We start from the raw sequence: 55,393 nt of genomic DNA, 5'->3' as shown, positions 1-55,393 counted from the left end.
CCTTGAGCATGAGCGGGTACAACAGGCCGCCCAACGCAATGATGGTGACCCCCGATGCGCCGGTGAACGCGGTGAAAAAGGCGCAGGCCACCAGCACCACCCACGGCAGTCCTCCCGGCACGCCACCCAGAAGCGCCTGCGTGAGCCGGGTCAACCTCTGCGGAGTGCGGCTTTCGGCGAGGATGAATCCGGCGAAGGTGAAAAGCGGAATGGCGAGCAGGGTCGGCGCGCTTGCGACCCGGTAGAGCTCGATGAATACCGCCGCCGAATCGATTTCCGCAAAATGGAACGACAGCAGGGCCGCGAGGCCGATCACCGCGTAAAGCGGTGTCCCCAGCAGTGTCAACAGCAGAATGGCGGCAACAATAAGGAGGGTCATTCGGCTGGCGTCCGGAAATGGGCGATTTCGCTCAGCACCCGCAGAGCCAGGCGGAGTGAGATGAGAGCAAAACTGAAAGGCAAAATGGTTTGGAACAGCCACACGGGTATTTCCAAAAACAGCGTCGAGCCGCCTTCTTTTTCAAATATCATGAAATCCCACGCGGCCAGCGCGAGAAAGGCGCTGATGACGGCGGTCACCAGATCCACGCCGATGCGGTTGATCCTCTTCCAGAAGTCGTTCAGGAAATAAGGCAGAAAATCGATGGCAATGTGTTTGCGCTCGCGAACCGCGAGCGAAGCGCCCAGAAACCCCACCCACAGCACCAGTTGCCGAAGCAGGGTGTCCCCCCACAAAATCCCGCTTCCCATTACATTCCGCAGGACCACCTGTCCGAAGGAAAGCAGGACCATGAGGGTCAGCAGAAGGATCAGTACAGCGGTCTCGGCGCGGGCGAGGAGATCATCGAATTGGCGGACGGTTCGCATGTCAGATGGTCGGTGACAGGGGTAGAATGCCGGTTTCGGTCCGCCTGGGAGAAGGGCTTTAGTTTCCCGGGAGCGAACCGGTACAGTTATGTATAATAAAGGCTTTGCTCTACCGGCTCAATCATTTAATAGAGTTCTCGCGAGAATTGGTAACAGGGGTATTTGAGGATGCACCGCATTTTTTTCAGCCTGATCGTCTGGGTGTTCATCGGATTACCGGTCCCCGGGTCCGGATTCGCAGGAGAGGACACGGCGTCGGACATGGTCCTCTTCCCCGCCGGGGAGTTCTGGATGGGCCGTGAGCCGGGCAAGGGGCTGAAGGATGAAACGCCGCGACATAAGGTATACCTCGATGCCTTTTGGCTGGACCGGTTCGAGGTGACGGGAGGCGATTTCGCGGCGTACCTGGAGGCGCATCCGGAAGAGCACCCGACCATCACCGGTTGGTGGGGACGCGAACCGCGCCCCGACATGGTGGACAAGCCCGTGATCGGCCTCACCTGGCAGCGGTGCCGCAATTACTGCCGCTGGCGAGGCAAACGCCTGCCGACGGAGGCGGAATGGGAACGCGCCGCTGCCGGGCTGGAAGGGCGGACCTATCCGTGGGGCGAAGTGCCGCCCACTCCGGAGAGGGCCAATTTCGGCAAATGCTGTTTCATCCACAAAGGCGAAGTCCTTCACGAAGTGGGTGCCCTGAAGGCTGGGCAGACCCCGGAGGGGGTCCACGACATGGCGGGTAATATTGCCGAATGGGTGTACGATTGGTATGATAAATCCTACTATTCGGCCGGCGATGACAACAACCCTCGCGGCCCGGAATCGGGGACGTATCATGTCATCCGCGGGGGTGCCTGGAACAGCCTTCCCGACTACATGAGGTCGTCCCGCCGGTACGGGTTCGATGACGCCAAGGACTTTTACGGAATCGGTTGTCGTTGTGCCCGGTCGGCTTCGCCAAACCCCTGAGTGATCAAATTCGGTGTGAAATTCCTATGGATAATGTGGACGACAAAATCGACACGCTGATGCGTGACAAGCTGGTTTCCCTGATGCAGGAAAATACGATCCGCATCAAGAACATCAACATCAAATACACCACCAGCAACAAGAAGCACACCATCGAGCGCTGGCGTACGTTTTACGACAGCTTCGACAAGATGTTTCGCCTCATGCCGCGGGAACTCGTCCGCGTGGAAAAAGAAGTGCGTTCGAAGTTCGTCAAGCCCATGGAACCGGAACGCAAGCTCCGCCTGCTCAGTTACATCAATTCCGAAGCCGACCTGCTGTTCGATAAGCTGGAGAAAGAATGCCGGCAGGAATTCAAAAAGCTGGGAAGCGAGGACGAGTTCGAAGAACGTCTGGAAAAAACCCGGGCCAAGTTCACTGATAACCTGGAAACGCAACTCCAGAAATGCATGGAGTCTCTGGAAACAGAGACTTCCGCCTCCGGTAAGCTTCCCATTTCCGAGTTGTGTAGAATGTACGATCTGAGTGAGGGTTTTCTTCACGAACTGAATCTGATTGATCCCTTGCAGAAAATCCAGTTGCGCTTGAAGGAAGCAGGATCCGATCCGGACCTTCAATCCCGGATTGAGGATGTGAAGGAAGCGTTGAAACGCATCGCACACAGCCTGCAGAGCGGTGGCCCTAAAAACATCGACTCCGCTAGCGCGCGCAAGGGGCACAAAATGGTGGTGGCGCGGGAAACCATGGCGCTTCGCGACCTCGTCATCAATACCAACTACCTGCTGGAATACGCTCTGGTTCCGGATGAGTATTTGAATTCCGAGTTGGCCAAAAAACTATACAGGAAAGTGGAATCGTTTTTTGACACGGGCCGCCAGGAATGGAAACCGGAGGCTGCCTGTTTCAAAGCCGTGTACGATTACACTCTTGTGAGAGGACAACATCATGCCTGATACGGATAACGGCTATCGAATCCGTAGTATTTTGAAAACAGGGCTCGCCTTGATCTTGGCCCTGTTTTTTACCGGATGCACGGTATTCGAGATTCACCTCATCCCTCCGCCATCCCCGCTCAAGGAGAAGGTGCTATCCGGAGAGGGCCGAACGAAAGTGTTGCTGGTCGAGGTCAGCGGGGTCATTTCCAATCAGAGGGTCTCCAGCGTGCTGTCTCCACGGGAGGAAGAGGGCATGGTGGCACGGATCCGGGAAGCCCTCGATAAGGCGGAGAAAGACAACGACGTCCGGGCCATCCTCCTCAGCATCAACAGTCCCGGCGGCACGGTGACCTCCAGCGACATCCTGTATCACGAGATCAAGGCGTTCAAGGAAAAGAACAATGTCAAGGTATACGCCCAGGTGATGGACCTCGCGGCATCCGGAGGGTACTACGTGGCCCAGGCTGCGGACACCATCATTGCCCATCCGACCTCGATCACCGGGAGCATCGGTGTCATCACACTAAAAATGAACCTGAAGGGCTTGATGGAAAAAGTGGGCGTCGACTTTGAGGTGGTCAAGTCTGGTGACAAGAAGGATTTCCTGTCGCCGTTTCGTCCGCTTACGGAGGAAGAACGTAAACTGTTTCAGGCAGCGATCGACGACATGCACGATCGTTTCGTGGAAGTGATCACCAAAAGCCGGCGTCACCTCACTGAAGCCCAGGTACGGAAACTTGCCGACGGGCGTGTGTTCACCGCACGCCAGGCACTGGATGCAAAGCTGATCGATCATGTCGGTTACCTCGACGACACGCGCAAGCTCATTCAAAAGGATCTGGCCCTGCGGGACTTCCAACTGGTTACCTACCACCGCGCCGGCGAGTACAAGAATAATGTGTATTCCCTGATCCAGGCGCCATCGATCAATATGGTGAACTTCGACCTCAATTTTCTTCCCAAAAGCCCGGAGCCGCAGTTTTTGTATTTATGGATTCCCTGACGCGCGAGGAAGCCCTGTTATGAAAACCATCCTTTCCATAAACGTCGGCCAGCCTCGCACCGGCACCTACGGCGACGGGAAACCGTTCCGGTCCGGCATTTTCAAGGACCCTGTGGCGGGCCCGGTGTTTCTGGATTTCATGGGATTGGAAGGCGATGCCAGCGCGGATCTGGTGCATCACCGCGGACCGGACAAGGCGGTCTGCGTGTTGTCGAACGAGCATATTGATTACTGGCGGAAAGAGTCCGGGCACGAGGTGCCGCCGGGGTTTTTTGGCGAAAACTTCACCATCGAGAACCTGCCGGAAACCGCAATTCATATCGGTGACATCTTCCGCATTGGTGAGGTGGAAGTCCAGTGTTCGCAACCGCGTCAGCCGTGCCACAATATCAGTAAACGGTTTGACGACAAGAGCATGGCCGACCGGGTGATCGATACCGGCTACACCGGGTATTACCTGAGAGTGCTCAAACAGGGATGGGTGCAATCCGGTGATCACATGGACCTCATTCAAGCCGACCCGGAAAAGCTGTCCATCGAAGAATGCAACCGCGTCATGTTTCATGACCGGAACAATCTTGAAGCCCTGAGAAGAGTGATGGCTCATCCTCTTCTTTCCGAAAGCTGGAAAAAAAGTCTGGTCCCTGTTCTCGCCAGACTGGAGACCCGGGCCGCGTCCGGACCGGCGGAAACAACCTGAATCATGTCTCCTCATTCGCAAATTTTTTCTCCCGAACATTGGTCGACCTGTTTGCAGAATTCGGTATGGTCTCCTGAGGTGGAAGAGAGTGTGAAACGGGCTTTGTGTTCCCACCTGGCGGATCTTGGGTTGTTTGAGGTGATCTCGGAGCAGGAGTGGCGGCTGATCGGTTTTGAAGGAACGTCCGGAGGCGCTGAAGCCTTCAAGGAATTTTTAAAAACGCGGGTCAACGAATTGGCCTCCACCGATGCGGGATTTGCACTGGTTTATTTTTTGAAGGACCCGCCGGATCGACCCGAGCCGGAATTCATGAGAGTTGACGAACCGATTCCTTCTGCCCCCTCTAAGGGCCTGTTCCAGCGTGAAAAGAAAACCCTGCCGAAAGGGTCGGCGGACCCGAGCAATTTGCAGATCGTGAAAAAAGTCGGACGGCAGATGGGATCCTACATCACCCTGGAAAAAGAATTCATCGACCGGGTCGCAGGTACGCATACCTCACGCGCCGAGGCCCGTAAAATATTCAACGTCGCTTTGGCCAAGATCGGGAGCAAGGCGAAACCCCAATCATGGGAACAAATCAGCCGCCGCCGTCATAAATGATTGCGGGAAAGGCTTTGCGAAATCATTATTGAAAGACGGCAACTACGCTATGGCAGAAAAACGATTGCTGGTTATTGGAGCCGGACCCGGTGGGTATGCCGCTGCCTTTTATGCGGCCGACCGCGGCATGGATGTGACCCTGGTCAATGATGACAAGAGTATGGGAGGCGTGTGCCTGCAACGCGGGTGCATTCCTTCCAAAACCCTCCTGCATATAGCCCGTCTGGTCAACGAGACAAAAGAGGCCCGAGAATGGGGATTGGCATTCGGTGACCCCAGGATCGATGTCGACCGCCTGCGCCAGTGGAAGAATGAAGTCATCGGCAAAATGTCGCAGGGTCTTGCCCAGTTATGCAAGCAACGCGGTGTGAAATATGTGTCCGGTCGTGCCGTTTTTGAAAGCCCCAAACGGGTGAAAGTGGGAGAAGAGTCAATTGAATTTGATCACGCCATCCTGGCGACCGGGTCTCGTCCCATCATCCCTGGCGACTTTGCCATCGATAGCCCGCGCCTTCTGGATTCCACAAGCGCATTGGAGGTGGAGGACATTCCCGGTAGACTGCTGGTTGTGGGTGGGGGGTACATCGGGCTGGAAATGGGTACGGTGTACGCCGCGCTGGGATCGAAGGTCATAGTGGTGGAAATGACCGACGGCCTGCTTCCCGGCGTGGACCGCGACCTGGTCCGGGTTCTCCAGGCGAAACTGCGAAAGGATTTCGAGGCAATTCACCTGAATACCCGGCTGGAGGCTCTTCAGGAGGGGAAGGAGGGGTTGAAGGTTTCGCTCAAGGGCGAATCAGAGTCGAGGGAGGAGGTGTTCGACAAAATCCTCATCTCCATCGGCCGGCAACCCAATACGGAGAACCTCGGTCTGGAAAAGACGCGTATCGAACTCGACAAACGCGGATTTGTGAAGGTAGATAAAAGCGGGCGGACGATGGAGGAAACGATCTTCGCCATTGGGGATGTCATCGGCGGCGCCATGCTGGCGCACAAGGCCTCATTTGAAGGGAAACGTGTCGTGGAGACGATTATGGGTGAGTCCCGGGATTTACCGGGCCCAGTCATTCCCGCAGTGGTGTTCACCGACCCGGAAATCGCCTGGTGCGGCCTGACCGAAGAGCAGGCGAAGGCCGAGGGCCGTGAAGTGGAGGTGTGCAAGTTTCCGTGGGGCGCATCCGGACGCGCCACCACACTGGGCCGCAACGACGGCCAGACCAAGCTGATCCTGGAGCCCAAAACGGGAAAAATTCTGGGCATGGGGCTGGTCGGAACAAATGCCGGGGAATTGATCTCTGAAGGCGTGTTGGCAATTCAACTGGGCGCCACGGCGGAAGATCTGGCCCACTCCATTCATCCACACCCGACGCTCTCCGAGACACTGATGGAAGCGGCGGAGATTTTTCTCGGAGCACCAACGCACATTTACAAGAAGAAACGTTGATCTGTTTCCTCACACGTCGATCACGTCGTCATCGTCCCGGTACTTGCGCGACGAGGAAGAGGAAGACGACGAGCGGGGCGGCCACTGGCCGAAACGCGGGTCCTTTGGATGAGGGTGGGTGGCAGTCCCCATGTTCCGCCGCCGGCGAATTCCGAACAGGTCAGCCAGAAACGTGAGAATGCCCCCTGCGAGGGCGATCAGGAAAAATGTAAAACCGAACACGAACAGAAGAACGAATGCCAGAATGACGATGCCGCCCAGAAGCAGTTTGGTGCTAAGCGGCATGGAGGGCCGGTTCGGGTCGTTGCTGTAATAAAAAAACATCGATCCCCGCTGGTAGTATGTTTTATAATGCATTTTTAACGAGTGTAACATGGAAAGAGACGCATTAATAATAGTTTGTAAGGGATGCGGGGTCAGCAACCGGATCAAGTCTTATTCGGAGGACCGTCTGCCGGTGTGTGCGAAGTGTCGGCATCCGCTGATCGACAAGGATGAAAACGAAGCCCACGCGCGCTACACGCAGAAACTGAAAGACTTTTACAATCTGCCGGATATCAATGACTTGAAATGAGAGGGGAGCGGTGAGGGCTCGCTTCGATGTCCGGTTGAAAGGATAAGGAGAATAAAAGCATTATGGATGAAACGGTACAGATCATCGACGACGTGTTGAGAGAACAGCTTAATGCCACGCATGTGGAGATCATCGACGAAAGCTACCTGCATCGCGGCCACAAAGCAGCAGGTGGAGGCGGGCATTATGCCGTGGTGGTGGTCTCTGATCAGTTTGAGGATGTGAACCCGCTGGACCGGCGTCGCCTTGTTTACGGCGCCCTCGATGAGCAGATCAACGGTCAGCCCAAACGGATTCATGCCATTCAGATCAAAACATTCACACCCGCCCAATGGGAAGAAGCCGGGAAGACCGTTTGAGGACGGTCACTCCCGGTAGATTTCCAGTTCCTCGCAGTTCTTCAGGTTCTCCGACTCGGTGAGCGCTTTGATTCCCTGATTGCTGAACTGGTTCTTGTACAAGTCCAACTTGATGAATTTCTTGCTGAGAGGCGATTGTGCGAACGCTCGCGCCCCCTCGTCGCCGATCACGTTCCCGAACAAGGATAACTTTGTGAGTTTGGGAAAGTTGGTCGAGTTGGCCAGCGCCACCGCGCCCTCGTCGCCGATTTCGTTGTGGTTCAGGTTCAGCGTCTCCACGTTTTGCAGATACGGGCATTCGGCGATGGCTTCCGCCCCTTCGTCGCCGATCTGGTTTCCGGAATAGGTGAGGGTGACCAGGTTCTGCAAAGCTTCTTTTTTGGTGAACATTTCCATGGTTCCGCGCAGACCAATGTACTTGTCGCGGAGATTGAGTACCTTGCCGTCTTCGGAAATATTTTCCCTGATTAGATCATCGATTCGGCTCATGGATCACTCCTGGCTTATTTGATTAAACCCACAATGGGTTGGTTTGAAGGATTCGTACATGCATTCTACCAAATTTCACGATTCCCGGCGAAGTTCCCGGTAGGTCGAGCAAATTTTTTCGCATCCTTAAAATGAAAAACCGGTATGGCGGACCATACCGGTTTTTATTTGGGTTCGATGACCTTACGTTAGAGCAGAGGATCCATGAACAATCCGTCGTCTTTCCAACGTTTGATCTCTTCTTCTGTCGGGATGGGCGGAATAGGAACTTTAGAGGCACGCTGATCCAGAGGATCATGGAACGTGCGCTCATAAGCGATGGCTTTCCACAGATAAAGATGCGGGAACATGGTTCCCCACGCCGCCATCGGTGTGCCCGGCACGCCCTGTGTGACACGCTTGTACCAAAGTGCATCCGGCCAGTCTTTCAGGATCTTGTCGCTCCGTTCTGCGGCATCGAACTTTTCACTGTCCTTGTTATCCGCTTTGCGAAAATCGAGAGCGCCTGTCATCAGGGGAATGCCGTCGGTTCCGTGACAAACGGAGCAGTTGAGTCCTTCTACAGCCGGTTCTTTACCCTCATAGACCAGTTTCCCTTCCTCAATGATTTTGGGATCGTCGTACCAGGTCCATTGCTCACCCAGTTTGCCTTCAACCGGGATGTTGGTCGGATCCCGCATGGTTTTGAGGTAAGAGACCAGGGCATTGAGTTCGTCCTCACTCAGATCCTCGCCATAATACGTCGGCATGGCTTTATAGGATTTGGGGTCATCGAATCCGGGCGATTGAATTTTACGGGGATCGACGATCTGCTCCTTAAGGTAATCTTCGTTGAACAAACCGATCTGCTTGGTACCCAGGTTGGGACCGCGGTCGGAGTTGCCTTCCCAGAACACCTTGTGGCAGTTGAAGCATTTATTGTCTTCAAACACGCGCCGACCTGCGGCAATGACTTCCGGACCCGCCAGGCCGCTCAATTTGACCGGCGGTTTGTTCAGTTTGGCCAGTTCCACCTGCGGATCGAATTGCGGCAACTGGGCGGTGATGGTGATGAACAGCACCGAGGCCAGCCCGTAGGTTCCGAGAAGGCGGACACTGGTTCGCGTTGCGGTTTTTTCAGGTGCCATGGTCCTCAGGTCCAGCACCACGAAGAAAACGAGACCCACAAACGTGAATGCCACGAACTCAATCTGCCACCAGACAGGGAAACCAAAATGCCCCGCCGCAAACCAGACAATGATTGAAAGGACGATAACCACAGGCAGTTTCATCAGCACGTTCTTGATGATCCCTTTTTCCTGCGGTTTGCCCGGTGCTCTGGACAGCAATATGCAGTAGAGCAGGGTGACGAATGCCAGCGATCCCGACAACAGGAGTGGTTTCAGGTCATAGAACAGGCCTACGCCATATCCAAAAATGGCGGCCGCGATAGGGGGTGTCAGAAACTTAATCAGCTTGTTCATAGGCTTGAGTCAGCTTTCAGTTTGGTTTGCGGTCATTCGGCAACAGAGGGAGAGGGCAGTGCGCCTTCCGTCTGTTCGGCCTTGGCTTTTTTCGATTTCGGGTATTTGAGACCCAACCAGATGATGGCCGTCATGATGATAAAGAAGGTCCAGACAATTCCCGTCACGAACACCCCGGATTCCGCCAGAGTCGGAGCGAACTTTTCCGGAGTGACGTCTTTGTAAACCTTGTAGATGTGCCAGTTCATGCGCGACAACTCGCGGATGACCCCCATCCAGCTCATCAGCCAGATGTCGGTGAAACCCATGAAGATGAGGATGTAGGGTCCCATGGGGTTGATCTTGCCCCAGTGGATTTTACCGGTGCGTGTCGCAATGGTGTAAAAAATGTAGTTGATCAGGGTGACGGTCACGAGCGCAAAGGCGGCGGTATTTTTCGAAACCATGAGCGCCAGGAACGCCAGTTCGTCCGGCAAAACCATGTCCGGATTCATGCCCGGTTCAGGCAGCATGGTGGCGAAAAACCGCCTGGGAGTGAACCAGATGGCGGCCGCAATGACAATCAGCACAAACCCCAGCTTCATAGCGGGGAAGAACCGGTGCGCGTTGTCAATACGCTTCATACTCACCCACATATACACGTTGCTGGCGCTGAACATGGTACCGATCAGCAATCCCTGTACCAGCATGAACATGGATTCGCGGTCGGACATGATATACATGCCGATGGTGGCGTCATACTGATAGATTTCGCGTACGAAGATATAACCCATCGCCGGAAGCGGAATCATGATCATCACGCCGATGGCGTTGCCCATGTAGCCAACCCAGTCGTAATATTCTTTCTCTTTCGGATCACGGGACCACAGGTACATGTACGCGGCGATGATGCCCACCATGAACCCGCCGAATGTGCCGTTGCCGACCAGACGGTGATAGTTGAGCGGCATCCAGGTGGCGGTCGCAATGCGGTCCCATTCCGTCATTGTTGTGAACAGGGCGTCGTACGGTTTGGGCGGCGTCTGCATCAGGGTTGCCGGGCCGTCCAGGGCACACAAAAGGGACAGACCCAGAACGTTCAGGATGATACCCGTTACGATGTGGCGGCCTTTTTTGTTCGCCTTGTTCAACGGATCCCATGAGTACACATAGATGTACATAACGATGGTTTCCAGAATGAACAGGGTGGGGTAGCCGATCATGAACAGGACCGGGTAGGCATTCACCAGGTAGCTGATGAAGTCTTTGTATGCCACCATCATCACAAACAGGAACAGCCCTCCGCTCAGGGCGGTGAAGCTGTAACAGAAACCGATGACTTTGGTGATCTCGTGTGCCAGGCGCTCAAACTTGAAGTCGGCCTCGGCAAACATGATGTAATTGGAAAGCATGCCGCCGACCACGCCGTTGAGGAACGCCAGAATGGCATTGTCGAGGGCCACGTGCGCCCCCGGTACCAGCATGAAGGCAATCACACCGCCCACGACACCACCGACCAGACAGGAGACCTTGGTGTTCAATAGGCGATGGAAGTAATTGAGAAAGCTGACCACCAGCGCCCCGAACGAACAGGCCCACAAGCCGTACAGAACACCGTGATGGATGCCGACGATGATTTCACCGATGATGCCGAAGGTGACGCCAATCAGGACGCCGAGGAATACGTTGGACAGGATGATCGCTTTGCGGACGCCCTGGGTGCGGCGCGAGCCCATGACCTCCATGATGACGACAAACATGGGGCAACCCAGAATGAAGGATGCAAACAGGATGTGGAGCTGGGCGGCAAACCAGGTGGCCTTGCGGTTGCCGATACCGGGAAAGGTGTACTCCGTATTCTGGATTTCCTTGGCGGGACCGATGTCTGTCAGGTAAGAGAGATCCTCCTCTTCTGCGGCCTCTTCTCCCCCTTCACCGCCTTCTTCGCCAAACTCGTCTTCAAACTGTTCTTCCAGGAAGCTCTCAGGGCCTGCAAATTCATCCGCAAACTCACCGCCCTCGTCGGCAAACTCATCGCCGCCTTCCTCAGCAAATTCACCGCCCTCATCGGCAAATTCCACCTCGCCGCCCATTTCTTCGTCCATCACCGCTTCTTCCTCTTGCGCGAAGGCGGGGACGGGGCTGAGGGCATTCCGGAGTTGGGGGAACATGTCCGAACCCAGACCCGGGTTCAGAAAACCAAACCCAAATATCAGAAAAAAGAGGACAAACTGCTTTAAAGACAAAAACTTGTTCCCTGCGTTTGGAGTGTTATCCATTCCGGAATCCTGAAGTTTGGTTTTAAGGCATGAAACCTTTAAGAATCGTGAGAAATGCTTTGAAATTGTTCCTTGTGGCTCCGAGGTAAGGGTAAACCCTTTAAAATACGTCCTTAAGAGACGTAGAGAATTATCATAGGGGTGTTTTAAAGTCAAGGAAATTGTAGCTCTGGCAACGGCGACCCATAAGGACTTCGATTACAACCTTTTGTTGCGGTTTTTCCGGCAGTTGGGAGTCCGATGGCCTTTTGCGGTCAGCTTTTTTGAACGGCCAGCTGGCCACAGGCGCCGAGGATGTCCGTGCCCCGGTTTTTCCGCACAAACACGGAATAATGTTTGCCAATGAGGTAATCCTGGAAGGCCTGCACCCTGCCAGGGTCCGGTGGACGGTATGCGGAGCTGTCGAACGCGTTGAAGGGGATCAGGTTGATTTTGGAGGGAATATTGCGCAACAGCTTGGCCAGCCTCCGCGCGTCCTCATCGGTGTCGTTGATTCCTTTCAGCATGACATATTCGAAGGTCAACCGGCGGGCGGGTTTCAATGGATAGGTGCGAAGGCAGTCAAGAAGCACTTCAATTGGGTATTTCCGGTTGATCGGCATGATCTGGTCGCGTGTCGGATTGTCGGTGGCATTGAGTGAAATGGCCAGGTTGACATGCAGGTTCTCGCTTTTGAACCGCTCGATGCGGTCCACAAGGCCGGAAGTGGAAAGGGTGATCTTGCGTGTGGAGATGCGGAGCGCCTCCGGCGAAACCATCAGCCTGAGGGCGTCGCAAACGGCATCGTAATTGTCCAGCGGCTCGCCCATTCCCATGAACACGATGTTCGATACCCGGTTTTCTTCGGCGTGATCGGCGTTCACCGCCAGGTACTGGCCGATGATCTCCGCCGAGGTCAGGTGACGCTTCAGCCCCATACTCGCCGTCAGGCAGAAGGAGCAGGCAAGCCGGCACCCCACTTGCGTCGAGATGCAGAGCGTCTTGCGGTCCGTTTCCGGCATCCAGATGGCCTCCACTTCCTGTCCATCCTCCAGGCCAAACAGGTATTTGATCGATCCGTCTCTCGACGGCGTGCGCAATACAATCCGGGGCAGGCGAATATAAAACCGTTCTTCCAGTTTGTTCCTTAATACTTTGGAAAGATTGGTCATATCCCCAAACTGCCGGATTCCATAATTGTAAACCCAGTTGAAAACCTGGTGTGTGCGGTAGGGTTTTTCACCCCACTTGACCATGATTTCGTTGAGTTTTTGCTCCGGACAACCGATCAAATTATCCATAAATTAACCGTTTGCAGTTTTACAAAAAAAAGGTATTATCAGGCTACTCCAAACAAGTTACAAGAGCAAAGGCCAAAAATGAGGGGCGCTTTGTTTTCGTTGATCTATTCTGAATGGTTCTAAAAGACCGGCCTGTGGAAAAACTGTGAGTAGCCGGCACAGTTCCCAGGCTGAGTTGTAGCACATTAGAGGAGGAGCGGTTCGTTGTCATGAATGCGACGCGCTATGTGGATCTGCCGGAGTGTTTCCAAACGCTCAATGTGGCGGAAGGAGTTTCCTGGCCTGAAATCAAAAAGGCTTATTACCAGCTTGCCAAGCAGTACCATCCTGACAGAAATCCCAACGATACGGAAAGCGAAGACCGTTTTAAAAAAATCTCCATTGCCTTTGGAGTTTTGGAACGGTACTACCGCACGAATCCGGCAATGCGTCTGAAATGGATGTCGAACGTCACCACTGAAGATCCCGCAAGTCCCAAACCCGAATACGAACCGCAAACAAAAAATGGAAACGGCAGGGAGCGAAACCGTCGTTCGAATTCCCAACAATACGTCAAAGACGAGGGTTCCGTACCGCCAAACGGTAAGGGGTACGCTCATGCCACGCCTCCGGAACCGGAAGTGGTGCCGGAGGAAGATGCCCAAACCGATTTGCCGTTTTCCCGGCGGATAGGCCGCTGGTGGAACGGGACTTACCGCAACATGCAGAGCCTGGAACGACGCGTGCTTTGCCTCGACCTTGAAAAGACCGTCAACATAGAATCCCACACCGGTTTGAACGGTGGCACGGTAAGGGTTCGCACTCCGGGTGGGACTTTCAACATACGCATTCCCGCTGGAACGACGAATGACATCGTCATGCGCATTCCGGAAAAAGGGGAACGCGGGTTGTTGAACCGAAAACGAGGTGATCTCGTTCTGAGAATCCAGGTGAACCCGCCGCGAACCCAGCAAAGCGAGGATTTTTATTACCAGGTCCGGGTCACGCAGAAGGACCTTTCGATGGGCCAGGTGATGGTGCTGGACACACACGAAGGTCCCATCCGCTACGCCCTCCCCAAAAACACCGTGACCGGGCAGACTTTTTCCCTCAAAGCCCAGCCTGACTCAGGAGTCTCTTCCCATTGCAATCACATCATCGTGGTCGAGGTGGTGCCGGGATGAAGTAGGTGTCGCCGCGCCCTGGGGGTTTGGCGTATTTGACGTAGGTGTTCGCAAGAATAGCGATGTTGAACACTGCGATCATCAGAGTGCACATCACCACCCCTATCAGGGCCGGGCGGTTGTCCCCCGGGGGCAGTTTGGTGAAACTCATCATACCCATCACCACCGCCAGCCCCGACAAACCGATCGAACCGAAAATCAGTGTCTGGAGAAACGGCGTCATCATGATGTCCCGGTTCATGTGGTTCAATGCCGCCACCGCCATAATAAGCGGGGGGATTGCCAGAAAATAAGGGGTCATCGCCCAGGCGGATTTCGGTCCCTTATACAACGCGTGCAGTTTGAAACCCATCGCAATCAGGATCACCATCAGCAGGCCGGAGACGATGTCAATCACCCGCTTCTTCCGTTGTTCCCCGCGAATGTAATTCAAAGCGCCCAATACGTAGCTGGCCACCTCTTCTTCACCCATCTCATAAAATCCGCCCTGTGCGGTGTCGTAGGCAAACACCCTGGCCGTGGTCGATTCCGCTGGAAGAGCAATGGCACGGTACTTGTCCTTGCCCGCGGACTCGATTTCCAGGTACACGATGCCGCTGTGGTACTCTAGCTTGTAATCCTCGATTTCCACGAGGTTCTTGGCGTATCGCTGATTCTTCTGGTAAAACTGGTCCTGAATGGCCATGAGGTCTTTCAGGGCTTTTTGCGCCTGCAGGTCGTGGTCATTTTCAAATACCTTGACGCAACCCGGAGCGAGGATCAGCGTTAGAATCAGGCAGAGGATTCTGATGGGATGGAATGATTTCATCTATAGTGGCGGCTTTCCGTGTGATTGAAAGGGAAAACTTATAACACAGCGTCAGGGTTGGAACAAGGATACCTGAGGCACGGCACCCGGTTTGGTTCGGTTATTATGAAACATCACCCGCTTTGGAAGCAATTGAAGTTTGTCACGGGCAATCCCAACAAGTTCCGCGAGGCGCAGGAAATCCTGGGCATCGAGATGGAACGGCGGGATCTCGCCCATCTCCACGAGATCCAGACCACGGACGTGGCGGAACTGGTCGAGCACAAGGCCACGGAGGCCTGGGAAACCCTCAAGGCACCGGTGCTGGTGGAAGATTCCGGACTCGTGTTCGAAGCCTGGAACGGCCTGCCCGGGGCCCTGGTCAAATGGTTCGAGGTGAGCGTGGGGTGCGAGGGCATGCTGAAGATGCTGGAACCGTTTCCCGACCGGCGGGCGCGTGCGGTGTGCATGGTGGCGGTGCACGACGGCCGCGAAATTGTGATAGGGAAAGGGGAAGTGACGGGCACCATCGCCCCAAGCCTGCGTGGGGAAAACGGTTTCGGCTGGGATGTGATCTTCATCCCGGACGGGCACGACCGCACCTTCGGAGAAATGAGCGTCGGTGAGAAAAACGCCATCTCCCACCGCCGCCGTGCCTTCGAGGCGTTGCGCGATCAGTTTTGACGCTCAACCCTGCCGCGCCAGCCGGGTGTAGAGGGTGGCAAAAACGGTGTGGTATTCCTTAAGTTTGTCGAATATGACGTCCCCGTGCTGTGCCAGCGAATCCGGCTTCATTTTCCGGTAGGACTCCAGCAGTTCACCCCAGTCCGCATCCTGTGGCAGCCAGCCGCGCTCATTGGCCAGGCGCAGGCATTCCTCCGGGCTTTCGCAGGATTCGTGGTTCTCGCGTGCCCGCGCCCGGATACACCGCACCGCGCTGTCGAAGGTGAAGCCGTAACGTTGCAGGGCGGCGTTGCGAAAATATTCCGTGCGTGCCTGCGTTTCCATCTCGGCCATACGTTTCAGGTTCCATTCGAGATGCGTCAACAACACATTGAGGGGTGGGAGCTCTTCCATAACCTTCCAGCTTTCCTGTTATAATTTCCATCCGGTGGCGTCTGCCCCGATTCTATTCCAAATCCTTGTTTGCAGGGAAGCTATTTTGAAAAGACATTTCAATAATGATACACTTCCGCGTCCGAATACGGACACCAATGGAACCACATTTTAAACGGAAACATGATTGCCGATGGGTGACGAAGAACGCTTTGTGGACAACGGGGACGGTACGGTGACGGACCGGAAAACCGGGTTGATGTGGAAGAAAACCGACACCATGATCGATCTCAAGAAATGGGTGAATTACCAGGAAAGCGCCGACTATGTCCGCGAGCTTCGTGAACAGAATTTCGCCGGGTATGATGACTGGCGACTGCCCACGCAGGACGAGGCGAAAAGCATTTACGACAAGGCCTATTCGCTCACCGATAAATTTGGTAAGACGGTGCATATCAGCGACCGGTTCGAGCCGGGTTGCGGGTTTTCCATGATAATCAAGCTGGTGGACGGGCGTCTGCGCACCTGGGTGTTCAATATCCGCGAGGGCACGATGGACAATCCGGATGGATTGTGGACCCTTTCGGAAGCGGCCCGGGCGGTGCGCGTTGCGTCCCCTCCCGGCGAGTGAACATATGAGAGGAGTCATGCGATGAGTGGTGAAGGATGGTACACCCCCCCGGAAAGCCTGTCCAAACAGGCCTGGGTCCAGAGCATGGAACAATATAAGGAAATGTACGATCGGTCCATCAACGATCCCGAAGGGTTCTGGGCCGAACAGGCGGAGGAGTTTGTCTGGTACAAGAAATGGGACAAGGTCTGGGATTACAATTACAACATCAAAAAGGGAAAAATCTTCATCGAGTGGTTCAAGGGGGCGAAGACCAACATCACCGTCAATTGCATCGACCGTCACCTGGAGACGCGCGGCGACCAAACGGCGATCATATGGGAAGGCAACGAACCGGATGAAGATTCCAGGCTGACCTACCGGGAACTCCATGCCGAGGTGTGCCGGTTCGCCAACGTGCTCAAGAAACACGGCGCGAAAAAGGGCGACCGCATCTCCATCTACATGCCCATGATTCCCGAACTGGCCATCGCCATGCTGGCCTGTGCGCGCATCGGGGCCATCCACTCCATCGTGTTCGGCGGCTTCTCGCCGACGTCGCTTGCCGACCGCATCGTCGATTCCGGCTGTTCGTTACTGGTCACCACCGACGGCGCGTTCCGCGGCAAGAAGCCGGTTCCCCTGAAAGAGAATGCCGACCAGGCGATGGACATGGCCTCCAAGCAGGGCACGGACATCAAACAGTGCATCGTCGTCAAACGTGTCGGCGACAAACTGGAAACCGCCATGCAGAAGGGCCGCGACTTCTGGTGGCACGACGAAATGAAAGACGCCTCGCCGGAGTGCGAACCGGAACAGATGGACGCTGAGGACCCGCTTTTCATCCTCTACACTTCGGGCTCCACGGGCAAACCGAAAGGCGCTCAGCACAATGTGGGCGGCTACATGCTGTTCACCGCGCTCACGCACAAGCACATCTTCGATTATCACGACGGCGACATCTGGTGGTGCACTGCCGACATCGGCTGGGTGACGGGCCATTCGTACATCATCTACGGACCACTGGCCAACGGGGCGACGACCATCATGTTCGAAGGCATCCCGACGTATCCGGACGCCGGGCGCTTCTGGGCGGTCATCGACAAGCACAAGGTGACCCAGTTCTACACCGCGCCGACGGCCATCCGCGCCCTCATTTCGCACGGTGAGGACATCCCGGCGAAATACGATCTGTCCACACTGAAGGTGCTGGGATCGGTGGGGGAGCCCATCAATCCGGAAGCGTGGCGCTGGTATCATAAAAATATCGGACGCGGCCGCTGTCCTGTGGTGGACACGTGGTGGCAGACCGAAACCGGCGGCATTCTCATCTCCCCGCTCCCCGGAGCCACCCCCTGCAAGCCGGGGTCGGCAACCCTCCCGTTTTTCGGTGTGGTGCCGGTGGTCATCGAGGCGGAAACGGGCAAGGTGGTGGAGGGCAACGACGTCAGCGGCGTGCTGGCCCTCGCTCAACCCTGGCCGGGACAGATGCGCACGGTGTTCGGCGACCATTCCCGGTTCGAGGAAAATTACTTTCAGATGTACCCGGGCTATTATTTCACCGGCGACGGATGCCGGCGCGACAAGGACGGATATTACTGGGTGACGGGCCGTGTGGACGACGTCATCAACGTCTCCGGTCACCGTATCGGAACCGCGGAGGTGGAGTCGGCCCTCGTCCTGCACGACAAGGTGGCTGAGGCGGCGGTGGTCGGGTTTCCTCACGACATCAAGGGGCAGGGCATCTACGCTTACGTCACACTGATGGACGGGGTCGAATACAAAGACGACCTGAAGAAAGTGCTGATCGACTTCGTGAGGAAGGAGATCGGCCCCATCGCGGCACCGGACATCATCCATTGGGCGCCGGGCCTGCCGAAAACGCGGTCAGGCAAGATCATGCGGCGTATTCTGCGTAAAATTGCGGCTAACGAGGGGGACCAGCTGGGAGATACGTCGACTCTGGCCGACCCGTCTGTGGTTGACCAGCTCAAGGCGAGCTACCAGAAAATCTGATCGGTTGTCGCTGAAACTTTAGAAGGGATTGAAAAACGCAGGATTGGCTGGGCCGGAAGTGGGATCATGGAGTTGAGAGACCCAACTCCATGATTCTTCGCAAACGGCGAAAAGAGAAAGGCTTCCCCTCCCTCCCCAAATGTATTGAGCGCTTATCTTGGAATGTTTAATACGATAAACCAGGGTGCCCGCGCTGTCAATTGAAATTTTTGAATTCCTTGTATTTAGAGCGCTTTTTAGGGAAGTTTTCCACAGGCGGGGAGCGGAATTTGACCCCCTTGCGCATGCCGCTGGATCACAACCTGCCCTGGGCCATATGGAGTTTCACCTGCTTCAGGCCGTGGTGGGAATGAGGATTGATCGGTTGCAGGTGAAGCGACTTTAAAAATGCCTGCCGGGACTCGGAAAGCCGGTCCATTTTCAGATAGGTCCAACCCAGCCCGTCGTGCACCTCCGCCCAGTTGGGATGACGCTCGTATTCTGCCAGGAACCATTTGAGCGCTTCTTCATAACGGCCCTGGTGATAAAGTGCCCGCGCCAATTGAGTACGTGTGCTGGTCCAGAGATCCACCGTCGTTCCCGGCTCGGTCCCTTTCACCGTCACCTGCATCGGATGCGTGTTCGGGTTGCGTTTGATGGAACGTGCCAGCATGGCCTCGGCGCGGCCATACTGCTTCAGTTTGAGGTAAACGTAGCCCAGACCCTTCATTGCCTCTGAGGAGCGCGGACGGCGGTCCAAAGCCAGTGCGAACAACTGGAGCGCTTTGTCCGCTTCGTCCCGGTGGTAATATTCCCAACCCAGCCGGTTGTAAACCTGCCAGCCGAAGCGCTCCGACTCCAGCATGTCGCGGAACTCCACGGTCTGAATGATATCCGGGTCGAGCTCGATGGATTTCAGGAAGTACTCCGCACCCAGGTTGGGCCGTCCGGTTTTGTAATACACCCAGCCGAGTCCGATGTAGGGTGTCGGCCTCTGTGGTTTTTCCTGGGCCTTGGCCAGCAGGTAATCGCGCGCCGTCTCCGCATCCCAACTGCGCAGAACCGCCCAATCCAGCTTATGGATCAGATCCGGTTGATCCGGCTTCAGGGCGTCGGCGACGATGAGGTGGTCCACCGCCTTGTCGTACTCGCCCAGCGCGTAATAGGCGAGCCCCAGCCCTTTGTTGCGCTCAAATTCCAGCATGTCCACGCCGCCCAGTTTTCTGAAATTGTATAAAGCGAGTTCATAGCGGCCTTTGTGATACTGGCTGAATCCCATGCCGCTGTATGCGCGGGCAAGCATGGGGGTGAGGGGGCCTTCATTTTTGCGGATGTATTCATAATAAAGATACGATGCACGCTTATAATCGCCCCCTGCCAACGCCTCGTCGCCCTGGAACACTTTTGCCAGCTCCAGCGTTTCGAACTGGCGCATTCCATCGAGAGCCACTTCATCGTTGGGGTTCTGCGCCATGGCGGCTTGAAAGGATTCCAGGGCCTGTGTTTCGTTGCCGCGTTTCAATTGCACCCATCCGTGCAGGCTCTGGGGCAGGGACCATTCAGGGTAGGCGGTTTTCAATTCGGCGATGTGCTGTGCAGCGATCTGGTATTTGCCAATCTCCAGGTAATGGCGCGCGAAACGGGATTTTTCCTGGTAGGCCGCATTTACGGAGCGGATACCCATGCTGACTCCAGGAAAACCCGGGTGGGTTTGGCGCAGTTTCTGGAAAACCGTTTCGGCTTCCACCAGGTTTCCCGTTTTCAACAAGCTCCACGCCAGCCCGTTTTGCGCGTCGAACTGCTCCGCGACTTCCGGCGGCAGTGTGGAAAAGGCGTTCAGGGCGTCCTTGTAAAATTCCTTGTTGTACAGTCGCCAGGCGTTGTCCACGGCGGGGTGAGCCAATGATTCCGTGTGCGTGAAAAGGATGGAGGGGTAACGCGGCGCTTCGACCTCCGGAGTGAACAGCGACGCCTTCTGCCAGTCTGAGGGCACAACCTCCACCAGCTGTTCCGGCGGCTTGGGATTCCACGCCTGCCAGTCGGACTTCAACCGTTCCCACTGGTGCCAGGTGTACACCTTCCGAAGCCAGGGCTCGGCTGAATCCGGATGGCCAAGCATCCAGTAGGCGAACCCGATTCCTTTTTTCGCCTGAAGGGAGTGTTTGTCCAGCACAAGAGCCTGTTCGAATTTTTCGAGTGCGTGGTGGTAGTCCTGCATGGCGAAATAGCACCAGCCGAGGCCGGTCACAGGACGGGCGTCATCGGGGAACCGGGTGCGCATTTTCTCGAAGGCGTACAGGGCCTTGCGGTATTTCTTCTGGAAGAAATAGGCCCAGGGCAGAAGCCGTATGGCCCGTGGGTTGTCGTGTTCCAGGATGAGGCTGCGTTTCAGATAAAATTCCGCCACCGCGAACTGGTTGGCATGATACTGGCCGATGGCAAACTCCAGGTAGCGCTGGTGATCGGGAAGGATTATGGGCGCTTTGGGATCGGGCCGTTCCGGAAAAAGCCGAATCGGGAGCTTGGGCATTTCCAGCACGGGTACGGAAACGTCGTAGGGCATGGACGAACACCCAGCCAGCCCCAATAGCCCGACCAATGATGCGATTCCCGCCGCACGGCTAAATGGTTTTTGATACAATGATGCCATCACAGAAGTTTTATGGAGTTTTATCACTCTTTTCCTATCGGCATTCTTGAGACAAATTTTAGCCGCAAGGGTTTATTAAATTGTCATTTAAATCCTTTTTACCCCCCTGTTAAAATAGATTGGTCTCCCGGTGGTTTTGAGTTATCATTTGCCCTTTGCCATTTTCCCAGCGAATCTCATGCGTTTTTTTAAATTTCCGTTGGCATTTGTCCTTTGCCTGATCCTTGTGTCCTGCTCCCAGGGCGAAACCCCAAACGAGCAAAACCAGGCTCCCTCCATTGCCGAAATCGAGCAGGAGGCAGGCCCTGGCCCTGTTGCCGCCCAGCCACCGAAACGGGTGGAACCGGTGGTGCTGACGGAAGAGGATAAAAAAATCGCCGCAAAGGCTCCGGAAGGCATGGTCTTCATCAAGGGCGGTTGTTTTATCATGGGGAACAACAACGCCCAGGTGGATGAAAAATTCGAGCGCGAAGTATGCCTCGAGGACTTTTTCATGGACCAGTATGAAGTGACACAGGAGCGCTGGGAACGGGTCATGGGCTTCAATCCGTCCAAGTTCATTGGGCCCACGCACCCGGTGGAACAGGTCAATTACTACGACATTCAGAAGTTCCTCAAAAAGAGCAACGGCGCCTGCCGCCTGCCCACGGAAGCCGAATGGGAGTACGCCGCCCGTGCCGGTGCGGAAACCCGTTATTACTGGGGCAACGTGATGGATGGGGAATACGCGTGGTTCATGGACAACGCGGAAGGGACCACCCACCCGGTCGGACAGAAAAAACCGAACGCTTTCGGTCTTTACGACATGATGGGCAACGTCTGGGAATGGACGGAAGACTGGTGGCAGAATGTGTACCCGTCAGAGAAGTTGAGCGATCCTACCGGGCCCAATACCGGCGAATATAAGGTGATCCGAGGGGGTTCCATCGTTTCCTCCGCCGGGGCTCTGCGTCTGACCAACCGCACCTGGTTGAATCCCAAGAACCGTGTGTACTCAAAAATCTCCACTTACGGCGGGCTGGTGAATGAGAAGTTCAACTACATCGGGTTCCGTTGCGTGGTCTCGGCCGATACGTGGCTCAAGTCGCAACCGGTACGCAAAGTAACCACTGAAGGGGAGGGGAAACTCTCTCCGAACCTGCCGGAAACCACGGCTCAGCCCTGAGCCACCGCCTGCGTCACTGCTGGCATTCCTTGCAGATTCCGAACAGATCCAGTTTGTGGGACGTCATTTTGAAGCCGTTTTTTTGGGCGACTTCTTCCTGTAGTTTTTCGATGACTTCGTTGTGGAACTCAATGATCTTGCCGCATTCCGTGCAGATCATGTGATCGTGGTGTTCGTGGGCGTAATTCATTTCGTACCGCTTCTGCCCGTCGCCGAAATCCAGTTCGGCGGCCAGGCCGCTTTCGGTCAGCAGGGAAAGTGTACGGTACACGGTGGCGAGGCCGATCTTCGGTTCCTTGGCGGAAACGATTTTGTATAGCTCCTCGGCGCTGACGTGATCTTCACAATTCAGAAACGCTTCCAGCACAGCCCGGCGTTGTTTGGTGATTTTCAGGTTGTGCTGGGAAATGTACTTTTCGAGTACTTCCTGTTCTTTATTGCTCATAAATCAGCCTCCCGAACGAAAATCTAGCACTATGGGTGCATGGAGTCAACCGCAGCATAACGGGGTGTGGAAACGATTTCGGATTCAAGGGGTTTTCAAATGGGTTTCTATCATTTCGATGCATCGATCGGGATCAATCGAGACCTGTTGCCCATCCGTCATATTCTTTAAAAAATACGTTCCGCTTTCGATTTCATTGTCGCCGATGATGAGAACAAAGCGGCATTCCTGGCGGTTGGCTTTCCGCATCTGGCTCTTCATGCTCCCGCCTTCGTAGTCCAACTCAACGTACCAACCGGCGGCGCGCAGTATCTGGATTAGTTTCTGCCCACGCCGGCTCGCTTCTTCCCCCATCAATACGGCAAACAGGTCGGGCTTCTTCGCAATGCCCTCCCAGGTGGATTCGGGCAGGGTTGCGATGAGGCGCTCCACGCCGACCGCGAAACCGAAACAGGGGGTGGGCGGCCCGTCGAACTCCTCCACCAAAGTGTCGTAGCGGCCGCCGCCGCAGATGGCGTTCTGTGAGCCGAGTCCTTCCGTACCCACCACCTCGAACGTCGTCCGGGTGTAGTAATCCAGTCCCCGGACCAGCTGGGTGTTCAATGTGAACGGGGTGTCCATGCTGGTGAGCGCCTCCTGCACGGCGGCGAAATTCTCACGGCATGCTTCGCACAGGTGATCCGAGATGCGCGGCAGGGTGAGGGCGATCTCCCGGTCACGCTCCACCTTGCAGTCGAGCACGCGCAGGGGATTGCGCTCGTAACGAGAGGTGCAATTGGAACACAGTTCGTCAAGGTGCTTGCGAATCGCGTCTTTCAGCAACTCGCGGTAAGGCGGACGGCATTCCCGACAGCCGAGCGAGTTGATCTGCAACTCGACGTCGTTCAGGCCCAGGTCGCGAAACAGGGCGATGAGCATGGTCATGACTTCGGCGTCGACCAGAGGGCTCGCCGAGCCCAGTGCTTCCGCTCCGATCTGGTAAAACTGACGAAAGCGTCCCGCCTGCGGCCGTTCGTAGCGGAACATGGGACCCATGTAATACAGCTTCACCAACTGGTTCTGGCCGTGCATTTTATGCTGGATGTACGAACGCACGACCGAGGCCGTGCCCTCCGGGCGCAGGGTGATTTCCTCGCCGCCGCGGTCGGTGAAGGTGTACATCTCTTTTTCGACGATGTCCGTGGTTTCGCCGATACTGCGTTTGAACAGGCTGGTGCTTTCGAAAATGGGCAGGCGGATCTCCTGAAACCCGTAAGGCGCAAACACCCGCCGGGCGGCCGCTTCCACCTTGTGCCACTTTTCGATCTCACCGGGAAGAATGTCTTTGACGCCGCGTATGCTCTGAATTTTCATTTAACGGTTGGGCTGATCAGGTTTTGGTTGCGGGAGGAGTCAGGCACCGTCACGCAAGCAATGCATGCGCGCGGTCCATGTCCTCTGGACTGCCGATGTACAGGGGAACGCGCTGGTGAATGTCTGTGGGCTTGATATCCAGAATGCGTTCTTTTCCGTTTGAAGCCTTGCCGCCGGCATTCTCCACGATCATCGCCATCGGTGCGGCTTCGAACGCATAGCGCAGTTTTCCTTCAGGACTTTTCCTGTCTCCGGGATACATGAAGATGCCGCCCTTCAGCAGGGTGCGGTGAAAGTCTGCCACCAGCGATCCAATGTAGCGGAGCTTGTACGGCCGCTTCGTTTTCTTGTCGTTTTCCTTAAGATACGCGACGAGTTTTTTTTGTGGCTCCTGCCAGACCTGCGAATTGCCTTCGTTGACACTGTAGGTCGATCCCTGCTGGGGAATCTTCATGTCCTGTGTGGAGAGAAAAAACTCTCCCAGTGCGGGGTCCAGGGTGAAGGTGTGTACACCGTTGCCGGAAGTGTATACGAACAGTGTGCTGGGTCCGTAGATGATGTATCCCGCCGCCACCTGCTGGTGACCCGGTTGCAGGAGATCGTCGTCGGTCACGTCCGGCCCCGGGCTCTGCTTCCGGTACACGGAAAAAATGGTGCCGATGTTGACGTTGACGTCGATGTTCGAGGAGCCGTCCAGCGGATCGACCATGAAGATGTACTTGCCTGCTCGGTCCGGTGGGATGATGACGGGCTTTTCGTTTTCCTCGGAGGTGATGGCGCAGATGTTGCCGGATTCCCCGACCAGCTTGATGAAAATGTCGTTGGCGTAGTCGTCGAGCTTCTGCACTTCCTCCCCCTGCACGTTGACGCGGCCGGACATACCCAGAATATCCTCGCCCAAACCCGCGTTGTTGACCTGCAGGGACACGATCTTGGCGCCCACCAGCACTTCGTTCATGAGGTTGGTGAATTCGCCCGTGGCGCCGGGAGTCATTTTCTCCTGGCGCCGGATGAACTGCACCAGCGTGGTTCTGTCCATAGATAAGACTCGTTATTCTTTGGGATCGCAGGGAGCCGACGAGGTACAACCGTCGCCAAAAACAGGCGTGATTGTATCCCATTTACCGGGTTTCCTCAACGATGCTTTAGTGAATGGTTTTTGGGGAAGGGGGCATGGGTTGTCAGGCCACCTTCTGTGTCTTGGCCTGACGCTTGCGCTCGTTTTCATCCAGGTACTTTTTGCGCAGACGAATGCTCTTGGGCGTGATCTCAGCCAGCTCGTCCTCGTTCAGAAAGCCCAGCACCTGTTCGAGGCTCATGATGCGGGGCGGGGTCAGGATGACGGTGTCGTCGGACCCGGACGCGCGCATGTTGGTCAACTTTTTTTCCTTGCAGATGTTGACCACGAGATCGTTGTCCTTGGCGTTTTCGCCGATGATCATGCCGGTGTAAACCGGTTGGCCGGGACCGACGAACAACTGGCCCCGGTCCTGCAGGTTGAAGATGGAGTAACCCGTGGTCTGCCCGTTTTCCAGCGCGATCAGGGCGCCGCGCAGCCGCTTGGCGGAACCGCCCAGGAACGGCACGAAAGTTTCGAACGTATGTTGCAGCGTGCCGGTGCCCTTGGTCATGGTCAGAAAATCGGACTGGAATCCGAACAGGAACCGCGTGGGCACGTGGTACTCGAGACGCACGTGGCCGTCGTCCATGTGAATCATGTTCTTGAGCGAGCCCTTGCGGGTGCCCAGGGCTTCCATCACTTTTCCGGAATAGGTTTCTTCGACGTCGATGACGACAAATTCCATCGGCTCGTGCGTCTTGCCGTCGATTTCCTTGAGAAGGACCTGCGGGCGCGAAATGCTGAACTCGTATCCTTCGCGGCGCATGGTCTCGATGAGGATGCCGAGGTGCAACTCGCCGCGGCCGGAGACCTTGAACTTGTCGCCCGCGCCGGATTCCTCGACTTTCAACGCGACGTTCGATTTGACTTCCTTCATCAGCCGCTCGCGCAAATGACCGGAGGTGAGAAACTGTCCGTCTTTGCCGGAGAACGGCGAATCGTTCACCGAAAAATAAATCGACATGGTCGGCTCGTCGATGCGGATAAGCGGCAACGGTTCCGGATGTTTGCTGTCAGCAATGGTCTCGCCAATGTCCACATCCTTCATGCCCGCGATACCGATGATGTCGCCCGCTTCCGCAGACTGGACCTCGCTGCGGGTGAGTCCGTCATAGGTGTACGTCTTCATCATCTTGAATGTTTCCTTGGAGCCGTTCCGGCGAATAAGCGTGCAGGGCACATCGGCGCGGAAACGGCCGCGTTCGATCTTGCCGATGGCAATGCGGCCGACGTAGTCGTTGTAATCGATCGACGTCACCTGCATCTGGAACGGGGCTTCGGCATCGCCGTTGTGCGGCGGCACCTTCTCGACAATGAGGTCGAGCACCGGCGTCATGTCTCCCGGCTCCGAGTCGAGCGTGCGTTTGGCAAACCCCAGCTTGGCGGAGGTGTACACAATGGGGAAGTCCAGTTGGTCGTCGGTGGCGTTCAGGTTGACGAACAGGTCGAATACCTGGTCCACCGCACGGTCCGGGTTGGCCCCGGGACGGTCGATCTTGTTGATGACGACGATGGGCTTGAGTCCCAGCTCCAATGATTTTTTCAATACGAACCGCGTCTGCGGCATGGGGCCTTCCGCAGCGTCAACAAGCAGGAGCACACCGTTGACCATTTTCAGGATACGCTCCACCTCGCCGCCGAAATCGGCGTGGCCGGGCGTGTCGACTATGTTGAGCTTGTGTCCCTTATAAAGGATGGACGCGTTCTTCGAGAAAATGGTGATGCCGCGTTCGCGCTCGAGGTCGTTGCTGTCCATGACGCAGGAACTGTGTTCCGTGCCTTCGCGGAACATGCCGCTATGCTCCAGCAGGCGGTCGATGAGAGTCGTCTTGCCGTGGTCAACGTGTGCAATGATGCCGATATTTCTAATATGATCCGTGTTCATGAGCTCCGTTCGCTGTCAGCGGTAAAAGTAGGTGATGTCGGTATATATCGAATCCGGGAGGGCAGGGGAGGCCCTGGAAGGCTTCGATTATTGTTTAATTATATGGTATTATAGCCTATCTTATTGATTTAAAACAACCTGGCCTGTTGCTCCATGGATTCCAGCCTGAAACAGTTTGTCGAGTACCTGACTGTCGAGAAGCGGCATTCGCCGCATACGGTGGCGGCCTACCGGCGGGACATTGCTTCGTTTCTGGACGCCTTCTCCGGCGAGACTCTACATTGTATCACCACTTCGCAGGTTCGAGAATACTTTTTAACGCTTCAAAACAAGGGGCTGGCCAGCCGCTCCATTGCCCGGGCCCTGTCTTCCCTCAAGGCGTTTTACCGGTTCCTTGTGAGGGAGAACCTGGTGGAAAGCAACCCGGTGGATATTCTGGAGTCACCCCGCCTGTGGCGCAAACTGCCAGGGATCCTGTCCCTGGCGGATGTCGAGGCCCTGCTGGAGGCCCCCGACCCTGCGACGCCGCGAGGCATCCGTGACCGCGCCATGCTGGAATTGCTGTACGCGACGGGTCTCCGCGTCTCGGAACTGGTGACGCTCCAAACCGCGAACCTGAACCTGGAGGTGGGCTACCTGCGGTCGTTCGGCAAGGGTGATAAGGAAAGGGTGATCCCGATGGGTGAAGCGGCGCGTCGGCTGGTTAATCTGTATATTCAGGAGATTCGGCCTAAATACCTGAAAAATAAAAGCTCTAATTTCTTATTCTTGACCCGGCTGGGTGACGGGATGACTCGCCAGGGGTTCTGGAAACTGATCAAGCAGTACGCCATGCAGGCTGGGGTGACGGTGCCGGTTTCTCCACATACTCTGCGTCATGCATTCGCCACGCATCTTTTGGAGCGGGGAGCCGATTTGCGCTCGGTTCAGCAAATGCTGGGTCATTCGGATATTGCGACCACGCAAATTTACACCCATATTCTTCAGGAGAGGATGCGCGACATACTGGACCGGCACCACCCACGGGCCTGAGTTCGCAGAGCGGAAATTTTGCTTGACGGACTACCCCTTTAAAGCTAAGATTTTGAAACATTTACCTGCCCGCCCACTCAGGTTCCATACCCAATCAGACCGCACATTACGGGAAAGTCATGAGTCTGATCATTGATATTGATGACATTCCGGAGGACGAGCCTCTGGATTTGAACCTGACGGAACCGGCGGACCAATTCGCTGTCGACCCGGAAACGGGTGCATTGAAGGAAGCGGTGCAGGTGACCGGCAACCTGATCCGTTCCAACCGCGACGTTTACCTGGCAGGTCTGGTGAAAACGGTCATGTCCATGACCTGCTCGCGTTGCCTGGAATCGTTCCGGTTCGATGTCGAAACCCCGATCCATGCCACGTTCATTCCGGCACCGGATCCGGACAGTCTGGAAGCGGAGCAGGAACTGGTCGATTCGGATATCGAACTCGAATTTTATACGGATCAGAAAATTGACTTGACTCAACCGGTTTACGATCAGATTATGTTGAGTCTTCCCATGGTCCAATTGTGCCGGGACGATTGCAGGGGGATCTGTCCGAAATGCGGTGCGTCCCTGAACCGGGAATCGTGCCGGTGCGAAGGGGATGAAGACATCGACCCCCGTCTGGCCGTATTGAAACAATTAAAAGAAAAGTTGAAATAATCAGGAGCCATCATGCCCGTACCCAAGAAACGAACATCCAAATCCCGCAAAGGCATGCGCCGGTCGCACGATTCCCTGACGGTTACGGGGTTCGGAGAATGCCCGCAATGTCATGAGTTCAAGCGTCCCCACCACGTGTGTCCTCACTGCGGATACTACAAAGATAAAGAAGTGATCGAAGTCGAAGCCCTTTAATCGCGTAAGGGAAAGCATTTGCTTTCCACTATGCAGGGTTTCATCGGATACCGTTCCATACCAAGTTCGAGGAATGCCTGAAGAGCGTTCCCTTCCTGCCCCAATCAGTCTGGTCACAACGTTGAGGGCCGTTTGAAGGACCGGAGGAGTGCAGACCTGAGATGAAAATCGTCGTAGATGCCATGGGAGGAGACTTTGCCCCGCAAGCGGTGGTGGAGGGAGCCGTTCTGGCCACCCGCGAATTCGGGTTTCCCGTCATCCTCGTTGGCCTGTCTGACGCGATCCAGGAAGAACTGGATAAATACGAAGACGCTAAAGACCTGCCTATCGAAGTGCACCACGCCGACGAGGTGGTGGAAATGCACGACAGCCCCAGCAAGGCCTTGCGGACCAAAAAAAAGTCCTCCATGAAGGTCGGCCTGGACCTGGTCAAGGAAGGAGAGGGCGAAGCCTTCATCAGTGCCGGCAACACCGGAGCGGTCCTCGCGTATTCCACCATCATCCTTCGTCCCCTCAAGGGTGTGGACCGGCCCGCTATTGCCATCCAGCTTCCCACGTTGCAGGGATCAGCCATTCTTCTGGATGCTGGAGCGAACGTCGACTGCAAATCCAACCAGCTTTTCCAGTTTGGCATTATGGGCCATGTTTACGCCAAGTATATTCTGGGCCTGGATGAGCCCGGGGTGGGCCTGCTCAGCATCGGCGAGGAAGACGGTAAGGGCAACGAAGTGACCAAGGAAGCTTTTCGATGGCTTTCGAAATCCCACATCCGTTTCATCGGCAACGTCGAGGCAAAGGAAGTGTATCGTGGAAACGCAGATGTCATCGTCTGCGACGGCTTTACCGGAAATGTGGCGCTCAAGATCAGCGAAAGCCTGGCGGAAATGATTGGAACCAACCTGAAAACCCTGTTCACCAGCGGCATCGTGCCCAAGATGGGCTACCTGATGTTGAAAGGCCGTTTGCGCGAATTCAAAAAATCGGTGGACTATTCGGAAGCGGGCGGAGCGCCCCTGCTCGGGGTCAACGGCGTGGTCATCATCGCGCACGGCAGCTCCAATGCCAAGGCGGTAAAAAATGCGATCCTCCGCGCTCACGAATTTGTAGAAAAGAAAGTCAACCAGCATATTCGCGAAGACATCGAATACAATCTGGACAGCAAAGGTTCATTCTGGCAGCACATCAAGGAAATTGTGGCGGGACACGACGAAAACGGGGGCGTTCCCAGTAAGACACCCACGCCACCCAAAGCCGAGCTGGAAGAATCCGAGGAAGAACTGGAACCTGAAACCACGGATGAAACCCCTACGGAAGAACCGGACAAGCCGTAACCGCTGCGCCCAACCTTTTTCTCCTATCTATGAAAGCACGATCACCCTTTAATGCAGAGTTAGTCGGGACGGGAATGTACGTTCCGGACAATGTCGTCACCAACTTCGATCTTGAAAAGAATTTAGACACCTCCGACGAATGGATTCGCACCCGCACCGGTATCGTGGAGAGGCGCATCGCCAGGAAGGACGAATCCGCCTCCACCATGGGCATCGCCGCCTCGATGATGGCACTGAAGAATGCCGGAATGGAGGCGGGCGATCTCGATATGATCATCGTCTGCACCTCGACGCCGGATGTCATTTACCCCGCCACTGCCTGCTTCGTGCAGAAAGAACTCGGCGCGAAAAAAGCCGCAGCCTACGATATTGCCGCAGTCTGTTCCGGTTTCGTTTTCGGACTTTCCATTGCCGAGCAGTACATCAAAAGCGGCCGCTATGAAAATATCCTCGTCATCGGAACGGAAGTCAATTCGCGGGTCATGGACTGGACCGACCGCACCACCTGCGTGTTGTTCGGTGACGGCGCAGGTGCCGCCATTCTCCGCCGAACTGAAAAGCCCGAACCCTGCGGTATCCTGTCCTCTCATATTTATTCCGACGGCACGCAGTCGGACTTGTTGATCGTTCCAGGGGGCATTGGTAAAACTTCGTTTACCTATCAGGGTATCGACGACAAGCTTTATTGCCTGAAAATGTCCGGGCAATCCACTTTCAAGGTTGCGGTCAAGCGAATGAGTGAAGTTTCGCGGGAGGCCCTTGCCCACAACGGCCTGTCCAACGAAGACGTTGCACTTGTCGTTCCGCACCAGGCCAACCAGCGGATCATAGAAGCTGTAGCGGACAAGCTTGAAGCGCCATTGGAAAAAGTCTTCGTAAATATTCACAAATACGGCAACACGGGTTCCGCTTCCATTCCCATCGCCCTGCATGAGGCACGGGAAGCCGGATTCACACCTGTGGGCAGTGTCACTCTGCTCACGGTTCTGGGGGCCGGGTTGACGTGGGGATCGGTGGTGATCAAATGGTAAAGACCGCGTTCTTGTTTCCGGGGCAGGGCTCCCAGTTTGTTGGCATGGGGAAAAATTTTTTTGATTCCGATCCCGAATGCCGCCGCATGTTTGAGGAAGCCGATGAAATCCTGGGTGACCCCATCAGCCAGGTATGTTTTGAGGGTCCCGAAGATAAACTGAAACTCACTGAAAATACACAGCCTGCGCTTTTAATCCACAGTATAATTGCCTTGAAACGGCTCCGCGATCATGGTATTAATTCCGTGCTGGCGGCTGGCCACAGCCTGGGTGAATTTTCTGCCCTGGTGTGTGCCGGTACTCTCCGTTTTGGGGATGCCGTGCATCTCGTCCGCCAACGTGGGCGCTTCATGCAGGAAGCGGTTCCTGTAGGGGTCGGCGCCATGGCGGCGATTATCGGGTTGTCCGCCGAACAGGTCCAGCAACTCTGCCTTTCAGCGTCCTCAGAGGATGCCATCGTTCAACCTGCAAACCTCAACAGTCCGGAGCAAATCGTCATTGCCGGTCATAAAGAACCGGTGGAGGCCGTCTCGGAGAAGGCGCGCGAACAGGGTGCGAAAAAAGTCGTGATCCTGCCCGTCAGTGCGCCTTTTCACTGCAAGTTGATGGAACCCGCGGCAATGCGCCTGAAAGCGGAGATGGAAAAAATTGAATTCAAGGATGCAAGCATTCCGGTCATAACCAACGTGGAAGCGGTTCCAAATAATTCGGGCGACAAGGCCCGGGAACTTCTGTTCAAGCAGGTCTGTTCCCCCGTCCGCTGGACCGAGACCATGCAGTGCATGATCGACCAGGGAGTCGAGGCGGTGGTGGAGCTGGGATCGGGCAAAGTCCTTTCCGGTCTCATGAAGCGGTTCAGCAAGGACATCCGCTGTTACCAGGTGGGTGATGAGGAGTCGCTGGCCAAAACCGTGGCCGAATTGAAATAACTTTCAAACGGAATGGATATGGAACTCAAAGACAAGGTGGCGCTGGTCACCGGTGGCGCGCGCGGAATCGGTCAGGTGGTCGGTGAGATGCTTGCCAATATGGGGGCCCATGTGGTGCTGGCGGATGTCAACAAGGACGGCGCCGAACAGGCCGCCGAAACTATCTGCAAAAACGGTGGATCCGCTTCCGCCGCAGGGCTCAATGTGGCTTCCGCTGAAGAGGTTCAAAAAGTTTTTGACTCTATCTCCAAAGAATTTAAACTGTTGGATATTTTGGTCAACAACGCCGGGATCACCCGCGATGGGTTGTTGATGCGCATGAAAGAGGAGGACTGGGATCTGGTTCTTTCCATCAACCTCAAGGGCTCTTTCCTCTGCACTCAGCAGGCAGTCAAACAAATGATCAAACAAAAGGACGGGGCGATTGTCAATGTCGCGTCCATCGTCGGGGTGATGGGTAATCTGGGACAGGCCAATTATTCCGCATCCAAAGCCGGCCTGATCGGGTTGACCAAAACCACTGCCCGCGAAGTGGCGAGCCGGGGTATCCGCGTCAATGCCATTGCGCCGGGTTTCATCGATACCGATATGACACGCCAGTTGAAAGAGGATGTGCGCGAGCAGTTGATCGGGCAGATCCCCATGGCGCGTCTCGGCCAGCCGCAGGATATTGCGGACAGTGTTGCGTTCCTTGTATCCGACCGGGCTCGTTATATCACCGGTCAGGTCATCAATGTTAATGGTGGGATGTTAATGTAACATCTTTGAGGAGTCTCAAAATATGTCAGTAGAACAAAAGGTAAAGGAAATTATCGTAGAACAACTGAATGTGGATGAAAATCAGGTGAATAGCTCCGCATCTTTTATCGATGACCTCGGTGCGGACTCACTGGATACGGTGGAACTGGTTATGGCGTTCGAGGAAGCGTTCGACATTGAAATCCCGGATGAGGAAGCCGAGAAAATCGCCACGGTACAAAACGCCATCGATTATATCAACAACCACACCAACTAACTCCCTTTTGATATGACCCGTCGTGTTGTTGTTACAGGCCTTGGAATGCTGTCTCCGCTGGGAATCGGCGTTGATGCCAACTGGGATGCGGTCTGTCGGGGGAAATCCGGCATCGACTACATCACCCGGTTCAACGCCCAGGATTTCCCAGTGCGCATTGCCGGAGAGGTGGAGGGTTTCGATCCTGCGGACCACATCGAACCCAAAGAGATCAAAAAGATGGATACGTTTATCCATTATGCGGTCGCCTGCTGCCGGTTTGCGCTGAAAGACTCCGGCCTCGAAATCACCGAAGCCAACGCGGACCGTGTCGGCACATTGATCGGCGTCGGTCTGGGCGGTCTTCCAGCCATCGAGAAATACCACGAGGTCTATCAGAACAAGGGAGTTCGAAAAATCACGCCGTTCTTTATTCCGATGCTCATTCCCAATATGGCATCGGGTCAGATTTCCATCATCTTTGGCACAAAGGGACCCAATACCTGTGTGGTGACGGCCTGCGCCAGCGGAACGCATGCCATTGGCGACGCGTTCAAGATGATTCGCGACGGGGTGGTCGACGCCATGATCGCAGGCGGTTCGGAGTCGGTCGTCACTCCCCTCGCCATCGGCGGGTTTGCCGCAGCCAAGGCGCTGTCGACACGAAATGATGACCCCCAGGGAGCGAGCCGTCCGTTCGATAAGGACCGCGACGGGTTTGTCATGGGTGAAGGATGTGGTGTGTTGATTCTTGAAGAAATGGAATCCGCAAAGAAACGCGGTGCCCGAATTTATGCCGAAGTTGCCGGATACGCCCTCAACAGCGATGCGTATCATATGACCGCGCCTTCGAAAGATGGAGAAGGTGCCGCCAAATGCATGGAGTTGGCATTGGAGGATGCAAAGATGAATCCGGAAGAGGTGGATTACATCAATGCTCACGGTACCTCCACGGGAGCGGATTTCACTGAAACGACCGCGATCAAATCGGTATTCAAGGACCACGCGTATAAATTGCAGGTCAGTTCCACCAAATCCATGACCGGGCATCTGCTTGGAGCTGCGGGCGGGGTGGAAGCGATCTACAGCGTGCTGGCCATGCACCATGGTGTCATTCCACCCACTATCAATTACACAACGCCGGATCCGGATTGCGATCTCGATTATGTTCCCAACACCGCTCGGGAAACCAAAGTCCGGGCGGCTCTTTCAAACTCCTTCGGCTTCGGCGGAACCAACGGTGTGGTGATTTTCAAACAACCGACGGACTGATGAAACACGGTTAGCCTCATGCTGTCGAAGGAACGAATCGATGAGCTGGCACAACTCCAGAAGAATCTGGGGTACACTTTTAAGGATATCCTGCTCTTAAACAAAGCCCTCACCCACAAATCCTACGTCAACGAAAAATCCGAAGCCATTAAGAACAATGAGCGGTTTGAGTTCATGGGGGACTCTGTTCTGGATGTCGTGGTCAGCCATTACATGGTGAAAACTTTCCAGGACTTTTCAGAAGGTCTGCTTTCCAAGATACGTGCGGCGGTGGTCAACGAAGCCTGCCTTGCAGGCCTGGCACGTGATATCTGTCTGGGGGATTATCTTCTACTCGGCCGGGGAGAAGATCTCACCGGGGGGCGGGATAAGAATTCTATTCTGGCAAATGCGTTTGAGGCCGTGGCGGGGGCCGTCTATTTCGACAGTAACCTGGAAACTGCTTATGACGTATTCCTTCCCAGGTTAAAAAAAGAAATCGCGCAATACGCCAAAACGAGCCGTTTCCGGGACTTCAAAAGCGAACTCCAGCACTTCTCGCAGAATACCCTCAACTGCATCCCGTTTTATAAAGTGGTTAAAGAAACCGGGCCGGACCACGAAAAGCAATTCGAGGTGGTTGTGCGGACCAATGGTGAAGAACAGGGACGGGGAACCGGACGGAGTAAAAAAGAAGCGGAGCAGGCCGCTGCGCGTAATGCACTGGAGCACCTGAACCCTGAATTCAAGGAAAGTGGGGCATGAAAAATGCTTCCGTTGAGGGATGTGTATTTAAAGGACCAGGCCCGGATGTTGAGTATTGTGCGGGCCTCGTGAATTCTTGAAATTAGATTTGTTTTTTACCGATCTTAAAACTTTTGGGGGATGATATGGTAACGGTTGGCATGAATTACAAAGTGATCAACGGCAAAGAAGAAACATTTGAAAATGCATTCAATAATGTCCTCAAGGTAATGGCTGAAATGGATGGGCACACCAAGACATCTTTATATAAGGATGTAAACGATCCCCAACAGTACCTGATCGTCTCCGACTGGAATTCCGAAGATGCCTACAATGCATTTCTGAACAGTGACAAGTTTGCAGGTGTGGTCAACTGGGGGAAGGAAAATATTCTGGCAGGCCGCCCTTCGCACACGGTTTACCGTCAGTAGGGAACTTCTAACGCAGATTTGGCAGGTCAGGGGTTTTCCACAGACCGGTACTGGATTTCCCCGTTGCGGATGCTTCTAAGCAGTTTCTTGTGAAAGTGCTCTGTGTCGTGAGGAGGGAAGTCGTCGACCCGCCAACGGACGCGTACCAGCTTGCCGTCCGGATGGCTAATAATCTCTCGGACTTCACCGTTATTACGCGACAGCGGTTCGTACAGGTGGTCTCCCACTTTCAGTTTGATTTTATCCATATCCCGTTTGCTTGGTTTGAATCTGCATTCATTATACTTGCATTGCTCCCATTAATAAATCAATGCGTGCATGATACAACAGGAGGACCGAAATGGCTTACATCACCATGGCCGCTATGTATCCGACGATGACTTCAGGCAAAGTTGATGAATTCCTGGTGGACATTGGCGATACCATCAAGAAGGGAATGCCTGTAGCGGAAATCGTCGCCGAGGGTTATTTTACCCTGATATCTGAATATACCGGAACCATTAAAGAAATTTATGTAGGTGAAGGGGAGTACGTGGAAGTAGACACCCCAATCATTGAAATCGAGGAAGAAGAGGGTGAATAGGATTAGCCCGGAACCGGTTTAAATCAGAGAAAAGAGCAGGGAAGTGGTCATGAGATAGATGAACAGCCCGGCTATATCGTTGATTGTGGTCACTACCGGTCCGGTGCTGATGGCGGGGTCGATATCCAGCTTTTTAAAAACCCATGGCGTCAGCGACCCGATGAAGGCGGCCATGGAAACCGCCAGTACGATTCCCAGGCCCACGGTGAGCCCGAGCATGGGGTTGGAGCCAAGGAAGGTTTTGGCAATGGTCATTATGATCAAGCCACATACCATCCCGAAGATCAGCCCGTGGCACATTCCGACTTTCACTTCACTGCGAATAACGCTTTTCAGGTTGTCGTCCTGGATATCACCCGTAGCCAGTCCACGGACGATCACCGTTGCCCCCTGCAGCCCCACATTCCCCGCCAGCCCCAGCACAAACGGAATAAAAAACAGGACCATTGAAAATTCGTTCAGCGTGAACTCGAACATCTTCAGGATGTAGGCGCTCACCATACCGCCGACAAAAGTGGTCAGCAGCCAGGGGGCCCTGGCCGCAAGTTTGGATCGGGTGGTCTGCGCAAACGCATCGACTTTGGCTGAGGCGCCAACCATGGTGTAGATGTCTTCGCTTGCCATATTCTTAAGGCCGCGCAATACGTCGTCAAAGCTAATGATACCGTGCAGGACGTTTTGCTCATCCACTACGGGGATGGTGCTGATGTGTTCATGATCCATCTCGTTGGCGACCATTTCGCAGGAGTCATCGAGGTTCACGTGAGGCGTGTGTTCCCAGACGATGTCGGTGGCCATGGCTTTGGGAGGCGCGTTCAGAAGGTCCCGCAGGGTGAACGTCCCCATCAATTCGCGGGAATCATTCACCACGTAAAAGTTGGTGCCGTACTCCTGTTTGTTGTGACGCAGGAAATTCATCAGAATGTCACCGGCAAGTTCGTGGGGAAGGACCTGGTTGAAATTGGGGCTCATCAGGCCACCGGCGGTTTCTTCTTTATAGCTGAGCAGGTTTTTGAGAGTCTGGGCCTCGTCGGGTACCATCTGCTCCAGGATCTTTTCCTGGACCTCGGGTCCCGCCTCCTGGAGAATATCGACCGCCTCGTCCTTCGGCATGGCCTCCAGGAACTGCGCCATGTTTTCGTGGCCCAATTCCTCAATTAAAATACCGCGGCTTTCCGTATCCGTTTCGTAAAGCACCTCCTGCTTTTTGATGTCATCGTCAAGTAGTTGAAAAATTTTGACTTTTTCTTCATCCGTCAACTGGTGCAACAGCCGCGCAATCTCGAAATGGTCAATCTCGTTGACCGTTTCAAGCAGGTGTTCCGGCGGTGTTTCCGGATTTTGCAGGAGTTCTTTTAAGTTATCGACAGGCATGGGTTTCTGGTAAAATATTGTGCATAAGGCTTTAGTCTAACACACTCTTAATTCCTTTAGAGGCTTTGAAGATAAATGGTTATAGGCGGAATGTCGCGTGACGAGGCAAAAAGGCTTAAAGAAATCCGCAAACGCAAATCCGGACGGGTGCGGACCAAACGGGCGACGCTTTTGTCTGACAAAACCAGGGAAAGCGTTCTCAAAAAATTCGATAAGGAACACGAGCCGGAAACCCGGTCCAAGGATGTGGAAAGCCTTGATGAACATGTCAAGATGAACGACTCCTACATGCGCACCGGATGGTATGTTCCGAAAAAAAAATAGGGGAGGGATTTCTCTCCGGGCTGTTTGAGGGCCCGCTCCCCGCGTCTCATCCAAGATTGGATATGAAAGGAAAGGCCCGCGCCAAGGCGCGGGTTTTTCTTTTTACATGTGTTTCTGCAACAGCAGAGGCTCGTGAGTGAGCCAGATTTTGGCCCCGCATACATTAACGAATACCGGTGGAGAAGCCTTGAACAATTCCAGGTGAGCCGCTTTCAGATTCTCCGGCCGGGTGGGGCTGTCGCCGAACAACTCTTTTTCTTCCTGCATGATTCCATTCAGGTAATTATCCACGCCATCCTTGGTGCTCACGCCCTCGAAGTATCCACGGATCAGGGGGTCTCTCAGCTTACTCAGGTCCTTTGCGGTTTTCCGTAATAGCAATTTGATGCCACGGGAAGAGGATGATTCGAACAGCCCGGCCCGGATGCAGGCGCGTTTGGATTTGCCCGGCTCGAACGTCCATTTCTCCAGCGCTTCCTTGGAATACCCCATGGCCCCGTAACTCCCGAGTTGGTGCCGGGTGGTGTAAAAAGTGGAGTAGCTCACCACGGTGCCGATGTCCATTTCCTGCTCGAGAGCCACCATGGGATCGAAAGAAACACGGTTGGACTCCTTAATCTGCTCCGGTGTGGTTTCACGGATGGCGAAACCAACGGCTCCCAATGCAGTGGCATAAAAAAGGTATTCGTATCTTCCCCCTCCCAGCTCCTTCAGTTTTTGACGGCACTGGGGGTCGGTGATATCTCCAAACACCGTTTCATCGGCACCTTCGATCTGAATTCCGGTGTCTTCCTTTCCAAACCAGTTTGCTATGATGCGGGCGTCCTTGCCTTGTGTCTCCCGCACTGCTTCGATAGCGGCCTGCCCCATGACACCGGTTCCACCTATAACGAGATAGTTTCCCATGGCTCTCCTTTGGTTTCGATTGTTTCGGATTGGCTTTGTGTATGCGAGGATCAGGAACCGCCGACGCTGCCGTCAATATCCCATCGCGGCACCTGGTGGATCTCCCACAACCCGAGGGAGAGGTTGGCGTCATCGATTTCCAGTTTGTCGATCTCATCCTTCAATCTGGCGGCCTGTTGCAAATGATCTTTGCGCGGGGCCTGGTCGATTTGGATGGCGAGCTCCTTGTATCGAAGCAGATAATCCCCTGCACGGTGGATGGATTCTTTTACGGATTTCAAAATGAGTTTTCGGCTCAGATGTTTATAGGAGAAATCCGCAAATGCAAACCATTCGTCGATTTCTCCGTGGCTGATTCCGAGGACCCGGAGTTCTTTCCGGAATACATTCTTGCCTTTTTCCTCGATGTTGTTGGTGACGTATTTAGCCAGGTCGTTGGGCGGCACCCCGTCCAGTGTCTGGCAGAGGTAATTGCTGATAAAGATCAATTCGTTGATCTTGGATTCCAACTGTACCGCCTGGCTGGATTCCATTCTCAAATCGGGAGACCGCTCGAACAGGGACCACATTCCCCCGAGGTCGATGACAAACTCCTTTTTTTTCTGAAGGGGCGTGACGTGTGAGAGGCAGGCGGCGACCTTGTCCTCCACAGTGCTGCCTTCAGCCGGAAGGAGCAATGTCAGGCAAACCACGAGGGTGGCGGATTTTAAAAAGGTGTGGAGCATGTATTGAGACCCCGGTTTGATGGCAGGCACCTCTTCATCTTGCCCGGACTGCGGTGGACAAAGCTCCAGAATGTAAGTAATTAAATCCCAGCCCACCCCGCAAGTCAACGCCCTTTTTACTTAGGGGAACAGAGGACGGATCAAGCGCCGGAATAAGGGGTGTCACCCATTTTAAGAAGGGTTTTGAATTCCACCTCTTTGAGAGGCATTACCGAGAGTCGGGATTGTTTGATGAGTGCGATGTCTTTTAATTTTGAACTGGCTTTGATTTCCTCCAGTGTGACGGGTTTGTTGAATGCTTTGGCCGGCTTGAGATCCACCACAACCCAGTTGGAATCGTCCGAAGTGGGGTCTGGGTAGGCTTCTTTGGTCACTTTGGCGATACCCATGATTTCCTTCCCCACAACACTGTGGTAGAAGAGGACCAGGTCGCCTTTTTTCATGGCCTGCAAATTGTTCCGGGCCTGGTAATTGCGCACTCCGTCCCAGAAGGTCCCGCCATCTTTGACAAACTGCTCCCAGCTGTAAGCGGAAGGTTCCTGCTTGACCAGCCAGTAATTCATATTATCCCCCTGAATTTTAAGAAGTTATTCATTCAGGGCCGTTGTCTGGCCCGAGGCCCTCTATTAAACAGGTATTTAGACCGCATGTTCAAGAAAAATCAAAAATACCGGGTTCCCCCCAACTTTTTGGATAATCTGATTGACTGGGCCGGGGTAGAAAAATATAATCTGCAAATTCAATTAGTTTTAAACCAACTATCAATTCATCGGACCCACTGGTCTGATTTTGTTACCGGAGTGAGTCTGGCATGTATCGTCCTGAAATTAAAGTTCTCGATTGCACCATTCGTGATGGCGGATTGATGAACAATCATCAATTCAGCAACGAACTGGTTCGCAAGGTGTACCAGGCCGCCAACGAAGCAGGGGTGGATTATATCGAACTGGGTTACAAAGCCGATGAAAACCAGTTCAACCGCAACGAATACGGTCCCATGAAATTCTGTACGGAAAAGGACCTGGAGGCCGTCGTTGATGGCATTGAAAAGAAAGCCAAACTTTCCGCCATGGTGGACATCGGTCGTGTTGACCCGGAATCCATCGTTCCCAAGGGGGAAAGCTACCTCGATATGATGCGGGTGGCGAGCTACGTCAAGGACATCGACAAGGCCATCGATCTGGTCAACCACCTGGAAGGCAAGGGATACGAAACGACAATCAACATCATGGCCGTATCCCACGCCCGCGAACGTGAACTGGATGAGGCCCTGGAACAGTTGGAAAAGGAATGCTCCACCCGCGTGATTTATCTGGTGGACAGTTTCGGTGCGCTGTATTCCGAGCAGATCGCCTACCTTGCCAAAAAATACAAAAGTCTCTGTCCGAGCAAGGAAATCGGTATCCACGCCCACAACAACCAGCAACTGGCGTTCGCCAACACCATTGAGGCCATCATCAACAACGTCAATTATCTTGATGGAACGATTTACGGCATCGGCCGGGCCGCCGGCAACTGTCCGCTGGAGTTGTTGCTGGGCTTCCTCAAAAACCCGAAATTCGATCTTCGACCCATCCTCGAAGTCATCGGTTCCGATTTCGTCAAGATCAGCCAGCAGATCGAATGGGGCTACTACATCCCTTATATGATTACCGGTGTGCTGGACGTGCATCCGCGCTTTGCCATGGCGCTGTTGAATTCCGACAAACGGGACGATTTTCTCGAGTTTTACGAAAAGCTGATCAACGAATCCAACGTGTGAACCATGCCCGGCAAGGTGTTTGATCCGGAGCGGTTTGCCCGAAAACCGGTGTTGGGAATCATTCGGGGAATCACGGAAAGCCAGCTTCCCGGTGTGTTGGAAGCGGTGGTCCGTTCAGGAGTCGAATTCATTGAAATCACCCTGAACACGCCCGGTGCGGTATCGCTTATCAAACTGGCCGATCAGGGGTTTTCGGATCGTTTGTGCCTGGGGGCAGGCACGGTGCTCACTCAACCTGAAGCCGAGACCGCCCTCTCTGCCGGGGCGCGGTTTCTGGTCAGTCCAACCGCTTCTGCCGATGTGGCCCGTTTTTGCCGGGAACAGGAAATCCCGCATTTTCCCGGCGCATTCACCCCCACGGAAATTCACTCTGCCTGGGAGTCGGGTGCCTTCATGGTCAAGGTATTTCCCTCCTCGATCGTGGGCCCCCAGTATTTTCGCGAGATCACAGGGCCGTTCGATGACATTCAACTGATGGCGGTGGGGGGCGTTCGCGCATCCAATGTCAGTCAATTTTTCGAAAATGGAGCCGCTGCGGTGGCCGTGGGAGCCTCGGTTTTTTCAACGAAAAGAATGGTTGAAAATGACCATGCGGCGATCGAGAACGATTTGAAAGAAATTTTGTTTGAAGTGACTGCATTTTTGAATAAAATTGATTCAGGTAACTGAATTCACCCGTTATTGGAGGACACCCATGAGCTTTGATTTTTTAAAGCATGCTTCGAACTGGGAAGACGAAGAGCTGTTTGCAAAAATCTGTGAGGGCTTGGAAGAGGTGATCCGGGAGGCGCAGGCCGAGGTGGGTGAGCGCAAGATCCATGATCTCGAACTCATGCAGGCGCTGGACTTTGTCGGGTTCAATCTTTTCCGGGACAACTGGGACGAATTCAAGAAAATGGACCTGCATCGAGACCTGAGTTACCTGAGCGACCCCAACCGCGACAAGAATTTCATCCACTGAGGCCGTCCGGTTTCCCCGCCCACATCAGCTCTGGGACAGCTTGTCAATTTCCTCAATGCGTTCCATCAGGTGGTGCATCTTTTTGTCGATGGCGACGATGTGTTGACCGATCTTCTCGATTTCCTTTTTTTCCCGGGACATGTAGATGGTTCGGCACTTGGCCAGGTGGGAATTGATGTGCTCGATCATGTCGTGAATCTGGTGGCTTTCCTGGGAAAGGTCGTCCGCGGTCTCCTGAATGTCGAGGATCGCATCCACCGGCACCTCCTGCGCTTCCTCCTTCAACCGTTCCTTCAGTTTTTTCGATTTCGATACCTTCCTCCGGTAAAGGGAAAGTGAGATGCCCGAAAAAATGAGAAGGATCAAACCCACCGTGGACACATCCACCAGGACAAAAACCAGATCGCCAAAGAAACGTCCCGTGTGAATTTCGGTGAGCAGCTTCACCAGGTCCATGGTGAGGTGCGTGCCCGTTTTTTCACTCAGAATTTCAGCGAGGCCGGTGCTTTTCCAGTTTTTGCCCCCGTCCAGAGACAACAGCACCTGCGTGCGGCTTGCCGCCAGCATCATCGGTGTTTTCATATCCGATGGAAACTGTATGCTGATGAAGTCGAGACCGATTTCATCGTCGCCGTCAATCGACTGGACCTGCCAGTGGTCGCCTCCATCGGCGGAACGGTACAGGCTTTCCCGCGTGGCAGCATACAACACCGTGGTCTGCCGGGGGTTCACAAACAAACCATGCACGAAGGCGGTATTCAGGTTGCTGTCATGAATCCAGTGAATCCCGTGGTTGAAGGATTTGTACAGCCCGGTTTCGAACCCGGCGTAAAGGAATTCCGGCTCGGTGTCCAGCGAGACCAGCGATTTCAAACGAGAGGGCAGGGCGGTGTCCCATTGGCGTGTCCAGGTTTCCCCTTTGTTCTGACTTCGGAAGATGCCGGAATCGGTGCCGATGTAAATTGTTTTTCCCTTCGACGAGAAGTGAATGAACCGCACGCTCTCCCTGCCGTCTTTCTTCTCAGGCTTGAAGGATGCCTGCCACATGTCCCCTTCGTCATTGGATTTGTATACGCCGTCTGCGGTGGCTGCGTACAGCACTTCGGGATCGTTGGGGTCGAATTTCAGGTCACGCACGTCGATGTTGCGCAGCCCGGACGATTCTTCAATCCACCCGCCCCAGAAATCCCCGCCGGTTTCGGATACGTAAATGCCCCGCTCGGTGGCGGCAAAAACAAGCTGCGGCATGATGGGATGAATGGCGATCGCTCTCACATTCTGATTGCGCATGCCTTCGTGCAGTTGCGCCCAACTGCCTCCGCGGTCCCTGGAACGGAACAATCCGTTTTGCGTGCCGACGAACATGATGGAAGGGTTTTTAGGGTTCAGGGCCAGCGTTTGCAGGGCAAACCCTTCGCCGATCATTTTGAAATATTTGTCGGGCAGGTACCTGGCCTGGATTTCGATCTTGTCCAGTTCCAGGCTGTCGCGATGCATTAGCAGGATGCCGCTCACAGCCAGCATCAGAAAAAAAATGGCGCAGACGAACCCCGTCCACTTATGGAAATTACGCGAGGTTTTGAATGACTGAAATCTCAATGCAGTCCCTTCTCCTTGGCACCGATGGGCTGGGAAATCCGATCGTATTCGTCCTGCAACTGATTCTCAAAGTATTTTACCTGGTCGAACAATTCATGGACTTTTTCATCGATCTCCTTGAGATGCTGGGAAAGTTCCTTCAAATCCTGGTCCCGCGTGTCTTTCAGGAAAATCTCGCACCGTTTGGCATGATGGGAGATGTGCTCGACCAGATCGTGCACGCTGGTGATGTTTTTCTGCAATTGGTTGGTGCTGGTTTTCAGTTCGCGGGCGGCCTTCTCCTGCTTGATGATGAAGGTGTACACGATCGCACCGACGAAAGCGAGGAGCAGGATCATCTGACCGATGAAGGTCTCCCATGTGGGATACATGCCGAGAACCGAGATTTCTGGCGCAAACTCCGCCGGGGTGGCTGAAAGCTGTCCGCCCATCTGTAATTCATGCAGTCCCTTGCCCATGAACACGAAGGCCATGAAATACAGGAATACGCTGGTCACGCCGAAGAACCACTTGATTGGCACGCGCACCCCCAGTTTGTTGATCAAGAAAAACACCACCGCCAGTACTGCACATCCGGCAAGAAACCCCGGAACGATGCCCCCCGTGGTTTCCCCGGCGTACATATACAGGGCTTTGTAGAACAGGACTGTTTCAAAACCTTCGCGGTACACGGAGAGGAACGCCACCACCCCCAGCGTCCAGGCGCTGCCGGTGCTCACGGCGTCCTGCATTTTATGGGTGATGTATTTTTGCCATTTGGCAGTTTCTATTTTCGAGATCAGCCAGTAACTGACATAAAACAGAACCACCACGGCAATGAGCATGATCCAGCCCTCCAGAAGCTCCTGGCTGGCCATGCTGATTTTCAGGATTTCCTGCAGAATGTAATAGGTGATAAAGCTGCCGACAATGCCGATGCCCACCCCGACATAAATGGTTTTCAATTTGTCCTGGTTGCGCGAACGCACAAGGAAAGTGATGAGTGCGGCGATGATGAGGATGGCCTCAAAGCCTTCCCGCACAATGATGGAAAACGACTGAATGAACAGGCCGGTGAAACCGATGTCCTGAGTCATCTCCGCTTTGCCTTCGGCGAGCCCCGCCTTTATATCCTTCACCAGGTTTTCTACAAGGTCGCGTGGAGCATTGCGTTTCATTTCAGCCTGCAAACGTCCAAACGCTGATTCCAGTCGCAGTCCCAGCTCCTTATCCTTGGTGACCAGCGCCCCTTCTATTTTTTCGTAAGTCATGTAGGCATCGAAAGCCTGCTCGGAGGCAAACTTGGCATCACCTTCCTTGAACGTTTTCCAGCTCGACTCGACCAGCTTCTCCACCGATTCAAACGTTTTGAGATATTGATCGGAGCCTCCTGTGGAACCGGATCCGGTGCCTGCGGCTAACAGCGGCAGATTGACGTTGTCGTTGGAAAAGGTGCGGATGAAGTAGGTGACGTTCCAGATATCCTGTTCGGAAAGTTGATCCGCCCAGCCCACCATGGCGGTATTGGCGATGCCGACATTGATGATCTGAAAATTGTCGTAAGCAACGGTTTCCTGGTCGCCAGTGATTGCCGGATCCGCAAGTACGGCGGGTCTGGGTTCCAGCTGGTGTGCCACCGGTCCGTCGCCTTTTCCCGTCACCCCGTGACAGACGCGGCAGTTGCTCATGTAGATTTCCTGACCGCGGGCCAGATCGACCGGTTCGGCAGGGGTCTGGCTGATTTGAATTGCAAACTCACGTACCAGTCCGGAGTTGATCGTCTGTACCTGGGAACGAATCTGCGCCGGATCCTTCTTATCCTGGATGTCCTGCTTAAGGGAACGGTATTGCGTCACAATTTCTTTCGCCCCCTGGGGTGAAGCGGCCTTATCGGAAACGGATTGAAACCGCTCGAATGCCTGGTCAAGGAACACCTTGCTCTCCTCGTACTCAGCGGCATTGATCACCTGACCATTGGCGATGCCTTCCGTATACTCCTTGTCCACGATGTTCATCATCATGATGACTTTTTTGATTTTGGATTGCACCGCGGCGGTGTCCGCCTGTGCCAGCCCGGTGGCGGGAAAAATCAAAGCCGCAAGGAGTAGGCCATAAAGGGTCCATGAAAGAAGGCAGAAATTCTTTTTGTGGTCCGAAGTTCGTTTTTTCATCAAATCAGGAGAGAAAAAGGGTTTCGATACAATTCCGGAGTGTCCGCATATCTAAAAAAATTAAAATGAGAATTATTATCAATATTATGATTAACTCATTGAATTGTCAACGAATTAACCGGAAAGGCGAATTCTATCAAAAACGGAAAAAAGCCTGTTAAATTAAACCTATAGTGGTGTCCTGGTGTCTCAAATAAACATGGATTGATGTGCGGTGGGCCCCTGGGACCATCAGACTTTTAACATTTAATATTTTTGTTACCAATGGACGTTCGGACGCTTTGTCCCCTGGACCGAATGGGTTTCTACCAGTCGGAATTATGCCTGGAGCTGGGAACCCTCCGGACATACTTCCATTTCTTAGGGGGTACTTAACGAAAATGAAATGGCAGCGTGGCAGGAAGCCACTTATGATTGCTCCTCGATCCTTTCAAAAATATCGAACAGGCGTGGGTGGAGAATCCGGTTTCTTTAAGGGAATTCACAAGTCGGTCTCAGAGGGAGGACTTGTTATAATTCTAAAATTAGAAATTTAATAAAATATTTTGAATGTGGTAGGGTAGCCGAACTATGGCGAAAAATAAGACAGCGACATCACAGGAAGTTTACCGGCAATTAGTAGCGCGTTTGAAAGAAATTCATGACCTCCACAGTGTCATGGGCATCCTGCACTGGGACCAGGAAGTCATCATGCCTGCGGGAGGTGGGGACTCCCGTGCCCAGCAACTCGCTACACTGGCGGGCCTCGCCCACGACAAATTCACCTCAGCGGAAATCGGGGAATGGCTGGAGCAACTGGAAGCCACACCGCAGGAGGGTCTCAACGAGATCGAACTCTGCAATCTTCGCGAAACCCGCCGCGAATACGACCAGCAAGTCAAAATCCCGCGTCAACTGGTGCAGGAGTTGGCAGAGTTGGGATCCCGGGGTCATCACGTCTGGGTAAAAGCCCGTGAAAATAATAAATTTGAAGAATTCGCCCCACTTCTCGAGAAAATGGTTGAGCTTAAAAAGGAGTGGGCGAAGTGCATCGACCCCCATAGTCCGGCATACGACGTGAACATCGATGTGTTCGAGCGGGGTTTCACCATGGAACGCATCGACCCCATTTTTGAACGGCTCAAAGGGGAACTGGTACCACTCATTGCCGCGATCCAGGACAGTGCCTACAAGCCGGACACGTCGTTTTTACAGGGCACATTTCCCGTCGAAAAGCAGAAGGAACTCGGCCAGCAGGTGATCCGTGACATGGGCTTCAATTTTGACAATGGCCGGGTCGATGTCTCTGTCCACCCATTCTGTGGCGGCGGCGATTGCACGGACGTGCGAATCACCACCCGCTACCGTGAGGACAATTTCATCGAATCGCTCTACGCCGCGGTTCATGAAACGGGTCATGCGCTTTACGAGCAGGGCCGTATGCAGGACCAGAAGGCCCTGCCGGTGTCTGAAGCGTTGACCACCGGAGTGCACGAATCGCAATCCCTTTTCTGGGAGCGCATGATCGCCCAGCAGGAGGCGTTCATCGACCGTTACTGCGGCCTGCTGGCTGAAACGTTTCCGGAATCGTTTCGTGGTGTCGATCCGCATACCGCGTACGAGGCCATCAATGTGAGCCAGCCGTCGTTCATCCGCGTCGAAGCCGACGAGGTGACGTATCCCATGCATGTGATCCTGCGGTATGAAATTGAAAGAGGGCTTTTCGACGGCTCGATGTCGGTGAAGGACCTGCCTGGGATCTGGAACGACAAGATGGAAGCGTACCTCGGCATACGTCCGCCCACCGACCGTGAAGGTGTGCTTCAGGATGTGCACTGGAGCGGCGGGGCGTTCGGTTATTTCCCGTCATATACACTGGGGGCGATGATGGCCTGCCAGTTCTACAGGGCGCTCGAACGTGAGGTGCCGGATATTCGCGACCATGTCCGAAATGGCAACTTTCGGGTGATCAAAGACTGGCTGAATCGCAACATTCACTCCAAGGGCAAGCTCTACGATACAGACACCCTGCTCAAGCAGGTGACGGGAAAACCCTTCAGTCCGGAACCGTTCATCACCTACCTTCAGGAAAAGTACACGGCAATCTACAAGCTGGAGAGCAACCAGACCCGTCGCTGAAAGCAATGGAAGAAAACCAGGCGAACATCACCGAATACTGCGTGGTCTGCCAGAAACCCCTGCCGCCGAATGCGGTTTTCTGCCCGAATTGCAAACCGCCCACGCCGCCGCCTGCGATACCGGAAGGAGGCCTGCCTCTGTCCAAAGCGGTGGTGGCCATTGCCCTCATCCTGCTTGTGTTCGGCGGTATCATCGCTCTCAAGGCCGGGGTGTCCTGGAACAACGACATCCCCGAAGGCGGGGAAGAGGTGGTTGCACCAGAGGACCGGCCGCAGGATGCCGATCTCAAAATCATCCACTACGTGCGCGTGGACCGCGCCAATGTGCGCGAGCAGCCCAATACCGACAGCGGCGTCATCACCGTGGTGACGAAAGGTGAGAAAATCGTTGTCACGGAAAAGAACGACGACTGGAGCAAAGTGGATTTTAACGGAAAAGCAGGATGGATTTCCACCGACCTGCTTTCCGCCCGCGTCGAGTGACCCGCATCAACACCCCTGATTGAGGCGTGCACGTGTTTCAATGAACGCCTTCTTCAATTCCTCGAACGTGTGGGTCACAGGAAACTGCGGAAACTCGTGAGTGATGCTCTCCGGCGGTTTGAAGAAAATCCCGGCGTGTGCTTCTTTCAACATCCCCGTGTCATTGTACGAGTCACCGGAAGCGATGACCTTGAAGTTCAGGTTTTTGAGCGCGGCTACAGCCTTGGTCTTGCCATCGGGCTGGCGCAGCCGGTAATCGGCGATGCGTCCATCGTCCTCCACCACAAGCTCGTGGCAGAACAGGGTGGGGTAATCCAGTTGAGCCATCAGGGGCCCGGCGAACTGGTAAAAGGTATCGGAGAGGATGATCACCTGGAACTCGGACTTCAGCCAGTCCAGGAACTCCTTAGCCCCGTCCAGAGGTTTCAGCGTACCGATCACGCTCTGGATGTCGTCCAGCTTCAGGTTGTTTTCGTCGAGGATTTTCAGGCGACCCTGCATCAACTCGTCGTAGTCGGGGATGTCGCGGGTGGTGAGGCGCAGTTTCTCGATGCCGGTTTTCTCGGCAAACGCAATCCAGATTTCCGGGATCAGCACCCCTTCCAGGTCCAGGCAGGCCAGCATTGTAAACTCCTTTTTAGGTTTCGTGGAGGCCACATTATAGGGAAAGAATCGGGCAATACAAGGGCAAGGTGTCAGGGCAGGTCTTCAGGCAGGGTGTCGGGCCGGGCTTTCGCCGCCTTTCGGGTTTTGACGAGCTTCACCAGGAAATGCCATTCCTCGATTTTCATCGCCGAGGCGATACCCGCATAGAGCGCCGCCCCGAAGAGCACTTCACCCACCAGCACAGTCAGCCGCACGATCAGGCTGTCGGTGGGCACGAACAGCCAGGCGTTGAGGTAATACACGGCCACGCCCATCAGCGTCGAGGCGAACGAGAAACGCAGGATGGAGGCGACGATCTTGCGTCCGCCCAGCCGCCCCAGCCTTTTTTTGAGCAGGTACACCAGCACGGCCGCGTTGGCGATGGAGGACAGCGACGTCGCCAGTGCCAGCCCACCGTGTTTCAACGGACCCATCAGTGCCACCGCCAGCCCTACGTTTAAAATCATGGTGTAGATGCCGATGCGCATCGGGGTTTTCGTGTCCTGCAACGAGTAGAAGGCAGAGACCAGAATTTTCATGCCGCAGAAAGCGCACAGGCCGACGGCGTAGAAGATGAGCGCATACTGCGTGCCTTCGGTGGTGGCGCGGATGAACTCGCCACGCTCCCACAGGGTCTGGATGATGGGAAAACTGAGTACCGCGAGTCCCACCGTCGCGGGTATGGTGATGAACAAAATCCAGCGAATGCCGAAGTTCAACGTGCCGCGCAGCTCGGTGAACTCCTGCTTCGACGCCTGTTCGGTCAGGGTCGGCAGGATGGCGATGCCGAGCGCCACACCGAACACGCCCAGCGGCAACTGCACCAGCCGGTTGGCGTAATAGAGGTAAGAGATCGAACCGCCCGGCAACAGCGACGCCAGCAGGGTCTCGATCAACAGGCTCACTTCATACACACCAAACGCGATGATGGCGGGTCCGAGCAGCTTAGCCACTTTGATGATGCCGGGGTCTTTCCAGTCGAGCACCGCCGACAGTTTCAGCCCGCTTTGGAAGGTACGCGGCAACTGCACCATCAACTGCAGGAATGCACCGAGGAGCACGCCCAGCGCGAGGCCCATGATCGGTTGTTCCATGTATGGCGAGATGAACAGCGCCCCGACGATCATGCCGATGTTCAGGATCACCGGCGCGACGGCGGGCAGGGCGAAATTGCCGTGCGTGTTGAGCAGGCCCATGCAGAAGGCGCTGAGCCCGATGAAGATCAGAAACGGTCCCATCCAGCGGGTGAGGGAAACGGTGAGCTCGAACTTGCCGGGTTCATCGAGGAACCCCGGCGCGAAGATGGTGATGACGAACGGGGCGAGGGCAATGATGCCGAGGGTGACCAGCACCAGCACCACGGTCTGGATGTTAAACAGGTTGGAGGCGAAGCGCCGGGTGTCTTCTTTGCTCCGCGTATTGACGTACTCCCCGTAAACGGGAATCATGGCGGCGCTCACCGCGCCTTCTCCCAGAATGCGGCGTTGAATGTTGGGAATGCGAAAGGCGACGAAGAAAGCATCCGCCGCGGCCGACGCACCGAAACTCCAGCCGATGACCACGTCACGCAGAAACCCGAACAGCCGGGAAGCCAGGGTCATACCACCCACCGTGCCTGCCGCCCGGCTGACTTTTTCGTTTTTATCCATGCACAGGAAGGTTTGAAGTCACGAGGGAAGGCCCGGGAAGCCTTTCGCAAAGCGCGTCCATGCTTCCCAATGACCCGTTAAGGGTTTTATTATCAAATATTTATGGGGCAAACTCAAGCCATAAATGGATTGCGCGGGCAGGCATTTTCGAGCACAATAGGGACCCCATGAACGGGCGTGGTGCGGTTTATCGAGAACATCGCTCTCGTTTTCTGAATGGATATTCGATTAACATCATGAAACCGGATTCTTCCCAATACATTCGCGCGCTCACCATCGCCGGGTCGGACAGCGGCGGCGGGGCGGGCATTCAGGCCGACCTCAAAACGTTTTCGGCGCTCGGCTGTTACGGCATGTCCGTTCTCACGGCGCTTACGGCGCAGAACACTCAGGGCGTCACCGGCATTCACGATGTGCCCGCCGAGTTCGTGCGCCAGCAGTTGGATGCAGTGCTGGGGGACATTGGCGCCGACGCGGTGAAGATCGGCATGCTGCACAATCCCGACACCATTCATGAGGTTGCTAAAGGGCTGAAACAGTTCAATGTGAAAAATGTGGTGCTCGACCCTGTCATGTTCGCCAAAAGCGGAGACCGCCTGATCCGCGAAGAGGCGGTCGCGGCGTTGAAGTCGGAACTGCTCCCACTGGCCACGGTACTGACACCAAACCTCAGGGAGGCCGAAACGTTGCTGGAGGTTGGAATCGACACCGGTGACGATATGGAGCAGGCCGCGCGCCGACTGGTGCAGATGGGTCCCAAAGCCGTGGTTGTGAAGGGCGGCCCGCCGGTGACGACGGACAATAACGACTGTTTCCTTTTCAACGCGGATGCAAACGAAACCGTTCAATGGTTGAACCACAAGCACGTGGGCACGCACAACGTTCACGGCACCGGGTGCACGTTTTCATCGGCCATTGCGGCGTGCCTGGCGCGGGGAGAGTCTTTGGGCGACGCCGTGCGTCACGCCAAGGAATATATCTCCAGTGCACTGGAAGAAGGGGCACGGTACCGGCTGGGTCACGGCAAGGGACCGGTAGCGCATTTTTTTAAATTGTGGAATTCGCAGCTTTAACCTGAAGGAGACCCCATGTCATTCACCCAAGACGCCTGGGCTTCCATAACCGGCATATACCGGGACATCCTCGATCATCCTTTCAATAAAGAGTTGGGGGAGGGCACGCTTAATGAAGAACGCTTCCAGTTTTACATGAAACAGGATTCGCTGTACCTGGAAGACTTCGCCCGCGCCCTGGCCATCGCCGCATCGAAAGCCCCGACGCCTGACGACATCGTGCTCCTCCTCGATTTCTCGAAAGGCGCGATCGTTGCCGAGCGGTCATTGCATCAATTTTATTTCGACTTCTTCAAAATAATACTCGATGCCGAACGGGAACCGGGGTGCTTCACCTACACGAAATTCCTGCTGTCCACCGCAATGCACGACAGCTATGAAGTCGGCATCGCGGCGCTTCTTCCCTGCTTCTGGATTTACCGCGAGGTGGGACTGCACATTCATAAAAACGCCAAACCCAACAACACCTACCAGAACTGGATCGACATGTATTCGAGCCCGGAGTTCAGCGCCGTGGTGGATCAGGCCATCGACCTCACCGACCGCGTTGCGAAAGGGGTGAATGCATCCACCCGCGAAGCGATGATGGAGGCGTTTCTCAAATCAACGCAGTTGGAATGGATGTTCTGGGATTGTGCGTACCATATGCGGACTTGGGCGTCCGCGCCGCTTCACAGTTCCTGAATGAAGCGGGTGGCGTAGGAACGGATGTGTTTTCCATTCAACACATGGAAACGGCGCACGCGTTCAACGGTCTGCACCGACAGGCGTTTGAGTGGCAGGTGGATGAGGCGCTTTTTGTAGTGACGCGCCATGCGTCTCCACGAAGCGGGCGGAGTGCCCGGCGAGACCACCGCCACGTGCCGTTCCTGGGAATGAAACAACGCCGCTTCCAGCAGTCTCTCCTCCAACGTCTCTCCCATTGAAAAACGCGGGTCCTCCCAGACGTTGGGGATGGGCCGCGGCGGATAAATCAGCATGCATCCACCATAGGTCGCCTCTCCGATACCCGGACCGATCAGATTGTCCATGTAGTTGGTGGCGAAGAAGCACAGCGTCGATTCGTTCTCGTGCTCGGCGTACCAGGTCTGCCGCCAGTCATAACGGTCCGGTTGCGGTTCCATCTCGAACAGCATCACCACCACCTCCACGTTGCCGCGGGAAGGTGGAATTTCTTTCACGTAAATATCACCTGTGTGCCAGTTGCGGAGCGTGTCGCGCAGATCGATGCCGTCCTTCACCGAGGTGGTGAATTTTTCGGTGCGCGCCAGGTCGTGCGCCAGCAGGTGACGGGTCTGTTCGCGGATGTGCGAGTTGAGGTTTTCGATCTTCTCGTCTTCCGGCGGCCACGAGCACTGGCCGTAGGGATTCCACCGGTAACGGTAGTCCTGTTTCTTCAGTTTGTCCGGTTCCGGTTTGAGGTTCAACGTGCGCCAAACCTGGGCCGTTTCCGAAAGGCGGTTCTTCATGGTTACCGGACCGTCGTCGCCGAACGTGGCCTGGTCGACTCCCAGTGCCACTGTGTCGAGCTCGTCTGTTCCCTCCTGATAAGGGTATTCCCGCGCCGCCTCGACCAGGGCAATGGCGAATGGATCGCCGCCGATCTGTTTCGCCGCCATTGCCAGCGTGTAGAGGTCTGGCGTCAGGCGGTGCTCCATCAACGTGAGGTTGCGCACGTATTGTAGAAATATCTGGAAACTTTGCTGGGTCAGGTTGTGGTAACGCACCTTGTGTTTCTGCAGATAGCGCTCCCGCGCGCGGATCAGGATTTCCTTCACCCCGTCGATGGCGACGTTTTTGTCCGAACGCATGGTCTGCCGCCGGTGTTCATACAGGTAGGTGATGTACGGAAACTCGCTGAGAGCGAAAAACAGAGTGTCCGGATGCACACTGTACAGCGTCGGCGACTGCGGTGATTTTTCCGGTTTGGGGTAGGGCGCACGTTCGTCGTATGCCTGCTTGATCCACGGCCAGTCGAGAATGGAACAGATAAAAAGCACTTTTTTGCGTTCGATCTCCAGTCGGTGGAGCTGGTGCGCCATCCAGCGGCAACGCAGGTCCGCCTGCCTGTTCTCTTCCGGTTTCTGCAGAAAGGGAAGCATGCTGACGGCGAACTTTTCCATCGACATCCCTTGAAGCGCGGCGGTGTCCGGGAAATCCATTTTGCGCGGCTGGTAGTTTTGCACATTCAGGTCGATGAACTCGCAGGGAATGTTTTCCTGCCGTGCGATGCGCAGCGCCATGATGACGGGTTGCGATGGATCGACGGGAACGTAGGTGACAGTGCCGTCTTCCTCTTCAACGCAACTGATGGTGACAGCAGGAAGCAGATCGAGTCCGCGTAGCACCGTGGACTCGTATTCCGTCGGCAGGCACACGGCGAGGCAGTCGCACCCGGATGCCAGCAACCGTTGCCGTACTTCGCGGGTGAAGTGACCGCTTCCGTGCACGACCGGAAGGACCTGAATGCGTTCACCCAGGGCAAACACGTTTTCCGTGGCGGGAGCCGGAGCGGTCATTTTAAATAATCCTCAACGGTCTATGTCGGGATGCAGGGGATTGTCGTCGCCGAAGAAGAAATCGCCCAGGCCCATTGGCAGGCGATCGTTGCCCAGCGCGCGGCTTTTGCGTTCCGCCAGCTGGTCGAGATTGAGCGCTTCCTCGCCCAGCACCTTCTCCACCGCCTCGCTCCAGATGGCGTCCTTTGAAAGCGGATGATCCTGATCCTGCCTCAAGCGCTTGATTGCATATTGGAGAATGTGAATGCCATCGCGTGGTGAAAAGTCGAGGTCCAGCTGATGGGACCGTTGCAGGAACTGCACGGTCAGGTCCAACAGGTCCTGTTCGGCGAAGGGCAGGTGGTATTGCAGGATGGCCATCTCGTCTTCCTGCGACGGCATTTGCAATTGCAGGGTCGGCTGCAGGCGCGACAGGATGTAGTCGGGAATCTCGAAAGTAGATTCGTCGTTGTTCATGGTGACGCAGGCCCGGAACTCCGGGTGCGCCTTGATCTGGATGCCTGCGATGATGGATTCGACGTAACGCCGGTGATCGAGAAGCGGTGCGAGCGAGGCCCAGCTTTTCTCGTTCATGCGATTGCCTTCGTCCAGTATGCAGATGCCGCCCTGGATCATGGCCGTGACCAGGGGCGACGCGTGGTATGAGATACGGCCGTTCTCCGCCAGAACGGGAGTGACCAGCAGGTCTTCGGGACGCGTGTCGCTGGTGCATTGGAAAATGTAAAGAGGCTGGTTCCGTTTGTGCGCGGCCACCATGCA

58 protein-coding genes (2 of these 58 only partly in view) are annotated in these 55,393 nt (G+C 54.9%); 33 read left to right on the top strand and 25 right to left on the bottom strand.

What is annotated here, in order from left to right; translation table 11 throughout:
* Positions 1–379, bottom strand: partial view of a TRAP transporter large permease gene (locus ACTRXA_RS02415; RefSeq protein ID WP_442425609.1) — the start only. Its footprint begins 896 nt before the window's first position; 379 of the gene's 1,275 nt are visible here — the first part of the coding sequence; its start codon is at positions 377–379; the stop codon falls past the left edge of the window.
* Positions 376–867 carry a TRAP transporter small permease gene (locus ACTRXA_RS02410; RefSeq protein WP_442425608.1) on the bottom strand — a complete coding sequence of 164 codons (492 nt, stop codon included), beginning with the start codon at positions 865–867 and terminating at the stop codon, positions 376–378. The genes ACTRXA_RS02415 and ACTRXA_RS02410 overlap by 4 nt, the downstream gene beginning before the upstream one ends.
* Positions 868–1,035: 168 nt before the next feature.
* Between ACTRXA_RS02410 and ACTRXA_RS02405 the strand changes: the two genes are divergently transcribed.
* The 6 genes from ACTRXA_RS02405 to lpdA all read left to right on the top strand — a co-directional run bounded on the left by ACTRXA_RS02405 (position 1,036) and on the right by lpdA (position 6,515).
* Positions 1,036–1,833, top strand: a complete 798-nt coding sequence (locus ACTRXA_RS02405; RefSeq protein ID WP_442425607.1) for a formylglycine-generating enzyme family protein — start codon at positions 1,036–1,038, stop codon at positions 1,831–1,833.
* Between the two features lie 26 nt (positions 1,834–1,859).
* Positions 1,860–2,786 (top strand): hypothetical protein, encoded by a 927-nt coding sequence (locus ACTRXA_RS02400; protein ID WP_442425606.1) that lies wholly within the window; start codon positions 1,860–1,862, stop codon positions 2,784–2,786.
* Positions 2,779–3,771: a signal peptide peptidase SppA gene (gene sppA / locus ACTRXA_RS02395; RefSeq protein ID WP_442425605.1), complete on the top strand. Its 993-nt coding sequence runs from the start codon at positions 2,779–2,781 to the stop codon at positions 3,769–3,771. Before ACTRXA_RS02400 ends, sppA begins: the two co-directional genes overlap by 8 nt.
* A 19-nt stretch (positions 3,772–3,790) precedes the next feature.
* Positions 3,791–4,471 carry an MOSC domain-containing protein gene (locus ACTRXA_RS02390; protein ID WP_442425604.1) on the top strand — a complete coding sequence of 227 codons (681 nt, stop codon included), beginning with the start codon at positions 3,791–3,793 and terminating at the stop codon, positions 4,469–4,471.
* 90 nt (positions 4,472–4,561) lie between these two features.
* Positions 4,562–5,071, top strand: a complete 510-nt coding sequence (locus ACTRXA_RS02385) for a hypothetical protein (RefSeq protein ID WP_442425603.1) — start codon at positions 4,562–4,564, stop codon at positions 5,069–5,071.
* A gap of 49 nt (positions 5,072–5,120) precedes the next feature.
* Complete coding sequence (gene lpdA / locus ACTRXA_RS02380; RefSeq protein ID WP_442425602.1) at positions 5,121–6,515, top strand: dihydrolipoyl dehydrogenase; 1,395 nt, start codon at positions 5,121–5,123, stop codon at positions 6,513–6,515.
* Between the two features lie 9 nt (positions 6,516–6,524).
* Here lpdA and ACTRXA_RS02375 read toward each other — a convergent pair whose 3' ends face one another.
* The gene (locus ACTRXA_RS02375) at positions 6,525–6,872 is read right to left on the bottom strand and encodes a hypothetical protein (RefSeq protein ID WP_442425601.1); all 348 of its coding nucleotides are present in this window, start codon (positions 6,870–6,872) and stop codon (positions 6,525–6,527) included.
* A gap of 16 nt (positions 6,873–6,888) precedes the next feature.
* On the opposite strand from ACTRXA_RS02375, the gene ACTRXA_RS02370 reads away from it, so the two are divergent.
* Both ACTRXA_RS02370 and ACTRXA_RS02365 read left to right on the top strand, forming a co-directional pair.
* Positions 6,889–7,089 carry a hypothetical protein gene (locus ACTRXA_RS02370; protein WP_442425600.1) on the top strand — a complete coding sequence of 67 codons (201 nt, stop codon included), beginning with the start codon at positions 6,889–6,891 and terminating at the stop codon, positions 7,087–7,089.
* A gap of 62 nt (positions 7,090–7,151) precedes the next feature.
* Complete coding sequence (locus tag ACTRXA_RS02365) at positions 7,152–7,448, top strand: BolA family protein (protein WP_442425599.1); 297 nt, start codon at positions 7,152–7,154, stop codon at positions 7,446–7,448.
* Between the two features lie 6 nt (positions 7,449–7,454).
* On the opposite strand, the gene ACTRXA_RS02360 is transcribed toward ACTRXA_RS02365, so the two are convergent.
* The 4 genes from ACTRXA_RS02360 to rlmN all read right to left on the bottom strand — a co-directional run bounded on the left by ACTRXA_RS02360 (position 7,455) and on the right by rlmN (position 12,938).
* Positions 7,455–7,937 carry a hypothetical protein gene (locus ACTRXA_RS02360; protein WP_442425598.1) on the bottom strand — a complete coding sequence of 161 codons (483 nt, stop codon included), beginning with the start codon at positions 7,935–7,937 and terminating at the stop codon, positions 7,455–7,457.
* Between the two features lie 188 nt (positions 7,938–8,125).
* Positions 8,126–9,400, bottom strand: coding sequence for a c-type cytochrome (locus tag ACTRXA_RS02355; protein ID WP_442425597.1), 1,275 nt, complete (start codon positions 9,398–9,400; stop codon positions 8,126–8,128).
* A 32-nt stretch (positions 9,401–9,432) separates the two neighbouring features.
* Positions 9,433–11,550 (bottom strand): hypothetical protein, encoded by a 2,118-nt coding sequence (locus ACTRXA_RS02350; RefSeq protein ID WP_442425596.1) that lies wholly within the window; start codon positions 11,548–11,550, stop codon positions 9,433–9,435.
* Positions 11,551–11,912: 362 nt separating this feature from the next.
* Positions 11,913–12,938 (bottom strand): 23S rRNA (adenine(2503)-C(2))-methyltransferase RlmN, encoded by a 1,026-nt coding sequence (gene rlmN, locus ACTRXA_RS02345; protein WP_442425595.1) that lies wholly within the window; start codon positions 12,936–12,938, stop codon positions 11,913–11,915.
* Positions 12,939–13,147: 209 nt separating this feature from the next.
* On the opposite strand from rlmN, the gene ACTRXA_RS02340 reads away from it, so the two are divergent.
* On the top strand, positions 13,148–14,101 hold the full coding sequence (locus ACTRXA_RS02340) for a DnaJ domain-containing protein (RefSeq protein WP_442425594.1): 954 nt from the start codon (positions 13,148–13,150) through the stop codon (positions 14,099–14,101).
* Here the strand turns inward: ACTRXA_RS02340 and ACTRXA_RS02335 are convergent.
* Positions 14,073–14,909 carry a hypothetical protein gene (locus tag ACTRXA_RS02335; RefSeq protein WP_442425593.1) on the bottom strand — a complete coding sequence of 279 codons (837 nt, stop codon included), beginning with the start codon at positions 14,907–14,909 and terminating at the stop codon, positions 14,073–14,075. The genes ACTRXA_RS02340 and ACTRXA_RS02335 overlap by 29 nt on opposite strands.
* A gap of 132 nt (positions 14,910–15,041) precedes the next feature.
* Between ACTRXA_RS02335 and rdgB the strand changes: the two genes are divergently transcribed.
* Positions 15,042–15,572, top strand: coding sequence for an RdgB/HAM1 family non-canonical purine NTP pyrophosphatase (rdgB, locus tag ACTRXA_RS02330; protein WP_442425592.1), 531 nt, complete (start codon positions 15,042–15,044; stop codon positions 15,570–15,572).
* Between the two features lie 3 nt (positions 15,573–15,575).
* Here rdgB and ACTRXA_RS02325 read toward each other — a convergent pair whose 3' ends face one another.
* Positions 15,576–15,965: a hypothetical protein gene (locus ACTRXA_RS02325; protein ID WP_442425591.1), complete on the bottom strand. Its 390-nt coding sequence runs from the start codon at positions 15,963–15,965 to the stop codon at positions 15,576–15,578.
* 172 nt (positions 15,966–16,137) lie between these two features.
* Between ACTRXA_RS02325 and ACTRXA_RS02320 the strand changes: the two genes are divergently transcribed.
* Together ACTRXA_RS02320 and acs are read left to right on the top strand one after the other, a co-directional pair.
* Positions 16,138–16,575 carry an Lcl domain-containing protein gene (locus ACTRXA_RS02320; RefSeq protein WP_442425590.1) on the top strand — a complete coding sequence of 146 codons (438 nt, stop codon included), beginning with the start codon at positions 16,138–16,140 and terminating at the stop codon, positions 16,573–16,575.
* A 21-nt stretch (positions 16,576–16,596) separates the two neighbouring features.
* A complete protein-coding gene (gene acs / locus ACTRXA_RS02315) occupies positions 16,597–18,570 on the top strand; it encodes an acetate--CoA ligase (protein ID WP_442425589.1) in 1,974 nt (657 codons plus the stop codon).
* A gap of 295 nt (positions 18,571–18,865) precedes the next feature.
* On the opposite strand, the gene ACTRXA_RS02310 is transcribed toward acs, so the two are convergent.
* A complete protein-coding gene (locus ACTRXA_RS02310) occupies positions 18,866–21,112 on the bottom strand; it encodes a tetratricopeptide repeat protein (RefSeq protein ID WP_442425588.1) in 2,247 nt (748 codons plus the stop codon).
* A 313-nt stretch (positions 21,113–21,425) separates the two neighbouring features.
* On the opposite strand from ACTRXA_RS02310, the gene ACTRXA_RS02305 reads away from it, so the two are divergent.
* Positions 21,426–22,364 carry a formylglycine-generating enzyme family protein gene (locus ACTRXA_RS02305; RefSeq protein ID WP_442425587.1) on the top strand — a complete coding sequence of 313 codons (939 nt, stop codon included), beginning with the start codon at positions 21,426–21,428 and terminating at the stop codon, positions 22,362–22,364.
* 13 nt (positions 22,365–22,377) lie between these two features.
* Here ACTRXA_RS02305 and ACTRXA_RS02300 read toward each other — a convergent pair whose 3' ends face one another.
* The 4 genes from ACTRXA_RS02300 to typA all read right to left on the bottom strand — a co-directional run bounded on the left by ACTRXA_RS02300 (position 22,378) and on the right by typA (position 27,167).
* Positions 22,378–22,809 (bottom strand): Fur family transcriptional regulator, encoded by a 432-nt coding sequence (locus tag ACTRXA_RS02300; protein WP_005010582.1) that lies wholly within the window; start codon positions 22,807–22,809, stop codon positions 22,378–22,380.
* Between the two features lie 84 nt (positions 22,810–22,893).
* The gene (gene hisS / locus ACTRXA_RS02295; RefSeq protein ID WP_442425586.1) at positions 22,894–24,162 is read right to left on the bottom strand and encodes a histidine--tRNA ligase; all 1,269 of its coding nucleotides are present in this window, start codon (positions 24,160–24,162) and stop codon (positions 22,894–22,896) included.
* A gap of 49 nt (positions 24,163–24,211) precedes the next feature.
* A complete protein-coding gene (gene fbp, locus ACTRXA_RS02290; protein WP_442425585.1) occupies positions 24,212–25,201 on the bottom strand; it encodes a class 1 fructose-bisphosphatase in 990 nt (329 codons plus the stop codon).
* Positions 25,202–25,343: 142 nt separating this feature from the next.
* Positions 25,344–27,167: a translational GTPase TypA gene (gene typA, locus ACTRXA_RS02285; protein ID WP_442425584.1), complete on the bottom strand. Its 1,824-nt coding sequence runs from the start codon at positions 27,165–27,167 to the stop codon at positions 25,344–25,346.
* Positions 27,168–27,320: 153 nt separating this feature from the next.
* On the opposite strand from typA, the gene xerD reads away from it, so the two are divergent.
* The 11 genes from xerD (at position 27,321) to ACTRXA_RS02230 (ending at position 35,764) form a co-directional block, all read left to right on the top strand.
* Entirely contained in the window at positions 27,321–28,199 is an 879-nt protein-coding gene (gene xerD, locus ACTRXA_RS02280) for a site-specific tyrosine recombinase XerD (protein ID WP_442425583.1), read from the top strand.
* A gap of 119 nt (positions 28,200–28,318) precedes the next feature.
* The gene (locus tag ACTRXA_RS02275) at positions 28,319–28,858 is read left to right on the top strand and encodes a YceD family protein (RefSeq protein ID WP_442425582.1); all 540 of its coding nucleotides are present in this window, start codon (positions 28,319–28,321) and stop codon (positions 28,856–28,858) included.
* Positions 28,859–28,870: 12 nt separating this feature from the next.
* The gene (gene rpmF, locus ACTRXA_RS02270) at positions 28,871–29,053 is read left to right on the top strand and encodes a 50S ribosomal protein L32 (RefSeq protein ID WP_005010573.1); all 183 of its coding nucleotides are present in this window, start codon (positions 28,871–28,873) and stop codon (positions 29,051–29,053) included.
* 161 nt (positions 29,054–29,214) lie between these two features.
* Positions 29,215–30,384 carry a phosphate acyltransferase PlsX gene (gene plsX, locus ACTRXA_RS02265; protein WP_442425581.1) on the top strand — a complete coding sequence of 390 codons (1,170 nt, stop codon included), beginning with the start codon at positions 29,215–29,217 and terminating at the stop codon, positions 30,382–30,384.
* A 74-nt stretch (positions 30,385–30,458) separates the two neighbouring features.
* Positions 30,459–31,415: a beta-ketoacyl-ACP synthase III gene (locus ACTRXA_RS02260; RefSeq protein WP_442425580.1), complete on the top strand. Its 957-nt coding sequence runs from the start codon at positions 30,459–30,461 to the stop codon at positions 31,413–31,415.
* On the top strand, positions 31,409–32,344 hold the full coding sequence (fabD, locus tag ACTRXA_RS02255) for an ACP S-malonyltransferase (RefSeq protein WP_442425579.1): 936 nt from the start codon (positions 31,409–31,411) through the stop codon (positions 32,342–32,344). The genes ACTRXA_RS02260 and fabD overlap by 7 nt, the downstream gene beginning before the upstream one ends.
* Positions 32,345–32,362: 18 nt before the next feature.
* The gene (fabG, locus tag ACTRXA_RS02250) at positions 32,363–33,103 is read left to right on the top strand and encodes a 3-oxoacyl-[acyl-carrier-protein] reductase (protein WP_442425578.1); all 741 of its coding nucleotides are present in this window, start codon (positions 32,363–32,365) and stop codon (positions 33,101–33,103) included.
* Positions 33,104–33,125: 22 nt separating this feature from the next.
* A complete protein-coding gene (gene acpP / locus ACTRXA_RS02245; protein WP_442425577.1) occupies positions 33,126–33,359 on the top strand; it encodes an acyl carrier protein in 234 nt (77 codons plus the stop codon).
* A 12-nt stretch (positions 33,360–33,371) separates the two neighbouring features.
* On the top strand, positions 33,372–34,610 hold the full coding sequence (gene fabF, locus ACTRXA_RS02240) for a beta-ketoacyl-ACP synthase II (RefSeq protein ID WP_442425576.1): 1,239 nt from the start codon (positions 33,372–33,374) through the stop codon (positions 34,608–34,610).
* 18 nt (positions 34,611–34,628) lie between these two features.
* Positions 34,629–35,354 (top strand): ribonuclease III, encoded by a 726-nt coding sequence (gene rnc, locus ACTRXA_RS02235; RefSeq protein ID WP_442425575.1) that lies wholly within the window; start codon positions 34,629–34,631, stop codon positions 35,352–35,354.
* A gap of 125 nt (positions 35,355–35,479) precedes the next feature.
* A complete protein-coding gene (locus tag ACTRXA_RS02230; protein ID WP_442425574.1) occupies positions 35,480–35,764 on the top strand; it encodes an antibiotic biosynthesis monooxygenase family protein in 285 nt (94 codons plus the stop codon).
* Positions 35,765–35,790: 26 nt separating this feature from the next.
* On the opposite strand, the gene ACTRXA_RS02225 is transcribed toward ACTRXA_RS02230, so the two are convergent.
* A complete protein-coding gene (locus ACTRXA_RS02225) occupies positions 35,791–36,012 on the bottom strand; it encodes a hypothetical protein (RefSeq protein ID WP_442425573.1) in 222 nt (73 codons plus the stop codon).
* A gap of 92 nt (positions 36,013–36,104) precedes the next feature.
* On the opposite strand from ACTRXA_RS02225, the gene ACTRXA_RS02220 reads away from it, so the two are divergent.
* On the top strand, positions 36,105–36,347 hold the full coding sequence (locus ACTRXA_RS02220; protein WP_005010551.1) for a biotin/lipoyl-containing protein: 243 nt from the start codon (positions 36,105–36,107) through the stop codon (positions 36,345–36,347).
* A gap of 18 nt (positions 36,348–36,365) precedes the next feature.
* Here the strand turns inward: ACTRXA_RS02220 and mgtE are convergent, their stop codons facing one another.
* Positions 36,366–37,721, bottom strand: a complete 1,356-nt coding sequence (mgtE, locus tag ACTRXA_RS02215) for a magnesium transporter (RefSeq protein ID WP_442425572.1) — start codon at positions 37,719–37,721, stop codon at positions 36,366–36,368.
* Positions 37,722–37,796: 75 nt separating this feature from the next.
* Between mgtE and ACTRXA_RS02210 the strand changes: the two genes are divergently transcribed.
* The gene (locus ACTRXA_RS02210; protein WP_442425571.1) at positions 37,797–38,045 is read left to right on the top strand and encodes a hypothetical protein; all 249 of its coding nucleotides are present in this window, start codon (positions 37,797–37,799) and stop codon (positions 38,043–38,045) included.
* Positions 38,046–38,147: 102 nt separating this feature from the next.
* Here ACTRXA_RS02210 and ACTRXA_RS02205 read toward each other — a convergent pair whose 3' ends face one another.
* From ACTRXA_RS02205 to ACTRXA_RS02195, 3 genes are all read right to left on the bottom strand, one after another.
* Positions 38,148–38,951 (bottom strand): hypothetical protein, encoded by an 804-nt coding sequence (locus ACTRXA_RS02205; RefSeq protein ID WP_442425570.1) that lies wholly within the window; start codon positions 38,949–38,951, stop codon positions 38,148–38,150.
* 50 nt (positions 38,952–39,001) lie between these two features.
* Complete coding sequence (locus tag ACTRXA_RS02200) at positions 39,002–39,706, bottom strand: hypothetical protein (protein WP_442425569.1); 705 nt, start codon at positions 39,704–39,706, stop codon at positions 39,002–39,004.
* A gap of 110 nt (positions 39,707–39,816) precedes the next feature.
* Positions 39,817–40,239, bottom strand: coding sequence for an EVE domain-containing protein (locus ACTRXA_RS02195; RefSeq protein ID WP_442425568.1), 423 nt, complete (start codon positions 40,237–40,239; stop codon positions 39,817–39,819).
* A 248-nt stretch (positions 40,240–40,487) separates the two neighbouring features.
* Between ACTRXA_RS02195 and ACTRXA_RS02190 the strand changes: the two genes are divergently transcribed.
* The 3 genes from ACTRXA_RS02190 to ACTRXA_RS02180 are packed head-to-tail and all read left to right on the top strand — an operon-like array spanning position 40,488 to position 42,399.
* On the top strand, positions 40,488–41,438 hold the full coding sequence (locus tag ACTRXA_RS02190) for an aldolase catalytic domain-containing protein (protein WP_442425567.1): 951 nt from the start codon (positions 40,488–40,490) through the stop codon (positions 41,436–41,438).
* Between the two features lie 3 nt (positions 41,439–41,441).
* The gene (locus ACTRXA_RS02185; protein WP_442425566.1) at positions 41,442–42,107 is read left to right on the top strand and encodes a bifunctional 4-hydroxy-2-oxoglutarate aldolase/2-dehydro-3-deoxy-phosphogluconate aldolase; all 666 of its coding nucleotides are present in this window, start codon (positions 41,442–41,444) and stop codon (positions 42,105–42,107) included.
* Between the two features lie 25 nt (positions 42,108–42,132).
* On the top strand, positions 42,133–42,399 hold the full coding sequence (locus ACTRXA_RS02180) for a hypothetical protein (protein ID WP_442425565.1): 267 nt from the start codon (positions 42,133–42,135) through the stop codon (positions 42,397–42,399).
* A gap of 24 nt (positions 42,400–42,423) precedes the next feature.
* Here the strand turns inward: ACTRXA_RS02180 and ACTRXA_RS02175 are convergent, their stop codons facing one another.
* Positions 42,424–43,998: a YCF48-related protein gene (locus tag ACTRXA_RS02175; protein ID WP_442425564.1), complete on the bottom strand. Its 1,575-nt coding sequence runs from the start codon at positions 43,996–43,998 to the stop codon at positions 42,424–42,426.
* Positions 43,995–46,148 carry an FTR1 family protein gene (locus tag ACTRXA_RS02170; protein WP_442425563.1) on the bottom strand — a complete coding sequence of 718 codons (2,154 nt, stop codon included), beginning with the start codon at positions 46,146–46,148 and terminating at the stop codon, positions 43,995–43,997. Before ACTRXA_RS02170 ends, ACTRXA_RS02175 begins: the two co-directional genes overlap by 4 nt.
* A gap of 570 nt (positions 46,149–46,718) precedes the next feature.
* Between ACTRXA_RS02170 and ACTRXA_RS02165 the strand changes: the two genes are divergently transcribed.
* Positions 46,719–48,266: a carboxypeptidase M32 gene (locus ACTRXA_RS02165; protein ID WP_442425562.1), complete on the top strand. Its 1,548-nt coding sequence runs from the start codon at positions 46,719–46,721 to the stop codon at positions 48,264–48,266.
* Positions 48,267–48,271: 5 nt separating this feature from the next.
* Positions 48,272–48,748, top strand: a complete 477-nt coding sequence (locus tag ACTRXA_RS02160) for an SH3 domain-containing protein (protein ID WP_442425561.1) — start codon at positions 48,272–48,274, stop codon at positions 48,746–48,748.
* A 6-nt stretch (positions 48,749–48,754) separates the two neighbouring features.
* Here the strand turns inward: ACTRXA_RS02160 and thrH are convergent, their stop codons facing one another.
* Both thrH and murJ read right to left on the bottom strand, forming a co-directional pair.
* Positions 48,755–49,372, bottom strand: coding sequence for a bifunctional phosphoserine phosphatase/homoserine phosphotransferase ThrH (gene thrH / locus ACTRXA_RS02155; protein WP_442425560.1), 618 nt, complete (start codon positions 49,370–49,372; stop codon positions 48,755–48,757).
* A 71-nt stretch (positions 49,373–49,443) separates the two neighbouring features.
* Positions 49,444–51,042, bottom strand: coding sequence for a murein biosynthesis integral membrane protein MurJ (gene murJ, locus ACTRXA_RS02150; protein WP_442425559.1), 1,599 nt, complete (start codon positions 51,040–51,042; stop codon positions 49,444–49,446).
* A gap of 236 nt (positions 51,043–51,278) precedes the next feature.
* Between murJ and thiD the strand changes: the two genes are divergently transcribed.
* Both thiD and tenA read left to right on the top strand, forming a co-directional pair.
* A complete protein-coding gene (gene thiD / locus ACTRXA_RS02145) occupies positions 51,279–52,115 on the top strand; it encodes a bifunctional hydroxymethylpyrimidine kinase/phosphomethylpyrimidine kinase (RefSeq protein WP_442425558.1) in 837 nt (278 codons plus the stop codon).
* A 15-nt stretch (positions 52,116–52,130) separates the two neighbouring features.
* Positions 52,131–52,799 carry a thiaminase II gene (gene tenA / locus ACTRXA_RS02140; protein WP_442425557.1) on the top strand — a complete coding sequence of 223 codons (669 nt, stop codon included), beginning with the start codon at positions 52,131–52,133 and terminating at the stop codon, positions 52,797–52,799.
* On the opposite strand, the gene ACTRXA_RS02135 is transcribed toward tenA, so the two are convergent.
* Both ACTRXA_RS02135 and ACTRXA_RS02130 read right to left on the bottom strand, forming a co-directional pair.
* Positions 52,787–54,634 carry a hypothetical protein gene (locus ACTRXA_RS02135; protein WP_442425556.1) on the bottom strand — a complete coding sequence of 616 codons (1,848 nt, stop codon included), beginning with the start codon at positions 54,632–54,634 and terminating at the stop codon, positions 52,787–52,789. The genes tenA and ACTRXA_RS02135 overlap by 13 nt on opposite strands.
* A 12-nt stretch (positions 54,635–54,646) precedes the next feature.
* Positions 54,647–55,393, bottom strand: the 3' portion of a protein-coding gene (locus ACTRXA_RS02130) for an AAA family ATPase (protein WP_442425555.1). 219 nt of this gene lie beyond the right edge of the window; only the last 747 of its 966 coding nucleotides appear in the window; its start codon lies beyond the right edge, outside the window; it ends in the stop codon at positions 54,647–54,649.

This window comes from Nitrospina sp. P1_D6 (assembly GCF_052156615.1).
GTDB lineage: Bacteria > Nitrospinota > Nitrospinia > Nitrospinales > Nitrospinaceae > Nitrospina.
Note: the sequence above shows the minus strand (reverse complement) of the source record. Positions and strands in the feature narration are given on the sequence as shown.

What these genes read in the sequence shown, in the direction of transcription:
- ACTRXA_RS02370 (WP_442425600.1), top strand. Translation starts at nt 6,889, where the DNA reads ATGGAAAGAGACGCATTAATAATAGTTTGTAAGGGATGCGGGGTCAGC.
- ACTRXA_RS02350 (WP_442425596.1), bottom strand. Translation starts at nt 11,550, where the DNA reads ATGTTCCCCCAACTCCGGAATGCCCTCAGCCCCGTCCCCGCCTTCGCG.
- ACTRXA_RS02165 (WP_442425562.1), top strand. Translation starts at nt 46,719, where the DNA reads ATGGCGAAAAATAAGACAGCGACATCACAGGAAGTTTACCGGCAATTA.
- lpdA (WP_442425602.1), top strand. Translation starts at nt 5,121, where the DNA reads ATGGCAGAAAAACGATTGCTGGTTATTGGAGCCGGACCCGGTGGGTAT.
- ACTRXA_RS02390 (WP_442425604.1), top strand. Translation starts at nt 3,791, where the DNA reads ATGAAAACCATCCTTTCCATAAACGTCGGCCAGCCTCGCACCGGCACC.
- ACTRXA_RS02275 (WP_442425582.1), top strand. Translation starts at nt 28,319, where the DNA reads ATGAGTCTGATCATTGATATTGATGACATTCCGGAGGACGAGCCTCTG.
- ACTRXA_RS02300 (WP_005010582.1), bottom strand. Translation starts at nt 22,809, where the DNA reads ATGAGCAATAAAGAACAGGAAGTACTCGAAAAGTACATTTCCCAGCAC.
- ACTRXA_RS02160 (WP_442425561.1), top strand. Translation starts at nt 48,272, where the DNA reads ATGGAAGAAAACCAGGCGAACATCACCGAATACTGCGTGGTCTGCCAG.
- typA (WP_442425584.1), bottom strand. Translation starts at nt 27,167, where the DNA reads ATGAACACGGATCATATTAGAAATATCGGCATCATTGCACACGTTGAC.
- ACTRXA_RS02190 (WP_442425567.1), top strand. Translation starts at nt 40,488, where the DNA reads ATGTATCGTCCTGAAATTAAAGTTCTCGATTGCACCATTCGTGATGGC.
- ACTRXA_RS02195 (WP_442425568.1), bottom strand. Translation starts at nt 40,239, where the DNA reads ATGAATTACTGGCTGGTCAAGCAGGAACCTTCCGCTTACAGCTGGGAG.
- ACTRXA_RS02210 (WP_442425571.1), top strand. Translation starts at nt 37,797, where the DNA reads ATGGTTATAGGCGGAATGTCGCGTGACGAGGCAAAAAGGCTTAAAGAA.
- ACTRXA_RS02310 (WP_442425588.1), bottom strand. Translation starts at nt 21,112, where the DNA reads ATGCCCTACGACGTTTCCGTACCCGTGCTGGAAATGCCCAAGCTCCCG.
- ACTRXA_RS02135 (WP_442425556.1), bottom strand. Translation starts at nt 54,634, where the DNA reads ATGACCGCTCCGGCTCCCGCCACGGAAAACGTGTTTGCCCTGGGTGAA.
- thiD (WP_442425558.1), top strand. Translation starts at nt 51,279, where the DNA reads ATGAAACCGGATTCTTCCCAATACATTCGCGCGCTCACCATCGCCGGG.
- hisS (WP_442425586.1), bottom strand. Translation starts at nt 24,162, where the DNA reads ATGAAAATTCAGAGCATACGCGGCGTCAAAGACATTCTTCCCGGTGAG.
- rnc (WP_442425575.1), top strand. Translation starts at nt 34,629, where the DNA reads ATGCTGTCGAAGGAACGAATCGATGAGCTGGCACAACTCCAGAAGAAT.
- ACTRXA_RS02185 (WP_442425566.1), top strand. Translation starts at nt 41,442, where the DNA reads ATGCCCGGCAAGGTGTTTGATCCGGAGCGGTTTGCCCGAAAACCGGTG.
- plsX (WP_442425581.1), top strand. Translation starts at nt 29,215, where the DNA reads ATGAAAATCGTCGTAGATGCCATGGGAGGAGACTTTGCCCCGCAAGCG.
- ACTRXA_RS02360 (WP_442425598.1), bottom strand. Translation starts at nt 7,937, where the DNA reads ATGAGCCGAATCGATGATCTAATCAGGGAAAATATTTCCGAAGACGGC.
- fbp (WP_442425585.1), bottom strand. Translation starts at nt 25,201, where the DNA reads ATGGACAGAACCACGCTGGTGCAGTTCATCCGGCGCCAGGAGAAAATG.
- acpP (WP_442425577.1), top strand. Translation starts at nt 33,126, where the DNA reads ATGTCAGTAGAACAAAAGGTAAAGGAAATTATCGTAGAACAACTGAAT.
- ACTRXA_RS02260 (WP_442425580.1), top strand. Translation starts at nt 30,459, where the DNA reads ATGTACGTTCCGGACAATGTCGTCACCAACTTCGATCTTGAAAAGAAT.
- tenA (WP_442425557.1), top strand. Translation starts at nt 52,131, where the DNA reads ATGTCATTCACCCAAGACGCCTGGGCTTCCATAACCGGCATATACCGG.
- ACTRXA_RS02170 (WP_442425563.1), bottom strand. Translation starts at nt 46,148, where the DNA reads ATGAAAAAACGAACTTCGGACCACAAAAAGAATTTCTGCCTTCTTTCA.
- ACTRXA_RS02205 (WP_442425570.1), bottom strand. Translation starts at nt 38,951, where the DNA reads ATGGGAAACTATCTCGTTATAGGTGGAACCGGTGTCATGGGGCAGGCC.
- ACTRXA_RS02400 (WP_442425606.1), top strand. Translation starts at nt 1,860, where the DNA reads ATGGATAATGTGGACGACAAAATCGACACGCTGATGCGTGACAAGCTG.
- murJ (WP_442425559.1), bottom strand. Translation starts at nt 51,042, where the DNA reads ATGGATAAAAACGAAAAAGTCAGCCGGGCGGCAGGCACGGTGGGTGGT.
- fabD (WP_442425579.1), top strand. Translation starts at nt 31,409, where the DNA reads ATGGTAAAGACCGCGTTCTTGTTTCCGGGGCAGGGCTCCCAGTTTGTT.
- ACTRXA_RS02220 (WP_005010551.1), top strand. Translation starts at nt 36,105, where the DNA reads ATGGCTTACATCACCATGGCCGCTATGTATCCGACGATGACTTCAGGC.
- ACTRXA_RS02180 (WP_442425565.1), top strand. Translation starts at nt 42,133, where the DNA reads ATGAGCTTTGATTTTTTAAAGCATGCTTCGAACTGGGAAGACGAAGAG.
- ACTRXA_RS02230 (WP_442425574.1), top strand. Translation starts at nt 35,480, where the DNA reads ATGGTAACGGTTGGCATGAATTACAAAGTGATCAACGGCAAAGAAGAA.
- ACTRXA_RS02325 (WP_442425591.1), bottom strand. Translation starts at nt 15,965, where the DNA reads ATGGAAGAGCTCCCACCCCTCAATGTGTTGTTGACGCATCTCGAATGG.
- ACTRXA_RS02410 (WP_442425608.1), bottom strand. Translation starts at nt 867, where the DNA reads ATGCGAACCGTCCGCCAATTCGATGATCTCCTCGCCCGCGCCGAGACC.
- fabF (WP_442425576.1), top strand. Translation starts at nt 33,372, where the DNA reads ATGACCCGTCGTGTTGTTGTTACAGGCCTTGGAATGCTGTCTCCGCTG.
- ACTRXA_RS02225 (WP_442425573.1), bottom strand. Translation starts at nt 36,012, where the DNA reads ATGGATAAAATCAAACTGAAAGTGGGAGACCACCTGTACGAACCGCTG.
- ACTRXA_RS02365 (WP_442425599.1), top strand. Translation starts at nt 7,152, where the DNA reads ATGGATGAAACGGTACAGATCATCGACGACGTGTTGAGAGAACAGCTT.
- rpmF (WP_005010573.1), top strand. Translation starts at nt 28,871, where the DNA reads ATGCCCGTACCCAAGAAACGAACATCCAAATCCCGCAAAGGCATGCGC.
- rlmN (WP_442425595.1), bottom strand. Translation starts at nt 12,938, where the DNA reads ATGGATAATTTGATCGGTTGTCCGGAGCAAAAACTCAACGAAATCATG.
- ACTRXA_RS02335 (WP_442425593.1), bottom strand. Translation starts at nt 14,909, where the DNA reads ATGAAATCATTCCATCCCATCAGAATCCTCTGCCTGATTCTAACGCTG.
- ACTRXA_RS02320 (WP_442425590.1), top strand. Translation starts at nt 16,138, where the DNA reads ATGGGTGACGAAGAACGCTTTGTGGACAACGGGGACGGTACGGTGACG.
- fabG (WP_442425578.1), top strand. Translation starts at nt 32,363, where the DNA reads ATGGAACTCAAAGACAAGGTGGCGCTGGTCACCGGTGGCGCGCGCGGA.
- ACTRXA_RS02355 (WP_442425597.1), bottom strand. Translation starts at nt 9,400, where the DNA reads ATGAACAAGCTGATTAAGTTTCTGACACCCCCTATCGCGGCCGCCATT.
- mgtE (WP_442425572.1), bottom strand. Translation starts at nt 37,721, where the DNA reads ATGCCTGTCGATAACTTAAAAGAACTCCTGCAAAATCCGGAAACACCG.
- sppA (WP_442425605.1), top strand. Translation starts at nt 2,779, where the DNA reads ATGCCTGATACGGATAACGGCTATCGAATCCGTAGTATTTTGAAAACA.
- ACTRXA_RS02340 (WP_442425594.1), top strand. Translation starts at nt 13,148, where the DNA reads ATGAATGCGACGCGCTATGTGGATCTGCCGGAGTGTTTCCAAACGCTC.
- ACTRXA_RS02405 (WP_442425607.1), top strand. Translation starts at nt 1,036, where the DNA reads ATGCACCGCATTTTTTTCAGCCTGATCGTCTGGGTGTTCATCGGATTA.
- acs (WP_442425589.1), top strand. Translation starts at nt 16,597, where the DNA reads ATGAGTGGTGAAGGATGGTACACCCCCCCGGAAAGCCTGTCCAAACAG.
- thrH (WP_442425560.1), bottom strand. Translation starts at nt 49,372, where the DNA reads ATGCTGGCCTGCCTGGACCTGGAAGGGGTGCTGATCCCGGAAATCTGG.
- xerD (WP_442425583.1), top strand. Translation starts at nt 27,321, where the DNA reads ATGGATTCCAGCCTGAAACAGTTTGTCGAGTACCTGACTGTCGAGAAG.
- ACTRXA_RS02375 (WP_442425601.1), bottom strand. Translation starts at nt 6,872, where the DNA reads ATGCATTATAAAACATACTACCAGCGGGGATCGATGTTTTTTTATTAC.